Origin of the sequence: Streptomyces sp. GDS52, from assembly GCF_052246875.1 — a bacterium.
Taxonomy (GTDB): Bacteria; Actinomycetota; Actinomycetes; order Streptomycetales; family Streptomycetaceae; genus Streptomyces; species Streptomyces cathayae.
Map to the genome: position 1 here is coordinate 2,843,947 of NZ_CM125966.1, position 53,875 is coordinate 2,897,821.

The 53,875-nt window shown below is 70.4% G+C and carries 65 protein-coding genes (2 of these 65 running past the window's edge); 10 read left to right on the forward strand and 55 right to left on the reverse strand.

Features of this window, described 5'->3' with window-relative positions:
* A protein-coding gene (locus tag ACTWJ9_RS12745; protein ID WP_387035844.1) for a nucleotide sugar dehydrogenase crosses the window boundary here: on the forward strand, positions 1–398 show its 3' portion. 811 nt of this gene lie to the left of the window's left edge; 398 of the gene's 1,209 nt are visible here — the last part of the coding sequence; the start codon falls outside the window, past its left edge; the stop codon is at positions 396–398.
* A gap of 757 nt (positions 399–1,155) precedes the next feature.
* Here the strand turns inward: ACTWJ9_RS12745 and ACTWJ9_RS12750 are convergent.
* The 4 genes from ACTWJ9_RS12750 to ACTWJ9_RS12765 form a co-directional block, all read right to left on the reverse strand.
* Positions 1,156–2,280 carry a GuaB3 family IMP dehydrogenase-related protein gene (locus tag ACTWJ9_RS12750; protein ID WP_279334386.1) on the reverse strand — a complete coding sequence of 375 codons (1,125 nt, stop codon included), beginning with the start codon at positions 2,278–2,280 and terminating at the stop codon, positions 1,156–1,158.
* Between the two features lie 127 nt (positions 2,281–2,407).
* Entirely contained in the window at positions 2,408–3,910 is a 1,503-nt protein-coding gene (guaB, locus tag ACTWJ9_RS12755) for an IMP dehydrogenase (RefSeq protein WP_279334387.1), read from the reverse strand.
* 175 nt (positions 3,911–4,085) lie between these two features.
* Positions 4,086–4,673, reverse strand: a complete 588-nt coding sequence (locus ACTWJ9_RS12760) for a sigma-70 family RNA polymerase sigma factor (RefSeq protein WP_279334388.1) — start codon at positions 4,671–4,673, stop codon at positions 4,086–4,088.
* A 780-nt stretch (positions 4,674–5,453) separates the two neighbouring features.
* Entirely contained in the window at positions 5,454–6,065 is a 612-nt protein-coding gene (locus ACTWJ9_RS12765; protein WP_003948568.1) for a response regulator transcription factor, read from the reverse strand.
* Between the two features lie 379 nt (positions 6,066–6,444).
* On the opposite strand from ACTWJ9_RS12765, the gene ACTWJ9_RS12770 reads away from it, so the two are divergent.
* Positions 6,445–6,840, forward strand: a complete 396-nt coding sequence (locus tag ACTWJ9_RS12770) for a WhiB family transcriptional regulator (RefSeq protein WP_279334389.1) — start codon at positions 6,445–6,447, stop codon at positions 6,838–6,840.
* A gap of 188 nt (positions 6,841–7,028) precedes the next feature.
* Here the strand turns inward: ACTWJ9_RS12770 and ACTWJ9_RS12775 are convergent, their stop codons facing one another.
* Entirely contained in the window at positions 7,029–7,925 is an 897-nt protein-coding gene (locus ACTWJ9_RS12775) for a LysR family transcriptional regulator (RefSeq protein WP_279334390.1), read from the reverse strand.
* Between the two features lie 80 nt (positions 7,926–8,005).
* On the opposite strand from ACTWJ9_RS12775, the gene ACTWJ9_RS12780 reads away from it, so the two are divergent.
* From ACTWJ9_RS12780 to ACTWJ9_RS12790, 3 genes are all read left to right on the forward strand, one after another.
* The gene (locus ACTWJ9_RS12780) at positions 8,006–8,686 is read left to right on the forward strand and encodes an MOSC domain-containing protein (RefSeq protein ID WP_279334391.1); all 681 of its coding nucleotides are present in this window, start codon (positions 8,006–8,008) and stop codon (positions 8,684–8,686) included.
* 181 nt (positions 8,687–8,867) lie between these two features.
* On the forward strand, positions 8,868–10,478 hold the full coding sequence (locus ACTWJ9_RS12785) for a multicopper oxidase family protein (protein ID WP_279334392.1): 1,611 nt from the start codon (positions 8,868–8,870) through the stop codon (positions 10,476–10,478).
* Positions 10,479–10,555: 77 nt separating this feature from the next.
* On the forward strand, positions 10,556–11,329 hold the full coding sequence (locus tag ACTWJ9_RS12790; protein ID WP_279334393.1) for an SDR family NAD(P)-dependent oxidoreductase: 774 nt from the start codon (positions 10,556–10,558) through the stop codon (positions 11,327–11,329).
* A 47-nt stretch (positions 11,330–11,376) separates the two neighbouring features.
* On the opposite strand, the gene ACTWJ9_RS12795 is transcribed toward ACTWJ9_RS12790, so the two are convergent.
* From ACTWJ9_RS12795 to ACTWJ9_RS12815, 5 genes are all read right to left on the reverse strand, one after another.
* A complete protein-coding gene (locus ACTWJ9_RS12795) occupies positions 11,377–11,826 on the reverse strand; it encodes an ankyrin repeat domain-containing protein (RefSeq protein WP_279334394.1) in 450 nt (149 codons plus the stop codon).
* Between the two features lie 228 nt (positions 11,827–12,054).
* Positions 12,055–13,680 carry a chaperonin GroEL gene (gene groL, locus ACTWJ9_RS12800; protein ID WP_279334395.1) on the reverse strand — a complete coding sequence of 542 codons (1,626 nt, stop codon included), beginning with the start codon at positions 13,678–13,680 and terminating at the stop codon, positions 12,055–12,057.
* A gap of 118 nt (positions 13,681–13,798) precedes the next feature.
* Positions 13,799–14,107: a co-chaperone GroES gene (groES, locus tag ACTWJ9_RS12805; RefSeq protein ID WP_109377710.1), complete on the reverse strand. Its 309-nt coding sequence runs from the start codon at positions 14,105–14,107 to the stop codon at positions 13,799–13,801.
* Between the two features lie 314 nt (positions 14,108–14,421).
* On the reverse strand, positions 14,422–15,180 hold the full coding sequence (locus ACTWJ9_RS12810; protein WP_443295733.1) for a polysaccharide deacetylase family protein: 759 nt from the start codon (positions 15,178–15,180) through the stop codon (positions 14,422–14,424).
* A complete protein-coding gene (locus tag ACTWJ9_RS12815) occupies positions 15,177–16,064 on the reverse strand; it encodes a polysaccharide deacetylase family protein (protein ID WP_279334397.1) in 888 nt (295 codons plus the stop codon). The genes ACTWJ9_RS12810 and ACTWJ9_RS12815 overlap by 4 nt, the downstream gene beginning before the upstream one ends.
* A 158-nt stretch (positions 16,065–16,222) precedes the next feature.
* Here ACTWJ9_RS12815 and ACTWJ9_RS12820 point away from each other — a divergent pair, with 158 nt between their 5' ends.
* A complete protein-coding gene (locus tag ACTWJ9_RS12820) occupies positions 16,223–17,467 on the forward strand; it encodes a class I SAM-dependent methyltransferase (RefSeq protein WP_279334398.1) in 1,245 nt (414 codons plus the stop codon).
* 212 nt (positions 17,468–17,679) lie between these two features.
* On the opposite strand, the gene ACTWJ9_RS12825 is transcribed toward ACTWJ9_RS12820, so the two are convergent.
* The 5 genes from ACTWJ9_RS12825 to tsaB form a co-directional block, all read right to left on the reverse strand.
* Positions 17,680–18,735 carry a LacI family DNA-binding transcriptional regulator gene (locus tag ACTWJ9_RS12825; protein WP_279334399.1) on the reverse strand — a complete coding sequence of 352 codons (1,056 nt, stop codon included), beginning with the start codon at positions 18,733–18,735 and terminating at the stop codon, positions 17,680–17,682.
* A gap of 168 nt (positions 18,736–18,903) precedes the next feature.
* The gene (locus tag ACTWJ9_RS12830) at positions 18,904–19,161 is read right to left on the reverse strand and encodes a hypothetical protein (protein WP_279334400.1); all 258 of its coding nucleotides are present in this window, start codon (positions 19,159–19,161) and stop codon (positions 18,904–18,906) included.
* A complete protein-coding gene (gene tsaD, locus ACTWJ9_RS12835) occupies positions 19,158–20,267 on the reverse strand; it encodes a tRNA (adenosine(37)-N6)-threonylcarbamoyltransferase complex transferase subunit TsaD (RefSeq protein ID WP_279334401.1) in 1,110 nt (369 codons plus the stop codon). Before tsaD ends, ACTWJ9_RS12830 begins: the two co-directional genes overlap by 4 nt.
* On the reverse strand, positions 20,260–20,889 hold the full coding sequence (locus ACTWJ9_RS12840) for a GNAT family N-acetyltransferase (protein WP_279334402.1): 630 nt from the start codon (positions 20,887–20,889) through the stop codon (positions 20,260–20,262). The genes tsaD and ACTWJ9_RS12840 overlap by 8 nt, the downstream gene beginning before the upstream one ends.
* On the reverse strand, positions 20,886–21,539 hold the full coding sequence (gene tsaB / locus ACTWJ9_RS12845) for a tRNA (adenosine(37)-N6)-threonylcarbamoyltransferase complex dimerization subunit type 1 TsaB (RefSeq protein ID WP_279334403.1): 654 nt from the start codon (positions 21,537–21,539) through the stop codon (positions 20,886–20,888). Before tsaB ends, ACTWJ9_RS12840 begins: the two co-directional genes overlap by 4 nt.
* Before the next feature lie 154 nt (positions 21,540–21,693).
* On the opposite strand from tsaB, the gene ACTWJ9_RS12850 reads away from it, so the two are divergent.
* A complete protein-coding gene (locus tag ACTWJ9_RS12850; protein WP_279334404.1) occupies positions 21,694–22,269 on the forward strand; it encodes a hypothetical protein in 576 nt (191 codons plus the stop codon).
* 24 nt (positions 22,270–22,293) lie between these two features.
* On the opposite strand, the gene ACTWJ9_RS12855 is transcribed toward ACTWJ9_RS12850, so the two are convergent.
* The 5 genes from ACTWJ9_RS12855 to ACTWJ9_RS12875 form a co-directional block, all read right to left on the reverse strand.
* Positions 22,294–22,482: a hypothetical protein gene (locus ACTWJ9_RS12855; RefSeq protein ID WP_279334405.1), complete on the reverse strand. Its 189-nt coding sequence runs from the start codon at positions 22,480–22,482 to the stop codon at positions 22,294–22,296.
* A gap of 198 nt (positions 22,483–22,680) precedes the next feature.
* Positions 22,681–23,190: a tRNA (adenosine(37)-N6)-threonylcarbamoyltransferase complex ATPase subunit type 1 TsaE gene (gene tsaE, locus ACTWJ9_RS12860; RefSeq protein WP_443295880.1), complete on the reverse strand. Its 510-nt coding sequence runs from the start codon at positions 23,188–23,190 to the stop codon at positions 22,681–22,683.
* 85 nt (positions 23,191–23,275) lie between these two features.
* On the reverse strand, positions 23,276–24,511 hold the full coding sequence (locus ACTWJ9_RS12865) for an alpha/beta fold hydrolase (RefSeq protein WP_387039513.1): 1,236 nt from the start codon (positions 24,509–24,511) through the stop codon (positions 23,276–23,278).
* Positions 24,512–24,582: 71 nt separating this feature from the next.
* Positions 24,583–25,755, reverse strand: coding sequence for an alanine racemase (gene alr / locus ACTWJ9_RS12870; protein ID WP_279334408.1), 1,173 nt, complete (start codon positions 25,753–25,755; stop codon positions 24,583–24,585).
* Positions 25,756–25,862: 107 nt separating this feature from the next.
* Positions 25,863–27,329 carry an NAD(P)H-hydrate dehydratase gene (locus ACTWJ9_RS12875; protein WP_387039511.1) on the reverse strand — a complete coding sequence of 489 codons (1,467 nt, stop codon included), beginning with the start codon at positions 27,327–27,329 and terminating at the stop codon, positions 25,863–25,865.
* A 236-nt stretch (positions 27,330–27,565) separates the two neighbouring features.
* Here ACTWJ9_RS12875 and ACTWJ9_RS12880 point away from each other — a divergent pair, with 236 nt between their 5' ends.
* Positions 27,566–28,741 (forward strand): hypothetical protein, encoded by a 1,176-nt coding sequence (locus ACTWJ9_RS12880; protein WP_443295735.1) that lies wholly within the window; start codon positions 27,566–27,568, stop codon positions 28,739–28,741.
* A gap of 57 nt (positions 28,742–28,798) precedes the next feature.
* Here ACTWJ9_RS12880 and ACTWJ9_RS12885 read toward each other — a convergent pair whose 3' ends face one another.
* The 4 genes from ACTWJ9_RS12885 to ACTWJ9_RS12900 all read right to left on the reverse strand — a co-directional run bounded on the left by ACTWJ9_RS12885 (position 28,799) and on the right by ACTWJ9_RS12900 (position 32,129).
* On the reverse strand, positions 28,799–28,960 hold the full coding sequence (locus ACTWJ9_RS12885; RefSeq protein WP_279334411.1) for a hypothetical protein: 162 nt from the start codon (positions 28,958–28,960) through the stop codon (positions 28,799–28,801).
* Between the two features lie 2 nt (positions 28,961–28,962).
* The gene (locus tag ACTWJ9_RS12890; protein ID WP_202275787.1) at positions 28,963–29,334 is read right to left on the reverse strand and encodes a holo-ACP synthase; all 372 of its coding nucleotides are present in this window, start codon (positions 29,332–29,334) and stop codon (positions 28,963–28,965) included.
* A 57-nt stretch (positions 29,335–29,391) separates the two neighbouring features.
* Entirely contained in the window at positions 29,392–31,239 is a 1,848-nt protein-coding gene (gene glmS / locus ACTWJ9_RS12895) for a glutamine--fructose-6-phosphate transaminase (isomerizing) (RefSeq protein ID WP_279334412.1), read from the reverse strand.
* A 104-nt stretch (positions 31,240–31,343) separates the two neighbouring features.
* Positions 31,344–32,129: a hypothetical protein gene (locus tag ACTWJ9_RS12900; RefSeq protein ID WP_443295736.1), complete on the reverse strand. Its 786-nt coding sequence runs from the start codon at positions 32,127–32,129 to the stop codon at positions 31,344–31,346.
* Between the two features lie 426 nt (positions 32,130–32,555).
* On the opposite strand from ACTWJ9_RS12900, the gene coaA reads away from it, so the two are divergent.
* Complete coding sequence (coaA, locus tag ACTWJ9_RS12905; protein ID WP_279334414.1) at positions 32,556–33,545, forward strand: type I pantothenate kinase; 990 nt, start codon at positions 32,556–32,558, stop codon at positions 33,543–33,545.
* A 228-nt stretch (positions 33,546–33,773) separates the two neighbouring features.
* Here coaA and glmM read toward each other — a convergent pair whose 3' ends face one another.
* The 3 genes from glmM to rplM all read right to left on the reverse strand — a co-directional run bounded on the left by glmM (position 33,774) and on the right by rplM (position 36,528).
* Positions 33,774–35,132, reverse strand: a complete 1,359-nt coding sequence (gene glmM, locus ACTWJ9_RS12910) for a phosphoglucosamine mutase (protein ID WP_279334415.1) — start codon at positions 35,130–35,132, stop codon at positions 33,774–33,776.
* A gap of 397 nt (positions 35,133–35,529) precedes the next feature.
* Positions 35,530–36,042: a 30S ribosomal protein S9 gene (rpsI, locus tag ACTWJ9_RS12915; RefSeq protein WP_279334416.1), complete on the reverse strand. Its 513-nt coding sequence runs from the start codon at positions 36,040–36,042 to the stop codon at positions 35,530–35,532.
* A gap of 42 nt (positions 36,043–36,084) precedes the next feature.
* Positions 36,085–36,528 (reverse strand): 50S ribosomal protein L13, encoded by a 444-nt coding sequence (rplM, locus tag ACTWJ9_RS12920; protein WP_279334417.1) that lies wholly within the window; start codon positions 36,526–36,528, stop codon positions 36,085–36,087.
* Positions 36,529–36,963: 435 nt separating this feature from the next.
* On the opposite strand from rplM, the gene ACTWJ9_RS12925 reads away from it, so the two are divergent.
* Positions 36,964–37,848 (forward strand): hypothetical protein, encoded by an 885-nt coding sequence (locus ACTWJ9_RS12925; RefSeq protein ID WP_279334418.1) that lies wholly within the window; start codon positions 36,964–36,966, stop codon positions 37,846–37,848.
* Positions 37,849–37,992: 144 nt separating this feature from the next.
* On the opposite strand, the gene truA is transcribed toward ACTWJ9_RS12925, so the two are convergent.
* The 28 genes from truA to rplW form a co-directional block, all read right to left on the reverse strand.
* Positions 37,993–38,853: a tRNA pseudouridine(38-40) synthase TruA gene (truA, locus tag ACTWJ9_RS12930; protein ID WP_279334419.1), complete on the reverse strand. Its 861-nt coding sequence runs from the start codon at positions 38,851–38,853 to the stop codon at positions 37,993–37,995.
* 77 nt (positions 38,854–38,930) lie between these two features.
* Entirely contained in the window at positions 38,931–39,458 is a 528-nt protein-coding gene (gene rplQ, locus ACTWJ9_RS12935) for a 50S ribosomal protein L17 (protein WP_279334420.1), read from the reverse strand.
* Positions 39,459–39,660: 202 nt separating this feature from the next.
* Entirely contained in the window at positions 39,661–40,683 is a 1,023-nt protein-coding gene (locus tag ACTWJ9_RS12940; protein ID WP_202275769.1) for a DNA-directed RNA polymerase subunit alpha, read from the reverse strand.
* 262 nt (positions 40,684–40,945) lie between these two features.
* Complete coding sequence (rpsK, locus tag ACTWJ9_RS12945; RefSeq protein WP_003948617.1) at positions 40,946–41,350, reverse strand: 30S ribosomal protein S11; 405 nt, start codon at positions 41,348–41,350, stop codon at positions 40,946–40,948.
* 65 nt (positions 41,351–41,415) lie between these two features.
* Positions 41,416–41,796, reverse strand: a complete 381-nt coding sequence (gene rpsM, locus ACTWJ9_RS12950) for a 30S ribosomal protein S13 (protein WP_031041520.1) — start codon at positions 41,794–41,796, stop codon at positions 41,416–41,418.
* Between the two features lie 207 nt (positions 41,797–42,003).
* Positions 42,004–42,117 carry a 50S ribosomal protein L36 gene (gene rpmJ / locus ACTWJ9_RS12955; protein ID WP_003974245.1) on the reverse strand — a complete coding sequence of 38 codons (114 nt, stop codon included), beginning with the start codon at positions 42,115–42,117 and terminating at the stop codon, positions 42,004–42,006.
* Positions 42,118–42,181: 64 nt separating this feature from the next.
* A complete protein-coding gene (infA, locus tag ACTWJ9_RS12960) occupies positions 42,182–42,403 on the reverse strand; it encodes a translation initiation factor IF-1 (protein ID WP_003948620.1) in 222 nt (73 codons plus the stop codon).
* Between the two features lie 288 nt (positions 42,404–42,691).
* Positions 42,692–43,528: a type I methionyl aminopeptidase gene (gene map / locus ACTWJ9_RS12965; protein ID WP_279334421.1), complete on the reverse strand. Its 837-nt coding sequence runs from the start codon at positions 43,526–43,528 to the stop codon at positions 42,692–42,694.
* A gap of 131 nt (positions 43,529–43,659) precedes the next feature.
* Positions 43,660–44,313, reverse strand: coding sequence for an adenylate kinase (locus ACTWJ9_RS12970; protein WP_109381503.1), 654 nt, complete (start codon positions 44,311–44,313; stop codon positions 43,660–43,662).
* Positions 44,313–45,626 carry a preprotein translocase subunit SecY gene (gene secY, locus ACTWJ9_RS12975; protein WP_387036757.1) on the reverse strand — a complete coding sequence of 438 codons (1,314 nt, stop codon included), beginning with the start codon at positions 45,624–45,626 and terminating at the stop codon, positions 44,313–44,315. The genes ACTWJ9_RS12970 and secY overlap by 1 nt, the downstream gene beginning before the upstream one ends.
* Before the next feature lie 241 nt (positions 45,627–45,867).
* On the reverse strand, positions 45,868–46,323 hold the full coding sequence (gene rplO, locus ACTWJ9_RS12980; RefSeq protein ID WP_023547373.1) for a 50S ribosomal protein L15: 456 nt from the start codon (positions 46,321–46,323) through the stop codon (positions 45,868–45,870).
* Between the two features lie 2 nt (positions 46,324–46,325).
* Positions 46,326–46,508 (reverse strand): 50S ribosomal protein L30, encoded by a 183-nt coding sequence (gene rpmD, locus ACTWJ9_RS12985; protein ID WP_109381506.1) that lies wholly within the window; start codon positions 46,506–46,508, stop codon positions 46,326–46,328.
* Between the two features lie 2 nt (positions 46,509–46,510).
* On the reverse strand, positions 46,511–47,116 hold the full coding sequence (rpsE, locus tag ACTWJ9_RS12990) for a 30S ribosomal protein S5 (protein ID WP_202275761.1): 606 nt from the start codon (positions 47,114–47,116) through the stop codon (positions 46,511–46,513).
* A 39-nt stretch (positions 47,117–47,155) separates the two neighbouring features.
* The gene (gene rplR, locus ACTWJ9_RS12995; protein WP_279334423.1) at positions 47,156–47,539 is read right to left on the reverse strand and encodes a 50S ribosomal protein L18; all 384 of its coding nucleotides are present in this window, start codon (positions 47,537–47,539) and stop codon (positions 47,156–47,158) included.
* Positions 47,540–47,542: 3 nt separating this feature from the next.
* Positions 47,543–48,082: a 50S ribosomal protein L6 gene (rplF, locus tag ACTWJ9_RS13000; RefSeq protein ID WP_202275760.1), complete on the reverse strand. Its 540-nt coding sequence runs from the start codon at positions 48,080–48,082 to the stop codon at positions 47,543–47,545.
* Between the two features lie 24 nt (positions 48,083–48,106).
* Positions 48,107–48,505 (reverse strand): 30S ribosomal protein S8, encoded by a 399-nt coding sequence (gene rpsH, locus ACTWJ9_RS13005; RefSeq protein WP_013001411.1) that lies wholly within the window; start codon positions 48,503–48,505, stop codon positions 48,107–48,109.
* A gap of 239 nt (positions 48,506–48,744) precedes the next feature.
* Positions 48,745–48,930, reverse strand: a complete 186-nt coding sequence (locus ACTWJ9_RS13010; RefSeq protein WP_003948630.1) for a type Z 30S ribosomal protein S14 — start codon at positions 48,928–48,930, stop codon at positions 48,745–48,747.
* Positions 48,931–48,935: 5 nt separating this feature from the next.
* Positions 48,936–49,493, reverse strand: a complete 558-nt coding sequence (rplE, locus tag ACTWJ9_RS13015) for a 50S ribosomal protein L5 (protein ID WP_109381510.1) — start codon at positions 49,491–49,493, stop codon at positions 48,936–48,938.
* Positions 49,493–49,816: a 50S ribosomal protein L24 gene (rplX, locus tag ACTWJ9_RS13020; protein ID WP_202275758.1), complete on the reverse strand. Its 324-nt coding sequence runs from the start codon at positions 49,814–49,816 to the stop codon at positions 49,493–49,495. The genes rplE and rplX overlap by 1 nt, the downstream gene beginning before the upstream one ends.
* Before the next feature lie 2 nt (positions 49,817–49,818).
* The gene (gene rplN / locus ACTWJ9_RS13025; RefSeq protein WP_003992364.1) at positions 49,819–50,187 is read right to left on the reverse strand and encodes a 50S ribosomal protein L14; all 369 of its coding nucleotides are present in this window, start codon (positions 50,185–50,187) and stop codon (positions 49,819–49,821) included.
* 167 nt (positions 50,188–50,354) lie between these two features.
* Positions 50,355–50,642: a 30S ribosomal protein S17 gene (rpsQ, locus tag ACTWJ9_RS13030; RefSeq protein WP_279334424.1), complete on the reverse strand. Its 288-nt coding sequence runs from the start codon at positions 50,640–50,642 to the stop codon at positions 50,355–50,357.
* Positions 50,642–50,866 (reverse strand): 50S ribosomal protein L29, encoded by a 225-nt coding sequence (rpmC, locus tag ACTWJ9_RS13035; protein WP_003974259.1) that lies wholly within the window; start codon positions 50,864–50,866, stop codon positions 50,642–50,644. Before rpmC ends, rpsQ begins: the two co-directional genes overlap by 1 nt.
* Positions 50,866–51,285, reverse strand: coding sequence for a 50S ribosomal protein L16 (gene rplP / locus ACTWJ9_RS13040; RefSeq protein ID WP_109381513.1), 420 nt, complete (start codon positions 51,283–51,285; stop codon positions 50,866–50,868). Before rplP ends, rpmC begins: the two co-directional genes overlap by 1 nt.
* Positions 51,286–51,290: 5 nt before the next feature.
* Positions 51,291–52,118 carry a 30S ribosomal protein S3 gene (gene rpsC, locus ACTWJ9_RS13045; protein WP_004927271.1) on the reverse strand — a complete coding sequence of 276 codons (828 nt, stop codon included), beginning with the start codon at positions 52,116–52,118 and terminating at the stop codon, positions 51,291–51,293.
* Complete coding sequence (rplV, locus tag ACTWJ9_RS13050; RefSeq protein ID WP_044571671.1) at positions 52,118–52,465, reverse strand: 50S ribosomal protein L22; 348 nt, start codon at positions 52,463–52,465, stop codon at positions 52,118–52,120. The genes rpsC and rplV overlap by 1 nt, the downstream gene beginning before the upstream one ends.
* A 42-nt stretch (positions 52,466–52,507) precedes the next feature.
* Positions 52,508–52,789, reverse strand: a complete 282-nt coding sequence (rpsS, locus tag ACTWJ9_RS13055) for a 30S ribosomal protein S19 (protein ID WP_003948639.1) — start codon at positions 52,787–52,789, stop codon at positions 52,508–52,510.
* A gap of 12 nt (positions 52,790–52,801) precedes the next feature.
* Entirely contained in the window at positions 52,802–53,638 is an 837-nt protein-coding gene (gene rplB / locus ACTWJ9_RS13060; RefSeq protein ID WP_279334425.1) for a 50S ribosomal protein L2, read from the reverse strand.
* A gap of 52 nt (positions 53,639–53,690) precedes the next feature.
* Positions 53,691–53,875, reverse strand: partial view of a 50S ribosomal protein L23 gene (rplW, locus tag ACTWJ9_RS13065; protein WP_202275738.1) — the final stretch only. 235 nt of this gene lie beyond the right edge of the window; only the last 185 of its 420 coding nucleotides appear in the window; the start codon falls outside the window, past its right edge; it ends in the stop codon at positions 53,691–53,693.

Below are 53,875 nucleotides of genomic sequence, written 5' to 3' on the forward strand. Positions count from 1 at the left end.
AGGTCAACGGACGGATGCCGCACTACGTCGTACAGCGCGCCGCCGCGCTCCTCAACGAACACGGCAAGTCGGCCCGCGGCGCACGCGTGCTGCTCCTCGGCGTCACCTACAAGGCCGACCTCGCCGACCAGCAGGGCAGCCCCGCGCAGGAGATCGCGACGCGGCTGATGGAGCTGGGCGCCTCCGTCAGCTACCACGACCCGCACGTCCCGTCCTGGAGCGTGCTCGACCGCCCCCTCCCGCGCGCCGACTCCCTGTACGAGGCCGCCGCCGACGCCGACCTGACGATCCTGCTCCAGCAGCACCGCACCTACGACCTGCAGGGCCTGTCGGTGAAGGCCCAGCTGCTGCTGGACACACGCGGGGCCACCCCGACGGGGGCGGCGCACCGGTTGTGAGAGGGGGCGCCCAGGGCCCGCCGTGCTCCAGGAGCCGGTGGTAGGCGGCATTCTGCGTGAGTACCTTGGGATTCGGGTGGAGGCCACCGCAGCGGCTGACTGCGGCAGGCCCCAGATGGATCACGGAGTGTCCACCCCTATGCCTCTTAGGGGTGGCCGCTCACCATCCAAAGATCCGCAAGACCCACCTCCCCGGTACCGGACCAGCCGCCGGCGAATCCGGTACCGTACAAAAAGTGGGGCCCACCGCAGCGGCTAACTGCGGCAGGCCCCAGATGGATCACGGAGTGTCCACCCCTATGCCTCTTAGGGGTGGCCGCTCACCATCCAAAGATCCGCAAGACCCACCTCCTCCGGCACTTCACCGTCCACAGACGGATACGGTCCCAGCGGGTGGGCTTGCGGTGGCGACCCATGGGCACGCCCCCTTCCACGAGGCCGCCCGTCAGCCCGGTTGGGCGGTCCGTTCAGAATCGGTCCGGGCCCCGAAGGGCGAGGTCCGGAACGTGTCCTTGGAAGGGGGCGACCCCGAGAGCTGAGCCGCCGAACACGGACACTATCGACTCGAAACGGCCTTTCCTCCGGCATTCACCCCGAAAGCAACCGCACGCCCCCCTACCGCCCCACGCGCCCCCACCACCACTCCCCCACCCGTACACACGACGGGGCTCGGCCACCCCACATGCCGGTGGGGTGGCCGAGCCCCGTCATCACTCTCAAGGGCGTCCGCCGCGCTCAAGGCGAGCGCGGCAGCACGTCACCGCCGGTGCTGCGAGTCCGCCACCGTCACCTCGACGCGCTGGAACTCCTTCAGCTCGCTGTACCCGGTGGTGGCCATGGCGCGGCGCAGGGCGCCGAAGAGGTTCATCGAGCCGTCGGGCGTGTGCGACGGGCCGGTGAGGATCTCCTCGATGGTGCCGACGGTGCCGAGGTCGACCTTCATGCCACGCGGCAGCTCCTCGTTCACCGCTTCCATGCCCCAGTGGTTGCCCTTGCCCGGGCCGTCGGTGGCGCGCGCGAGCGGGGAGCCCATCATCACCGCGTCGGCGCCGCAGGCGATCGCCTTGGGCAGGTCGCCCGACCAGCCGACGCCGCCGTCCGCGATCACGTGCACGTACCGGCCGCCGGACTCGTCCATGTAGTCGCGGCGGGCGGCGGCCACGTCGGCGACCGCGGTGGCCATGGGGACCTGGATGCCCAGCACGTTGCGGGTGGTGTGTGCGGCGCCGCCGCCGAAGCCCACCAGGACGCCGGCCGCGCCGGTGCGCATCAGGTGCAGGGCCGCGGTGTAGGTGGCGCAGCCGCCGACGATCACCGGGACGTCCAGTTCGTAGATGAACTGCTTCAGGTTGAGCGGCTCGTGCGAGCTGGAGACGTGCTCCGCGGAGACCGTCGTCCCGCGGATCACGAAGATGTCCACGCCCGCGTCGACGACGGCCTTGGAGAACTGGGCGGTGCGCTGCGGGGAGAGCGCGGCCGCGGTGACGACGCCGGAGTCGCGCACCTCCTTGATGCGCTGCCCGATCAGCTCCTCCTTGATGGGGGCGGTGTAGATCTCCTGGAAACGGCGCGTGGCCGACTCGGCGTCCAGTTCGGCGATCTCGTCGAGCAGCGGCTGCGGGTCCTCGTACCGCGTCCACAGCCCTTCGAGGTTCAGCACACCGAGACCGCCGAGCTCGCCGATGCGGATCGCCGTGGCCGGCGAGACGACCGAGTCCATGGGGGCTGCCAGGAAGGGCAGCTCGAAGCGGTAGGCGTCGATCTGCCAGGCGATCGAGACCTCCTTCGGGTCCCGCGTACGGCGGCTGGGGACGACGGCGATGTCGTCGAAGGCGTACGCCCGGCGGCCCCGCTTGCCTCGCCCGATCTCGATCTCAGTCACGTCTGTGGCCTTTCCCTGATGCGTTGCAGCGCCTTCCAGTATCCCCGACGGCCGTGGCAGTCAGCGCGCCGGACATACGGCGAGGGCGGCCCCGGAGCCATCCGGGGCCGCCCTCGGGGGCCGCTGCCTACGTGCGGCTGTAGTTCGGTGCCTCGACCGTCATCTGGATGTCGTGCGGGTGGCTCTCCTTCAGGCCCGCGGAGGTGATCCGTACGAAGCGGCCCTTGCTCTCCATCTCCTCGATGGTGGCGGCGCCCACGTAGCCCATGGTCTGGCGCAGGCCGCCGACGAGCTGGTGCAGCACGTTGGCCAGCGGACCGCGGTAGGGCACCTGGCCCTCGATGCCCTCGGGGACGAGCTTGTCGTCGGAGGCGACGTCGGACTGGAAGTAGCGGTCCTTCGAGTACGACCTGGCCTGGCCGCGCGACTGCATGGCGCCGAGCGAGCCCATGCCGCGGTACGACTTGTACTGCTTGCCGTTGATGAACTGCAGCTCGCCGGGTGACTCTTCGCAACCGGCGAGGAGGCTGCCGAGCATCACCGTGTCGGCACCGGCGGCCAGCGCCTTGCCGATGTCTCCGGAGTACTGCAGACCGCCGTCGCCGATCAACGGCACGCCGGCCGGACGGGCCGCGAGGGACGCCTCGTAGATGGCGGTGACCTGCGGGACGCCGATGCCGGCGACCACACGGGTGGTGCAGATCGAGCCGGGGCCCACACCCACCTTGATTCCGTCGACACCGGCGTCGATCAGCGCCTGGGCGCCGTCACGCGTGGCGACGTTGCCGCCGATCACGTCGATGCCGACGCTCGACTTGATCTTCGACATCCAGCTGAGGGCGTTGCTGTTGTGGCCGTGGGAGGTGTCGACGACCAGGAAGTCCACCCCGGCCTCGGCGAGCGCCTGGGCACGCTCGAGTGCCTCGGGGCTGGCGCCCACGGCGGCACCGACGATCAGGCGGCCCTCCGAGTCCTTCGCCGCGTGGGGGTACTGCTCCGCCTTGACGAAGTCCTTGACCGTGATGAGGCCCTTGAGGACCCCCTCGTCGTCGACCAGGGGAAGCTTCTCGATCTTGTGGCGGCGCAGCAGCTCCATGGCGTCCACGCGGGAGATGCCGACCTGGCCCGTGACCAGCGGCATCGGCGTCATGATGTCGCGCACCCGCTGGGAGCGGTCGGTCTCGAAGGCCATGTCACGGTTGGTGACGATGCCGAGCAGCTTCTTGCTGCCGTCGGTGACCGGGACGCCGCTGATGCGGAACTTGGCGCACAGCGCGTCGGCCTCGGCGAGCGTGGCGTCGGGGTGGATGGTGATCGGGTCGGTGACCATGCCGGACTCGGAGCGCTTCACCAGGTCGACCTGGTTGGCCTGGTCCGCGATGGACAGGTTGCGGTGCAGGACGCCGACACCGCCCTGGCGGGCCATCGCGATCGCCATGCGGGACTCGGTCACCTTGTCCATGGCCGCCGAGAGCAGCGGGGTGTTCACACGGACGTTGCGCGAGATACGGGACGAGGTGTCGACCGCGTTGGGGAGCACCTCGGATGCACCCGGCAGCAGCAGCACGTCGTCGTAGGTCAGCCCGAGTGTCGCGAATTTTTCGGGCACTCCGTCGACGTTCGCAGTCATGACACCTTCCCCAAATGGCCTTGATCGGTGCGGATGTCCATGCTAACGGGAACCGGGGGTGTCTCATTCCATGGTTCCACCCGCCCCCGGTCTTCGTATGTTCGTACGGAATTGGCCGGGTGGCCGTTCACCGCCCAAGGGCGCGCCGGGCGGCGGATGGTTTCCGCGGGGGTGGTCACTGCTCCGCCAGGGCTCGCAGCCGGCTCAGCGCGCGGTGCTGGGCGACCCGGACGGCGCCGGGTGACATTCCCAACATCTGGCCGGTCTCCTCCGCAGTGAGGCCCACGGCGATGCGCAGCAGAAGCAGCTCGCGCTGGTTCTCGGGCAGGTTGGCCAGCAGTTTCTTGGCCCACGCGGCGTCGCTGCTGAGGAGGGCGCGCTCCTCCGGGCCGAGGGAGTCGTCGGGGCGCTCGGGCATCTCGTCGGAAGGTACGGCTGTCAGACCGGGATGGCGCATCGCCGCGCGCTGCAGGTCGGCCACCTTGTGCGCGGCGATGGCGAAGACGAACGCCTCGAAGGGACGGCCGGTGTCCCTGTAGCGGGGCAGCGCGAGGAGCACCGCCACGCAGACCTCCTGGGCGAGGTCCTCGACGAAGTGCCGGGCGTCGCCCGGGAGCCGGGACAGGCGGGTGCGGCAGTACCGCAGCGCCAGGGGGTGGACATGGGCGAGCAGATCGTGTGTCGCCTGCTCGTCCCCGTCGACAGCGCGGTGGACGAGCGCACCGATCGCCCCTTGGGCAGTGCCCGCCTCGTCGTCGCGCATCGGTCCATGGTGCCCTGCGGTCCTCTGCACCGCGGCACCACGTCCCTTGTTGTGCACCGAAGCGTTATGAGCAGGTGCGCCGGAACTCATCCCCTGCGCCCTCCCCTCCCGCTCGACCGACTCGTCCCCGAGGAACTCCACACCTCAAGGATGCGTCATCCGCCGCGAAACAGGCACAGGGCACCCGGCGGCCGGCTTCGGCGCCCTGGTGGGCCGGGCTTTCCGCGCCTCTGCCGACGAGGCACGAGCGGACGGCCGCAGGACCTGTCGCCCGGATCGGTCCGGGGCGGCCGAGCAGCGCGCCCGCTGCGCCGGACCGCGGGTCGCACCCGGCGGTGCGGCGGCGGTCCGCACCGGTGGCGCCGCCCGTCATCGGTGCGGCTCCACGCGGGTGCGGTCCGGCTGGGGACGGTCCGCGCGGGGCATCCGCATGCCCGTACGCGCGGGCCGCCGCTCGATGTCGTACACCGGAGCCGGACCGATCCGGAGAACAGGCCTCAGGGCCTGTCCGGCGGGTCGTGCCGCGGACGCGGGGGCCGACACGCCCTCCCCCAAGCTCTTCGAGCAGGGGGGACCCCCAGCCGCGTTGCCGTCGGTCGCCATGGTTCCTTCCCCAAGCTCTCGACTCCGCTCGAGCAGGGGAGACCCGGACCGACTCCTCCCCCAGCCTCCGGCCGGGGGGACCCCCACCTCCGCCTTGCAGCCGGAGGCAGCAGCCCCCACTCACCTGCACGGACAGGGCGCCGTCGATTTCCTGCGGCCTGTTCCGCCGGACAGGCCCTAGCGCACCAGACCCCACCGGAATCCGAGCGCCACCGCGTGGGCCCGGTCCGACGCGCCGAGCTTCTTGAAGAGCCGCCGGGCGTGCGTCTTGACCGTGTCCTCGGAGAGGAACAGCTCGCGGCCGATCTCGGCGTTGGAGCGACCGTGGCTCATGCCTTCGAGGACCTGGATCTCACGCGCGGTGAGCGTGGGCGCGGCGCCCATCTCCGCCGAGCGCAGCCGCCGCGGGGCGAGCCGCCAGGTCGGGTCGGCGAGTGCCTGGGTGACCGTCGCACGCAACTCCGCGCGGGAGGCGTCCTTGTGCAGATAGCCGCGGGCGCCGGCGGCCACGGCGAGTGCCACCCCGTCGAGGTCCTCGGCGACGGTGAGCATGATGATGCGCGCACCGGGGTCGGCGGACAGCAGCCGCCGGACGGTCTCGACACCCCCCAGACCGGGCATGCGTACGTCCATCAGAATCAGGTCCGAGCGGTCGGCACCCCAGCGGCGGAGGACTTCCTCGCCGTTGGCGGCCGTCGTCACGCGCTCGACGCCGGGCACGGTCGCGACCGCGCGGCGCAGCGCCTCTCGGGCAAGCGGGGAGTCGTCGCAGACGAGGACGGAAGTCATGGCCGCCCTCCGCAGCTGATGCGCGTCACCTTGTGCCTCCAGGCTGGTACGAAATCGTCACCTGTGCGGTCGACCGCTTCGGACACCCGCCCGAGCGCTTGTTCCTTCAACCGCCTCGCACTCTCAACGACGGTCACTCGAAAGAGTTACGGGGCCGTCCGCTGTCTTCGGCACTCTACGTGAGGGGACGGACACGATGGAGACACGCGCAGGGGACCCTCGAACTTTCATCACAACCGATGCCCCGTTCGGACCCTTTTCTTCCCATTTGCTGGTGTCTGAGGCTAGATTCGCAATGAGTCATATTTTCATCTCCTTGGATCGTAGTTGTACGGTCGTGGACACGGATCCGCCCAGAATGGCTACAAGGGGTCACGAAATGGCAGATTTCTCTCGCCTTCCAGGACCGAACGCGGACCTGTGGGACTGGCAGCTCCTGGCCGCATGCCGCGGGGTGGACAGTTCGCTCTTCTTCCACCCCGAGGGCGAGCGCGGGGCGGCACGAAGTGCTCGCGAGAACTCGGCCAAAGAGGTCTGCATGAGGTGCCCGGTACGCGCCGAGTGCGCCGCCCACGCACTGGCCGTACGCGAGCCGTACGGCGTGTGGGGCGGACTGACCGAGGACGAACGCGAAGAGCTGATGGGCAGGGCACGCCACCGGCTGGTGTCGCCCTCGGCGTCACCGCCGGGCTCACCACCAGCGGCATCGGCCGTATCGGCGCCGGTCCCGGCATCGGTCTCGGCCACCGGCGGGCACGCCTCTTCGAACAACTGAAGGAACGTTTCTGCATCATCGGGCGCACCTGTGTCATCGTTTTTGCGCAGGAGGCGCTCCACCGCCCCACCGACGGACAGCCGCCCGGCCCGGACGACCGGTGGACGGACGGCCGATGGATGGACAACCGCCGGCCGGACGACCGCTGACCGGACGACCGCCGGACAGACGGCCCCGCCGGGCCCGGCCTACCGCCCGGCTGCCCGTGCCAGTTGGTCGAGCGTCGCGCCGACCGCGGGCACCTGGGCGAGGTCGGGAAGCGTCAGTGCCACGATCTCCCGCCGCACCGCGGGCTCCAGGGCCACCGTGCGCACCCCCCTGAGCCGTACGGACTCGAGGGCCAGCTGGGGCAGGACGGCCACCCCGAGCCCCGCACCGACCAGGCCGGCCACCGCGGGGTAGTCGTCGGTCGCGAAGTCGATACGCGGGGTGAAGCCTGCCGTCTCGCACACCTCGATCAGCTGACCACGGCAACGCGGGCAGCCCGCGATCCACGGTTCCTCGGCGAGTTCGCCTATGGCGAGGGACTTCGCATGCGCCAGCCGGTGCCGCTCGGGCACCAGTCCCACGAGCCGGTCCGTGAGCAACGGGCGCACGACCAGGTCGTGCCACTCCTCGGCACCCGCAGCCCCCTCGTACCGGAAAGCGAGGGCGATGTCGCAGTCGCCCTCGCGCAGCATCTCGACGGACCGGGGCGGCTCGGCCTCCTCCAGGGAGACACGGGTGCCGGGGTGGGCGTCGCGCAGAGCGGCGAGGGCTGCCGGAACGAGCGTCGAACTGCCGCTGGGGAAGGACACGAGCCGCACCCGCCCCGCCCGCAACCCTGCGATGGCGGCGACCTCCTCCTCGGCCGCGGTCAGCCCGGCGAGAACGCCGGCCGCATGGCGCACCAGCACTTCTCCGGCCTGCGTCATGCGCATCTCACGCCCGGTGCGGACGAGCAGCGGCGTGCCCACGGACCCTTCCAGCGCCTTCATCTGCTGGCTGACGGCGGGCTGGGTGCAGCCCAGTTCCCGGGCCGCCGCGGAGAACGAACCGGTGGTGGCCACGGCGCGCAGCACACGGAGATGACGGGCTTCGATCACACCCTCAAGGATAAGCCGCCCTTTGACACAGTGCCGAATACCGCTTCGATGCTTTGGCCCGTATCGCTTACCGTGCGCCCATGAAACTTCTGTCTGTGAACCTGGGGCGCCCCAAGGCCGTGCCGTACACGGACCAGCCCGAGGGTGTGACCGGCATCGACAAGCAGCCGGTGGACGGGCCGGTACGGGTGGCGGCGCCGGGGCCGAAGGGGGTCGGCGCGAGCGGGCTGGCCGGGGACGCGGTGTGCGAGACGCGGCACCACGGGGGCGACGACCAGGCCGTGTACGCGATGGCCCGCGAGGACCTCGACGAGTGGGAGGGCGTGCTGGGCCGCACGCTGCCGAACGGCTCGTTCGGCGAGAACCTCACCACGGCAGGGATCGACCTGTCCGGCGCCCTGATCGGTGAGCGCTGGGGCATCGGGGCCGAGGTGGTGCTGGAGGTCACCTCCGGCCGCATTCCCTGCCGCACCTTCCAGGGCCATCTGGGTGAGAAGGGCTGGGTGAGGCGGTTCACGCAGCGGGGCGCGCCGGGTGCCTATCTGCGGGTCGTCCGGCCCGGTGAGGTCCGGGCGGGCGACGCGATCCGGAGGGTGCACCGGCCGGACCACGAGGTGACGGTCGCGCTGCAGTTCCGGGCGGTGACCACGGAGCGGACGCTGCTGCCGCGCCTGCTGGCGGCGGCGGACGCGCTGCACCCGGAGGCACTGGCCAAGGCTCGGCAGTACGAGACGAAGTACGGGGCGGACCTGGGAGCCTGACGAAGGGCCACGGGGTGCCGCATCGCTTCCCACTTCTCCCCCCTCACTCGCCCGCGCGGTTCTCCCGCACTTGCTCAGCCGGTTCCAGGGGAAATCCCCGATGCCGAGCGAGGGTTGACTCAGGGCCGGGTCCGGGGAGGCCCCCGATGTCCTGCGGACCATGAACCGCGACGCTCGAAGCATGTCTCGCCATACGCCCAAGAGCGAGGTGCCGGCCGGGGAGAGCCCGCCCGGCACCACCCGCCGCGCATTCCGCTGGAAGCGCCTTGTCATCGTGCTCGGTTCCCTGGTCACCGCGCTCGCCGTGACCGTCGGCGCCCTGTTCGCCTGGCTGTGGACCGGCGCCGCGGTCAGCACGGTGGGCAAGGCACCGTTCGACAACGCGCTGGCGATACCTCCGCAGGCCGAGTCGACCGTGGAGAGGGACGGCACACGGGTCTTCGACCTGCGCATGCAGGCGGGCGAGACGGAGTTCCAGGAGGGGAGGAGGACCACGACCTGGGGGTTCAACGGCTCCTACCTCGGCCCGACGCTTCGGGCGAAGCGCGGCGAGAAGGTGCGCGTACGGGTCGGCAACGACCTGGACGAGGCGTCCTCCGTGCACTGGCACGGGATGCATCTGCCGGCCCGCATGGACGGCGGCCCGCACCAGATGATCGCCCCGGGTGCCGCCTGGACCCCGCACTGGACGGTGGACCAGCCGGCGGCGACGCTCTGGTACCACCCTCATCCACACGGCAAGACCGAGGAGCACGTCAGGCGTGGTCTCGCCGGCCTGTTCCTCCTCGACGACGAGGAGTCCGCTCGCCTGTCCCTGCCGAAGCGGTACGGCGTCGACGATCTGCCGGTCGTCGTGCAGGACGTCCGCTTCGACGGTTCACGGCTGTCCGGCGACCGCGGGCTGATGCAGAACGTGGGCTTCCTGGGTGACCGGACCGTGGTCAACGGCACCCTGCGCCCCTACCGGGAGGTCCACGACGAACTGATACGGCTGCGGCTGGTCAACGCCTCCACCGCCCGCACCTACGCCTTCGGTTTCCCGGGCGACCGTGACTTCTCGCTGATCGGGACGGACGGCGGACTGCTGGCGCGGCCCGCGGTGATGGACCGGATACAGCTGTCACCGGGTGAGCGCGCCGAGATCGTCGTACGGGTCGAGGCGGGTGAGCGGGTGATGCTCCGGAGCTTCCCACAGGACAACTACGGCGGCTTCTGGCAGCGGCGGTTCGGCGGGGGCGACGACTCCTTCGACGTACTGGAGCTGCGGGCGGCCCGGCAGTTGCGGCCGTCGCCGCGGTTGCCGGCCACGCTCACCGAGCCGGAGCTTCCCGACGGTGCCGAGGCGGTGCGCGGGCGGCACTTCGATCTGAAGCTGTCCGGGATCAACGGCCGGTCGATGGACATGGGCCGCATCGACGAGACCGTCACCCGCGGGACGACGGAGCTGTGGACGATACGCAACACCAACGGCATGCCGCACAACTTCCATGTGCACGATGTGCAGTTCCGCGTGGTGGAGGTGAACGGGTCAGCACCACCGCCGGCGCTGCGCGGGCCGAAGGACACGGTGTTCGTCCCGCACGGCACGACGATGAAACTGGCACTGCGCTTCACCGGGCCGGCCGATCCCGACGTCCCTTACATGTACCACTGCCATCTGCTGTACCACGAGGACGAGGGGATGATGGGCCAGTTCGTGGTGGTCGAGAAGGGCCAGTCCGCGGGGACCCCGCCGGATCACGCGGAGCACGGGGCCGGACAGGCCCGAAGGGGCGGGCACTCGGGTGACTGATCCGGTCGGGCTTCAGTGCACCGGTCGGGCGGCGATGCCGAGCGGACGCCCGGACTCCGGGTAACTAGTCTTGGGCCATGACAACCGCTCTGATTACGGGATCGACGGCCGGGATCGGTGCCGCGTTCGCGCGGAAGCTGGCAGCCGACGGGCACGATTTGGTGCTGGTGGCCCGCGACATCGCCCGGCTCCGCGAGCAGGCGACCGAGCTCCACGACCGCCACGGCATCGAGGCGGAGGTGCTGCGGGCCGACCTCGCGGAGGACAAGGGCATCGAGGTGGTGGCCGAGCGGCTGGGCGAGCGCAGGAATCCCGTCGACCTGCTGATCAACAACGCGGGTTTCGGCAACAAGGGCCGCTACCTCGAGGTCTCGATGGCGGACGAGCTGAGGATGCTCAAGGTCCACTGCGAGGCGGTGCTGCGGCTGACGTCGGCGGCGGCGGAGGCGATGCGGGAGCGCGGACGCGGGGGCGTCGTGAACGTCTCCTCGACCGCCGCGTTCGTGCCGCGCGGAACCTACGGGGCGTCCAAGGCGTGGGTGGTGCAGTTCACCCAGGGCGCGGCCCAGGACCTGGCGGGCAGCGGCGTACGCCTGATGGCGCTGTGCCCCGGCTTCGTCCGCACCGAGTTCCACAAGCGGGCGGGGATGGGGACGGACAGCATCCCGAACTGGATGTGGCTCGACGCGGACAAGGTGGCGGAGGCGGCCCTCGCGGACCTGGCCCGCGGCAAGTCGGTGTCGATCCCGGACCCGCGGTACAAGGTCCTGATGGGAGCGGCGAAGCTGGTCCCGCGCGACCTCCTGGGCGGTTTCTCCTCCCGTACGGGCCGCAAGTACGGGCCGCGCTGACGGCACGGACCGGGCCTGTCGCGAAAACGACCCCGGGGATTCAGCGGTCAGGTCGTGGGCTGCTGAACGGCTTCCCGGTGAGAGCCTGCTCCCGCTGTGACCAGGAGTGCGGCCGTCTCGGGGTGGGGGCCGTTGTTCGCCCAGTCCAAGGGAGACCAGCCTGTTCCGCGGTCTTCCCGGAGGTCCGGGTCGGCGCCGTGCGCCAACAGTTCGCGCACGGTCCCGGTGTGCCCCCAGCACGCGGCCGCGCACAGCGGTGTGCCCTCCGAGCCGACTCCCCGGCTCTCGGTGTCGGGGCAGGCCCCGGCTTCCAGGAGCAGGCGTGCGACCTCGGCCTCCCCCTGCACGGACGCCAGGTAGAGAGGGGTGGTGCCGTCGCTGTCTCCTCGCTCCGGGTCCGCTCCGGCCCGCAGGAGCGCCCGCACGCGGGCGGTGTCAGCCGTCACAGTCGCTTCGAAGAGCTGACGGGAGAGCTTCTTCTGCCGACGCCGTTTCATGGTGGGCGAGGCTAGCGATAGCGGACGCGGTGGTGCCAGCCGTATCCACCGGCCGGCACCGACGGCAGCACCCCGGTTCCGGGACCGTCATCGACGGCTTCCCTCTGCGGCACCCGCGCGGGTGTGAGCACGGGGACAGCACGCAGGCCCGGCGCCGCTGGGCAGCGGTGCCGGGCCTGCGTGTCTGCTACGGGCGTCTGTCACCGACGTCCGCTACGAGCGCGTGGCTCAGTGGGCGTGGCCGTGGCCGTGACCACCGGCGGCCGGCTCCTCTTCTTCCTTCTTCTCGACGACCACGGTCTCGGTCGTGAGCAGCAGGGAGGCGATGGAGGCGGCGTTCTCCAGGGCGGAGCGGGTGACCTTGACCGGGTCGATGACGCCGGCCTTGATCAGGTCGCCGTACTCGCCGGTGGCGGCGTTGTAGCCGCTGCCCTTCTCGAGCTCGGCGACCTTGGAGACGATGACGTAGCCCTCGAGGCCGGCGTTCTCGGCGATCCAGCGCAGCGGCTCGACGGCGGCGCGGCGGACGACCGCGACACCGGTGGCCTCGTCGCCGGTCTTGTCGAGGTTGCCCTCGAGGACCTTGACGGCGTGGACGAGCGCGGAGCCACCACCGGAGACGATGCCCTCCTCGACCGCGGCGCGGGTCGCGGAGATGGCGTCCTCCAGGCGGTGCTTCTTCTCCTTCAGCTCCACCTCGGTGGCGGCGCCGACCTTGATGACGCACACGCCGCCGGCCAGCTTCGCGAGGCGCTCCTGGAGCTTCTCGCGGTCCCAGTCGGAGTCGGTGGTCTCGATCTCGGCCTTGATCTGGCCGATGCGACCGGTCACGTCCTCCTTCTTGCCGGCACCCTCGACGATCGTGGTGTCGTCCTTGGTGACGGTGACGCGGCGGGCGGAGCCCAGCACGTCCAGGCCGACCTGGTCGAGCTTGAGGCCGACCTCCTCGGAGACGACCGTGGCGCCGGTGAGGACGGCCATGTCCTGCAGCATCGCCTTGCGGCGGTCGCCGAAGCCGGGGGCCTTGACCGCGACGGCGTTGAACGTGCCGCGGATCTTGTTGACGACCAGGGTCGACAAGGCCTCGCCCTCGACGTCCTCGGCGATGATCAGCAGCGGCTTGGAGGCGTTGGCCTGGATGACCTTCTCCAGCAGCGGCAGCAGCTCGGCGATGGAGCCGACCTTGCCCTGCGTGATGAGGATGTACGGGTCGTCCAGGACGGCTTCCATGCGCTCCTGGTCCGTCACGAAGTACGGCGACAGGTAGCCCTTGTCGAAGGCCATGCCCTCGGTGAAGTCCAGCTCCAGGCCGAAGGTGTTGGACTCCTCGACGGTGATGACACCGTCCTTGCCGACCTTGTCCATCGCCTCGGCGATGAGCTCGCCGACCTGCTGGTCCTGGGCGGACAGCCCGGCGACGGCGGCGATGTCGGACTTCTCGTCGATCGGGCGCGCCGAGGCGAGGAGGTCCTCACAGACCGCGGCGACGGCGGCGTCGATGCCCTTCTTCAGGGCGGCCGGGGAGGCGCCGGCCGCGACGTTGCGCAGGCCCTCGCGGACGAGCGCCTGGGCCAGCACGGTCGCGGTGGTCGTACCGTCACCCGCGATGTCGTTGGTCTTGGTCGCCACCTCCTTGACCAGCTGGGCACCGAGGTTCTCGAACGGGTCCTCGACCTCGACCTCGCGGGCGATCGTGACACCGTCGTTGGTGATGGTGGGGGCGCCGAACTTCTTGTCGATGACGACGTTGCGGCCCCTGGGGCCGATCGTCACCTTCACCGTGTCGGCAAGCTTGTTGACGCCGCGCTCAAGGGCGCGACGGGCGTCCTCGTCGAACTTCAGGATCTTCGCCATGGCAGCGGGAGCCCTCTCGGAAATCAGGGGTGAAAAATCACTGCGCCCCGGGCCCCCGGCTCAGTAAGCGTGTCGGGACCAGGGGCGCAGTTTCGGAGCAGATGTGCTACGAGGTGACTTACTTCTCGATGATCGCGAGAACGTCGCGAGCCGAGAGAACGAGGTACTCCTCGTTGTTGTACTTCACCTCGGTGCCGCCGTACTTGCTGTAGAGCACGACGTCGCCGACCTTCACGTCGAGTTCGACGCGCTTGCCGTCCTCGATGCGGCCCGGACCGATGGCCAGGACGACGCCCTCCTGGGGCTTCTCCTTGGCGGTGTCCGGAATGACCAGGCCCGAAGCCGTGGTCTGCTCGGCGTCGAGCGGCTGGACCACGATGCGGTCCTCGAGCGGCTTGATGGCAACCTTGGAGCTGGCGGTCGTCACGATCCGACCTCCCCCTTCGGAGATCTCACGGGGTTAACTGTCTGAGGTGGCGACCAGGTCGATCCGTCGTCGCGGGTGCCGGACCTGCCCGTCGCGCATGTTGGCACTCTCCAGGGGGGAGTGCCAGACCCGAGACTATGGCCGCGATTAGCACTCGGTCAAGCGGAGTGCCAATTCACTGCGTTCGCGTCGCCGGATTTCCCGTGTACGCCGGTCCGGGAAACCGACCCTCGTTCGGGTGATCGCCCCGGGGACCGGCGCCCCCGGACCCCCGCTTCGGACTGAACCGCCTCGTCCCCGAGCGCCGGACAGGCTCATGGCCGGACGTAGTCCTCCAGCCTCCCGACCCTCAACCCCTGCTCCTCCAGCTCGCTCAGCAAACGTGTCGTCCGTTCCGCCAGGGTCAGGGGCGGGGCCTCGTCGGCGGGGACGGAGATGATGTCGCCGGGGGCCAGGCGGCGGGCGCCCCGGGCGTACGTGAGGGTGCCGTCGCCCTCCAGCGTCACCCGCCAGAGCACGACCGCCGCGATGCCGCAGTCGGCGGCGGCGCGGAGGGTCGTGGCGTCGTACGTGCCGTAGGGCGGGCGGAAGAGGTGGGGGCGGACGCCGAAGCGGGACCGGAGCTTGCGCTGCTGTCCGCAGATCTCGGCGCGCTGGCCGGCGTAGGGCAGGCCGCGCAGGGCGGGGTGGTCGAGGGTGTGGTTCTGCAGGCTTGCACCGACCGAACGCAGGCGGGCGAAGTGACCGTAGCCCGGCCCCACCACGCTGTCGGTGAGGAACATGCTGACGGGAAGCCGGCGGTGCCGTACGAGGTCGATGAAACGGGGGTCGCGTTCGGCGCCGTCGTCGTAGGTCAGGAAGACGACCGCGTCCCGGGTCGGGACCCGGTCCACGACGGGCGGGACGCGGCCGGGCGACTGACCCGCTCCGTCCCCCGTGCCCCCGGTGCCTTCACCCCCTCGGTCGGCGGGGCCCACGACCGGCCGCCCGGCCGACGGGCCGCACCCCGCCAGCACCGTCAGCACCGCCAGCACCGCCAGGAGGACCGCCACGGCCGCCCCCCGCCGGATCACAGGTAGTCCTCCAGGCGTCCCACCGCGTACCCCTCGGCCGTGACCTTGTCCAGGAAGCGGCGGATCATGTCGGGCATCGTGCCCTTCCACTCGTTCCGGCCCCGGAAGTGGGTGAGGACGATGTCGCCGGGGTGCAGCTCCCCGTCCCCCTCGCGGTAGTCCCAGCGGTCGACGAAGACCTCCTCGTTCCACAGCGGGACGTACTCGACGCCGCAGGACTTGGCCGCGCGCAGGGTGTTCTTGTCGTAGGTGCCGAACGGCGGGCGGAACAGGACGGGGCGGTGGCCGTACCGCTCCTCGACGACGTCCTGCATGCCGCAGATCTCGCGCTTCTGGCGGGCGTAGGACAGGCCGCGCAGGGGCGGGTGGTTCAGGGTGTGGTTGTTCAGGCCGACGCCCCGGTCCCGCATCTCCTCGAAGTAGCCGTAGTCGTCCTTGATGACGTAGTCGCTGAGGAACGCGGTGTACGGGATCTTCAACTCGCTCATCATGCGCAGGAACGCCGGGTCCTTCTCGGCACCGTCGTCGATGGTGAGGAAGACGACCTTCTCGTCCGTGGGGACGGTGGTGAAGACCGGGGGAAGGCCCAGTCGCCGGTGGCCGTCTACCTCGAAGCCCTCACGGGTGGTGATCCTCGGTTTCTTCCCGGGCGCCGGCGGAGCGGCCCGGGGCACCTGTTCGAGTCCCCAGCGCTTCGCGGCGGCCGCCCGCGCGGCGTGTGCGGCACGCGGTTCGGTGGCGTGGGAGTCGCGATCGCGGGCCGGGGGCGCGGCGAGGGGCTGTCGGCCGCCCGCGGCCGGGTCCGGGGCGGTGGAGTCCTTTCCGCAGCCCGCGGCGAGCGGGGTGAGGGCCCCGAGGGTGAGCACGGCGACCCCGGCCCGCACACCCCACCATGACTGTCTTTTATCGTTTTGTCCTACTACTCGCATGGAGTCGGATCCTCGCAGTCCCCCCGCCCCGGAGCCGGTCCGACACCGCGGCCGGCGGCGCACCGTCCACCGACTGGCCCACAGCCGGCCCGCACCTGACCCACAATGGGCCGGTGAACGACCGCACCCCTCTCTCCGCCTCACCCCTCGCCCCGCTCCTCACCCCCGAGGGCCGCGCCCTGCTCGAGGAGGTGCGCGACACCGATCCGGCGCGAGAACTCGCCGTCGCGACCCGGCTGCGCCGCGAGCATCCGGCGGAACTGGTCTCGGCGGCGCTCGGTCAGGCGCGCCTGCGGCAGCGGGCGGTGGCGAAGTTCGGGGCCCAGGACGCCGCGCGCATGTTCTTCACGCCGAACGGGGTCGAGCAGTCGACCCGGGCGAGCGTGGCGGCGTACCGGGCGCGGCGGCTGAAGGAGTCGGGCGTGACCTCGGTGGCCGACCTGTGCTGCGGGATCGGCGGGGACGCGATCGCGCTGGCGCGCGCCGGGATCCGGGTGCTGGCGGTGGACCGGGACCCGCTCACCGCGGCGGCGGCCCGCGCGAACGCGGACGAGCTGGGTCTGGCCGGGCTGATCGAGGTGCGGGAGGCCGACGTCACGGAGGTGGACCCGGCCGGTTACGACGCCGTCTTCGTCGATCCGGCCCGGCGGGGCGGCCGCGGTCGCGTCTTCGACCCCGAGGCCTACTCACCCCCGCTGTCCTGGGCGATCGAGGCGGCCCGCGCGGCACCCCGCGCCGCCGCGCTGAAGGTCGCACCGGGCATCCCGCACGAGGCCGTCCCCGCCGACGCGGAGGCCGAGTGGATCTCGGACGGCGGGGACGTGAAGGAGGCGGTGCTGTGGTTCGGCAGCGGGCGGACGGCCACCGCCGGGACGGAGGACGCCACCCCGACGACCCCGACGCCCCCGGCGATCCGGGCGACCCTGCTGCCCGGCCCGCGCACGCTCCTCTCCCGCGGGCTGCCGGATCCCGACGTGCGCCCGCCCGGCCGGTACCTGTACGAGCCCGACGGCGCCGTCATCCGCGCCCATCTCGTCGCCGAGGTCGCCGAACAGCTCGACGGCGGGCTCATCGACCCGACCATCGCCTACGTCACCGCCGACGAGTACCGCCCCACCCCGTACGCCACCGCCTACGAGATCACCGACCGGCTCCCCTTCAACGTCAAGAAGCTGAAGGCGCTGCTGCGCGAGCGCCGGATCGGCACACTGACCGTCAAGAAGCGCGGCTCGGCGGTGGAACCGGAGGAACTCCGCCGCAAGGCCCTGCCCAAACCCCACGGCCCCGAGTCCGTCACGGTCTTCCTGACCCGCGTCGCGGGCGCCCCGACGATGCTGCTGGGGCACCCGGTGCGGTGAGGCCCGCGGCCGGCCCGCTGAGGCCCCGCGGGGCCGGCTCAGGACCCGACCGATCGCCTTGCCGAGGGAGAAGCCTTGGCCGGCCCCTCCGGGATCACCGCGTCGGCACCGTAGGGGACGCGGTGCTCGTCGGCGTACTCGGCCTTCCTGGGATCGGGGGACGTCAGGACGAGCACGGCTCCACCGCAGGCGATCCGGGAAGACCGAGGACGTCAGGCCCCGGCCGGCGGCGCTCCCGTGCTGCTGCGCACCACCAGGCTCGTGGCCAGTTCCACCCGGGTCGCGGCCGCCGCGCCCTCGCCCTTGCCCAGGTCGAGGACCAGCCTGGCCGCCGCCTCGGCCATCTCGGTCAGCGGCTGCCGTACGGTCGTCAGCGGCGGCCCCACCCAACGGGCCACCGGCAGATCGTCGAACCCGACCACGCTCAGATCCTCGGGAATCCGCAGGCCCAGCTCACGCGCGGCCTCGTAGAGACCGAGCGCCTGGAGGTCGTTGCCGGCGAAGACCGCCGTGGGCCGGTCCTCGCGGCGCAGCAGGGCGAGGCCCCGGCGGTAACCGGTCTCGTGGTGGAAGTCGCCGGTCATGATCAGCCCGGGGTCCACCGGAAGCCCGCCGGTCTCCAGCGCCGCCCGGTAACCGTCGATGCGGGCGCGGCTGCACATCATCCGCGAGGGACCGCTGATCGCCCCGATCCTGGTGTGCCCCAGCTCGACCAGATGCCGGGTGGCGGCGAGGCCGCCCTGCCAGTTGGTCGCGCCGATGGAGGGCACGTCGGTGCCCGGGTCGCCGGCCGGATCCATCACCACGAACGGGATGGAACGGCTGGTCAGCAGCGCCCGCCCGGACTCGTCGAGGCCGGACAGGACGAGGATCACCCCGTGCGGGCGGCGCGCGGCGACCTGGTCGGCCCAGGTGCGCCCCGGAGTGAGCCGCCCCGCGCTCTCGGAGAGCACGACGCTCAGTCCGGCGTCCCTGGCCACGTTCTCCACGCCCCGGATGACCTCCATCGCCCAGGCGCTCTCCAGCTCGTGGAAGACCAGGTCGATCAGCGGCGAGCGGGTGGCCTCGGCGCGTCGGCGCCGGTATCCGTGGGCGCGCAGCAGTTCCTCGACCCGGCTGCGGGTTCCGGGGGCGACATCGGCACGCCCGTTCAGCACCTTCGAAACAGTCGGCGCGGAGACACCGGCCTCGCGGGCGATCTCGGCGAGGGTCGCAGTCTGCGCACTGCGCCCTCGCGTCCGGGTTTCAGCGGGCTGCGAGGAAGTCATGGCGGCGATCGTATCCCCGCGGACCCTCTTACCGAACCCCTTCTCACACCACGGAATTCCCGAACATTCGCCACCATGGTCGAAACATTCGGCACTCATCGGCCGGGCGGGCCACCCCCTGTTCGAACCGGGCGCCCCGGGACCACGGCCGGCCGCGCGGGGCGCCGGTCAGTCCGCCGCCACCGACTCGAAGCGCCAGCGGTGCACCGCGCGTGTGATCAGCTCCCCGTCCGGTTCCGGGAGTTCGGGGAGGTCGGCGTCGTACGGGGCGTCCCACCAGGTGATGACCAGAACGCGGTCCTGCGGGGCGCGGAAGGTCTCGCGGCGCAGCGGAGAGGCGGGCAGTTCCTGGGCCCGCGCCCAGGTCAGCAGCTCCTCGCCCCGATCGGGCACCGCCCGCGCCTCCCACATCAGCGCGACGGTCATGAGTACAGGTTCTCCTTGCTGACCTCATGAACGTGATCGTGGTCGTGGCTGCGGGTGTGGGCCTCGCCCGGGACGTGGGGTTCCGTCACCGGGAGGGACGAGTCGGCGGACAGGTCCCAGTCGGAGACGGCCCGGCCCCGGGCGACCATCTCCGCGCCCAGGGCGGCCACCATCGCACCGTTGTCCGTGCACAGCTTGGGGCGCGGCACGCGCAGCCGGATGCCGGCCGCCTCGCAGCGCTCCTGGGCCAGCGCCCGCAGCCGGGAGTTGGCGGCCACTCCGCCGCCGATCATCAGATGGTCGACACCCTCGTCCCTGCAGGCGCGTACGGCCTTGCGGGTGAGCACGTCCACGACCGCCTCCTGGAAGGAGGCCGACACGTCACGCACCGGCACCTCCTCCCCCGCCGCCCGCTTGGCCTCGATCCAGCGGGCCACGGCCGTCTTGAGGCCGGAGAAGGAGAAGTCGTACGCCGGGTCGCGCGGACCGGTGAGCCCGCGCGGGAACGCGATCGCCTTCGGGTCCCCCTCGCGCGCGTACCGGTCGATGACCGGGCCGCCGGGGAAGCCGAGGTTCAGCACGCGCGCGACCTTGTCGAAGGCCTCACCCGCCGCGTCGTCGATGGTGGCGCCCAGGGGGCGGACGTCGGAGGTGATGTCCGAGGACAGCAGCAGCGAGGAGTGCCCGCCGGACACCAGCAGCGCCATCGTCGGCTCGGGCAGCGGCCCGTGCTCCAGCTGGTCGACGCAGATGTGCGAGGCGAGGTGGTTGACGCCGTAGAGGGGCTTGCCCAGGGCGTAGGCGTACGCCTTGGCCGCCGAGACGCCGACGAGCAGCGCGCCGGCGAGACCCGGACCGGCGGTGACGGCGATGCCGTCCAGGTCCCGGGCGCTCACCCCCGCCTCCTTCAGCGCGCGGTCGATCGTCGGCACCATCGCCTCGAGGTGTGCCCGGGAGGCGACCTCCGGGACGACGCCGCCGAAGCGGGCGTGCTCGTCGACGCTGGAGGCGACGGCGTCGGCCAGCAGGGTGGTGCCCCGGACGACTCCGACACCGGTCTCGTCGCAGGAGGTCTCGATCCCCAGCACCAGGGGTTCGTCAGCCATGGGTCTCGGTTCCTTCTACGCCGTTCACGGGGTTCGTCGGGTCCTGCGGGTCCTGCGGGTTCATCGAGTTCGGCGGGTTCTCAGAGGTCGCCGGGTCGGTCAGCCGCATCACCAGGGCGTCCACGTTCCCCGGCTGGTAGTAGCCCTTCCTGACCCCGATGGTCTCGAAGCCGAAGCGCTCGTACAGCCTCTGGGCACGGACGTTGTCGATCCGGCACTCCAGGAACACCTCGGCGCACTCGAACGCGGTCGCCGCCCGCAGCAGTTCCGTCAGCAGCCGCGAACCGAGGCCGGTGCCCCAGTGGTCCCGGGTGACGGCGATGGTCTGGACGTCGGCCACCCCGGCGGTGTCCCCGCCGGAGGCTCCGTCCCCGCCGGACGCCCCGTCGCCGTCGGGCTGCGCACCCGCGGCGGTGAGCCCCGCGTATCCGACGAGGCGGTCGTCCTCCTCGGCGACCACATACCTGCGGGTCGCGGCGGGCCCGCGCGCATGGGCCAGCTCGGACCAGAACATCCCCCGTGACCAGGCGTCCTCGGGGAACAGCTCGCGCTCCACCTGGAGCACGGGTTCGATGTCCCACCAGCGCATCTCACGCAGTACGGCGTTCTCGGGTCCTGTCACTTGGGGGTGACCACCTTGTAGTTCTTGGGGACCTGGGCATCGGGCCGCCGCAGATACAGCGGCCGGGGCGCGGGCAGTTCCTCCCCCGCCGCCAGCCGCTCGGCGGCCAGCCGGGCGAGGGCGGCGGCCGACACGTGCTCCGGCTCGTGCGCCCTGGGGAAGGTGTCGGGGTACAGCAGCGCGCCCGCGCCGACCGCGGGCAGCCCCGCGACCTGCCCGGCGATGTCGGCGGGGCGGTCGACGGCGGGGTCGGTGAGGCGGGTGCGGGAGTCGGCGTAGCGCGCCCAGTAGACCTCCTTGCGGCGGGCATCGGTCGCCACGACGAAGGGGCCCTCCAGGTCGGCGGCGTAGGCGAGGCCGTCCAGCGTGCACACACCGTGCACGGGGACGCCGAGCGCGAGCCCGAAGGTGTCCGCGGTCATCAGGCCGACCCGCAGCCCGGTGTACGGACCGGGACCGATGCCGACGACGATCCCGGTGACGGCGCCCATCGTCAGGCCGGCTTCGCCGAGCACCCGGTCGATCGCCGGGAGCAGCAGCTCGCCGTGCCGGCGGGCGTCCACCTGGCTCGAGGAGGCGATGACGTCGTCGCCGTCGTGCAGCGCGACGGTGACGGCGGGGGTGGCGGTATCCAGAGCGAGCAAGAGCACACAAACAGCCTACGGCTCCCCACGGCCCGTGTCGGACGACCCGGTCGGACGGCTACGTACTGCTACCGTCGCATCGGCGTACGCACAATTCCGGTTCATTCCTGACATTCGACGACAGACGGCAGCCGGCAGCCGTGGGACTGGGGTGAGGGCGGTGGCGGGCAACAGCTCGGCGATCGTGGCGGGACTGACCGCGGCCGCCCTCGCGATGGTCGCCTTCCTCGGTCACCAGGCGGCGTCGAGCGCCTCGGCCCGCCCGCACGCCGCCCGCGCGGGCACCTCGCCGGGCGCCGTGCGGGCGGACCGGGGCGCCGATGCCCCGGGCGGCGCAGACGGCTCCGGCACCCTCACCGCGCCACCCGGGGACTCCGGCCGGGGCACCCGGGTCGTGTACGCGCTGAACACCGACCGGGTGTGGCTCGTCGACAAGAACGACAAGGTCAAGCGCACCTTCACGGTCAAGCCCGGCACGGTGGACCCGGAGCCGGGCACCTACCGGGTCACCTCGCGCTCCGGGAAGATCACCGGATCGGACGGTGTCCCGGTCGAACACGTCGTCCGCTTCGCCGACAGCGACGGCACGGTGATCGGCTTCAGCGCGGCCGTCGACGGCTCGGACCCGGAACTCGACCCGAAGGTCCGCACGGGCGGTGTCCGCGAGACCCGGGCGGACGGCAGGGCGCTGTGGAAGTTCGCGACGATCGGCCGCACGGTCGTCGTCGTCCGATAGCCGCCGACAGCCCGCCCTTACAGGTCAGGCGGCGTCGCGGTGGGTGCCGACCGGCTCCGTGGACCGCGACTGCGGCAGCGGTTCGGGGGCGCGGGGCGGGGTGGAGACCGCGGCGGCGGCCGCACCGGCGGCCAGCAGATCCCGCATCGAAACCCCGGTGAACGGCTGCGGCCGTGTCTCGGTCGTCCGGCGAGAGCTCTCGATGGACGGCATGGACGCCTCCTGGGACCGGGGGCGGACGTGGTTAGGTAGACCTAACCACGAGCTGGATACCATGTGACCACGCCCGGGACACCGAACGCAACATCATGCCGACACCTCGTCGGAACGTACGGAGAACATACGGGGAAGCCGCCTCCGCCCGGCCTCCTTTCGACCTCCCCTCGACCTCCCGCGCCGGTGCCTCCCGGCTCAGGCCGACAGCACGCTCAGGTCGATGCCCGCCCAGCGCTCGCCCAGACCGGTCAGCGTCACGTGCCGCACCTCGTCCGTCGTGTCGCCGACCGCGCGGTGGATGACGAGCTGGAGCCGGTCCTCGGTCAGTTCCTCGATCCTTCCCTCGCCCCACTCCACGACGATCACCGACTCGGGCAGCGAGACGTCGAGATCGAGGTCCTCCATCTCGTCCAGTCCGCCGGAGAGCCGGTACGCGTCGACGTGGAGCAGCGGCGGACCGTCCCCCAGGGACGGGTGGACGCGGGCGATCACGAACGTCGGTGAGGTGACGGCACCGCGCACCCCGAGCCCCTCGCCGAGCCCGCGGGTCAGCGTGGTCTTGCCCGCGCCCAGCTCACCGGTGAGCATCACGAGGTCGCCGGCGCGCAGCAGCTTGGCGAGCTTGCGGCCCAGTTCCCGCATCCGCTCAGGGGAGTCGACGACCAACCGGGCGGACGGGGGCGACGCCGCGACTTCTCTCATCATCACTCACTCGCAGTAGTACGGTAAAGACACCCCGCAAGGGGTCGGTTCGGGCCGGACCGCAGCCGAAGGCCGGAAGCCGCCCTCGTCAGGGGGAGGCGGAGTCACAGGCACCCACGGTAGTGGTGGTCACCGCCCCGGCGCGGGCAAGCAGATCGACGAGGCGGTCGGTGACGACTGCCGGGTGCTCCAGCATGACGAGGTGTCCGGTGTCCGGCACCAGCACCAGCTCTGCGTCCGGCAGAACGTCCGCGATCGCCTCGCTGTGCTCGCTGGGCGTCACCAGGTCCCGCACCCCGGCCAGCACCAGCACCGGGAGATCGGCGAAGCGGGCGAGGGCGTCGGCCTTGTCGTGGTCGCTGAACGCCGGGTAGTACTCGGCGACCACGTCGATCGGGGTGGCCTCGATCATCCGCTCGGCGAAGCGGGCGACGGCCGGGTCGATGTCCCGGGTCGCGAACGAGTACCGCTTGATGACTCCGGCGAACAGGTCCGCCGTGGCCCGGCGCCCCTTCTCCACCAACTCGGCCCGCTGCCCCAGCGCCTTCAGCACCCCGGGCAGCACCCGCCGCACCGCGTTGACCCCGGCCACGGGCAGTCCGAAGTTGACCTCGCCGAGCCGCCCCGACGACGTGCCGACGAGGGCGACACCGACGACCCGCTCGCGGATCAGCTCGGGGTACTTGTCGGCGAGGGCCATCACCGTCATCCCGCCCATGGAGTGCCCGACCAGCACGAGGGGGCCCTCGGGGGCGGCGGCGTCGATGACCGCCTTGAGGTCCTGTCCGAGCTGGTCGATGGTGACCGGCTCGCCCCGTTCCGTCTGGGCCGCGCCCCGCCCGGAGCGGCCGTGGCTGCGCTGGTCCCAGTGCACGGTCCGGACGACGCCCCTGAGCGCGGCCCGCTGGAAGTGCCAGGAGTCCTGGCTGAGGCAGTAACCGTGGCTGAAGACGACGGTGGCGGGGGCGGGCGCCCCACGGCCGAACAGCCGGCGGCGCCGTGCGGGAGCGGGGGCGAGGTCGGGATCCAGGTCGTCGACCTCGTAGTACAGCTCCGTGCCGTCCTCGGCGTACGCCGTGCCGGGGGTGCCGCGCAGCGAGCCGTAGGGTCCCGTGGAGTCGAGGGCGAGCCGGGCCTTCTTGCGTATGCCCCGGCCGACCGTCATCCGTTCTACGGCGACGCCCGCTGCGGCGCCCGTCGCGAGCACGCCCAGCGCGACACCGGCGACACCGGTCGCCCGGCGCCAGCCGCCGGACGCCGCGGCAGCGGAGTCGGCGGCCGCCGTGACGGCGGTCGTGACGATCTCCGCGCTGCTCTCGCTCACGTACGCGCTCCTCCGTTGTCTCCGTGCCTGCCGTGTCCGCGCCCATGGCAGCGCGTCCACGTCCGTCGCGTCTACGGCGCCGTATTCACATGGACGCGCGGAACGCGGGTTCCGATCCGGGTGACGATCTCGTACCCGATGGTGCCCGCGGCCTGCGCCCAGTCCTCGACGGTGGGTTCGCCGCGGTCGCCGGGGCCGAAGAGGATCGCCTCGGCGCCCGCCCGGAGTTCGTCCCCGCCCAGGTCGACGGTGAACTGATCCATCGCGATCCGCCCCGCGACCGTGCGCCACTTGCCCTCGACCAGCACCGGACCGGCGGAGGAGGCGTGCCGCGGGATGCCGTCCGCGTAGCCGAGCGGGACGAGACCGAGGGTGGTCGCACCCGGGGTGACGTAGTGGTGGCCGTACCCGATGCCCTCTCCGCCCGGGACGTGCTTCACCAGGGCGAGGGAGGCGGTCAGGGTCATCACCTGGCGCAGCCCGAAGTCGGCGGGGGTGCCGATCTCGGGGCTGGGCGAGACGCCGTAGAGCGCGATGCCGGACCGGACGAGGTCGAAGTGGCTCTCGGGGAGGGTGAGCGTGGCGGCCGAGTTGGCGATGTGCCGGACCTCGGGGTCGATGCCCTGCTGCTCGGCCTGCGCCACCATCTCCCGGAAACGGGTGAGCTGGGCGTCGACGGAGGGGTGCCCCGGCTCGTCGGCGCAGGCGAGGTGCGACCACAGGCCGACGACGCGCAGCAGTCCGTCGGCCTCGGCGCGCAGCGCCCCGGCGATCAGCTCGGCCCAGTCCCCGGGCACGCAGCCGCCCCGCCCGAGGCCGGTGTCGGCCTTGAGGTGGACACGCGCGGGCCGTCCGGCGAGACGTGCGGCCGCGGTGACCTCCTCCAGCGCCCACAGGCCGCTGACGGACACGTCGAGATCGGCCTCGATCGCCTCCCGCCAGGGCCCGCCGGGCGTCCACAGCCAGCACATGACGCGTACGTCGTCCGGCACCCCGGCGCCGGGCGCGCGCAGCGCCAGGGCCTCCTGCGGAGTGGCCGTACCGAGCCAGGTCGCCCCGGCCTCGACGGCCGCCCGCGCGCACGGGAGCGCGCCGTGCCCGTAGCCGTCCGCCTTGACCACGGCCATGAAGGCGGCGCCGGGCGCGTGGGCGCGCAGGCTCCGCACGTTGGCGCGCAGCGCGGCCAGGTCGATCTCGGCGCGGGCCCGCAGCGTCGCGCCCCGCACAGCATCTGTCTCGTTCATCGTGCCCCAGTGTCTCAGAGGGGTAGGCGGCCCCACCGGGAGCGGTAGGCGACTCCCGGGCGGTCCCTCCCCGGACTCCCCCCTCCCCTCCCCCCGGCCTCCCGGTCTCACCCGCGCACGACGTCCCGCCAGGCCGCCGGGAGTGCCTCCGCCACGTCGTGCGCCCCCACCGGCGCGCCGTCCGCCGCGAACCGTGCGGCGAGGCCGTGCAGGTAGGCCGCCGCACTGCCCGCGTCCAGCGGCGGCAGTCCGGCGGCCAGCAGCGAGCCCGCCAGCCCGGACAGGACGTCCCCGCTCCCGGCCGTGGCCAGCCAGGACGTGCCGGTCGGGTTCACCCGTACGGCCGTCACCGCCCGGGCGTCCGTTCCGGCGCCCGGATCGGCGACCAGCGTCGTGGAGCCCTTGAGCAGCACGGTCGCCCCGTACCGTCCGGCCAGTTCACGCGCCGCGGCCAGCCGGCCGCCCTCGACCTCCTCCCGCTCCACGCCGAGCAGCGCGGCGGCCTCGCCGGCGTGCGGGGTCATCAGGGTGGGCGCCCGGCGGGCCCGTACGGCCGAGACGTCGGCCAGCCGCAGCCCGTCCGCGTCGATCAGCACCGGCACGTCCGCCGCCAGGACCTCCGCCACGGGCCCGGCGTCGTCACCGGCCCCGGGCCCGACGACCCACGCCTGCACCCGTCCGGCGTGCTTCGGCCCCCGGTCGGACACCAGCGTCTCGGGGAAGCGGGCGATCACGTCCCGCGCGGCGGGACCGACGTACCGCACGGCCCCGGCACCGCCCCGCAGCGCGCCGGACACCGCGAGCACGGCCGCGCCGGGGTAGCGGGCGGACCCGGCGGCGACCCCGACGACGCCACGCCGGTACTTGTCGCTCTCCGCGCCGGGCACCGGCAGCAGCCGTGCCACGTCGGCGTGCTGGAGCGCCTCCAGCACCGGCTCGGCCGGCAGCTCCAGCCCGATGTCGACGAGCCGTACCGACCCCGCGTACTCCCGTGCCGGATCGACGAGCAGCCCCGGCTTGTGCGTCCCGAAGGTCACCGTGAGGTCGGCCCGGAGCGCGGTGCCGCGGACCTCGCCGGTGTCCGCGTCGACACCGCTCGGCAGGTCGACGGCGACGACCGCGGCACGGGACCGCTCGGCGGCCTCGGCGAGCGGCACCGCGTCCGGCCGCAGCCCGCCCTTGCCACCGATCCCGACGATGCCGTCCACGACGAGATCGGCCCGCCGGATCAGCGCCTCGCCACCGCCGGTCCCCACGGCCCGGCCCCCCGCCCCGCGCAACGCCGCGAGCCCGGCGGGATGGGCGCGCTCCGGCGCGAGCAGCACCGCCGTGACGCCCGCGCCGCGCCGGGCCAGCCGGGCACCGGCGTAGAGGGCGTCGCCGCCGTTGTCCCCGCTGCCGACCAGCAGGACGACCCTGCTGCCGTAGACCCTGCCGTGAGCCCGCCCCAGCAGCTCCGCGCAGGCCGCGGCGAGCCCGGCGGCGGCGCGCTGCATCAGCGCGCCCTCCGGCAGCCGTGCCATCAGTTCCCGCTCCGCCGCCCTGACCGTCTCCACGCTGTACGCAGTACGCATACGTCCGAGTGTCCCGTATCGAACGGTCCGACTCCCGTGTCCGGGAAGCGGTCCCGCGCCTCGCACGCCGGTCGAAAGTTGTCGGGGGCCGTACTCCCGCCGCATCCGTTGACGGCGTGCCGCGCCCTCGTCACACTCACACGCCCCACCGGATGAATCGATTCAGTCGAATCGGTTCGACTGAACCGGTCCGACTGAACCGGTCCGACGAGAGAAGCAGAGGAAGCAGGAGACCCATGGGACGCAGAGCCGCACTCCTCGCCGCAGCCGGCGCCACCGCACTCCTCACCACCACGGGCGTACTGACGGCCCCGGCCACCGCCGCCCCCACCCCCGCCGCAGCCCCCGCGCAGGCCGCGGCGGCCTGCGGCGACGGCTCCTACCAGGCCGAGGCCGTGCAGAGCGGCAGCACCTGGACCGCCCGGCGCGGCAGCAGCGTCGTCCACACCGGCACCGACCTGCGTGCGGCCGTCCAGGCGGCGATCGGCAGCCTGTCCGCCGGCCGCACCTCCAAGGAGCGGGTGGTGGTCCGCGGCTCCGGCTCCCTGTCCGCGGGCTCCCGCATCTCCCTGCCGAGCTACACGGTCCTCGACGTCTGCGGCACCATCAACGTCACCGGCAGCGGCTCCGGCGACCAGGCCCCGGTGTACTCCCGCGGCACCCGCGACGTCGAGGTGCAGCACCTGAACGTCACCGGTGCCCCGCTCTACGGCATCTTCCTGCGCAACGTGCAGAACGTGGTCCTCGGCCAGATCGACATGCGCCTCTCGGGCGGCCTCGGCGTCCGGATCGACAACCGCGGCGACACCAGCCAGTGGACGCGGAACGTCCGGATCGACGACGTCTACGTGTCCGGCGCGTCCAGCCACGCCGTGGAGACGTACGGGGTCGACGGCCTCACCGTCGGCACCGTCACCGCCCGCAACGTCGGCGAGTCCGGACTCCTCCTCAACCAGACCGTCAACGCCACGGTCACCAAGGTGGACGCGGAGAACGCGGGCACCGGCACCGGCTACGCCGCCTTCCGCATGGCCAACCGCAACGGCCGCATCGGCAGCTCGTACGCGACCAACATCCGCGTCGGCGAGGTCGTCGCGCGGGGCGGCGGGCGCGGGGTGTTCTGCGTCTCGGAGAGCGGCGGCGCGACGATCGACCGGATCAGCCTCTCCCACACGGGCAACAACGCGATCCTGATCGAAAACTGCTACAACGTGAACCTCGCCGCGCAGAGCGGCACCGTCACGGGCGGCGGCGAGATCCGGCTGGCCGCGCGCACGGAGTTCGCGAACAACCGGGACATCACCGTCCAGAACCTGACGGTGACCAACTCCTCGATCCGTGAGAACCCCTGCGGCGAGAACATCACGTTCCGCAACAACAGGCTGGTCAACAGCAGCCAGTCCATCTGCTGACAGCACCAGAAGCGGCCGGCGACCGGCCGGACGGACGAGATCTGTCCGGCCGGCCGGTCACCGGCGCCGCTGACGCAGCAGCCGTACGATCCGCACCAGCGCGAACACCACGACCAGCACGGCCACGGCGCCGAGGAGCACCTGCCCCCACACCGACAGCTCGGCCCCGGCTCCCCCGACCCCGGGAAACCCCGGCGGGATCCGGTCCACGGCGGCCACCGTCACCCCTCCGCGACCACGACCGCCGAGGCCACGCCGGCGTCATGGCTGAGCGAGACGTGCCACGACCGCACGCCCAGTTCGGCGGCCCGCGCCGCCACCGTCCCCTTCACCCGAAGCCGGGGCTGCCCGCTGTCCTCGCAGTACACCTCGGCATCGGTCCAGTACAGCCCGCCGGGCGCCCCGAGCGCCTTGGCCAGCGCCTCCTTGGCGGCGAACCGCGCGGCCAGCGAGGCGACCCCGCGCCGCTCCCCGCTCGCCAGCAGCAGCTCGCTCTCCACGAACAGCCGCCGCGCGAGCCCGGGCGTCCGCTCCAACGACGCCGCGAACCGCTCGATCTCGGCCACGTCGATCCCGACCCCGATGATGCTCATGACGAGCACTTTACGGCGGTGCGGGGCGGTGTACTGCGGTGCCGGGGCCCGGCGGGTTCACTCGACCGTGACCGACTTCGCCAGGTTCCGGGGCTGGTCGACCTCGTTGCCGCGGGCGGTGGCGAGTTCGCAGGCGAAGACCTGCAACGGCACCGTGGCCACCAGGGGCTGGAGCAGGGTCGGGGTCGGCGGGACGCGGATGAGGTGGTCGGCGTAGGGGGTCACCTCCTCGTCACCGTCCTCGGCGATGACGATGGTGCGGGCACCCCGGGCGCGGATCTCCTGGATGTTGGAGACGATCTTGTCGTGGAGGACGGAGCGGCCGCGGGGTGAGGGGACGACCACGACGACCGGCAGCCCGTCCTCGACCAGGGCGATCGGGCCGTGCTTCAGCTCGCCCGCGGCGAAGCCCTCCGCGTGCATGTAGGCGAGCTCCTTGAGTTTGAGCGCGCCCTCCAGGGCGACCGGGTAGCCGACGTGCCGGCCCAGGAACAGCACCGTGTCCTTGTGGGCGAGGGTGCGGGCGAGTTCCCGTACCGGTCCCATCGCCCCCAGGACGCGCTCCACCGACCCGGCGATGGAGGACAGGTCCCGGACGACCGCGCGGATCTCGTCGCCGTACTTCGTGCCGCGGACCTGGGCCAGGTACAGGGCGACCAGGTAGCAAGCGACCAGCTGGGTCAGGAAGGCCTTGGTCGAGGCGACGGCGACCTCGGGGCCGGCGTGGGTGTAGAGCACGGCGTCCGACTCGCGCGGGATGGTCGAGCCGTTGGTGTTGCAGATGGCCAGGACCCGGGCACCCTGTTCGCGGGCGTGCCGCAGGGCCATCAGCGTGTCCATGGTCTCGCCGGACTGGGAGACGGCGATGACCAGGGTCTGCTGGTCCAGGATCGGATCCCGGTAGCGGAACTCGCTCGCCAGCTCGACCTCGCAGGGAATCCGCGTCCAGTGCTCGATGGCGTACTTGGCGATCAGCCCGGCGTGGAAGGCCGTGCCGCAGGCGACGATGACGACCTTGTCGGCCTCGCGCAGCGCCTCCGGGGGGATCCGCACCTCGTCCAGGGACAGGGTGCCGAAGCCGTCGATGCGGCCCAGCAGGGTGTCGGCGACCGCCTTCGGCTGCTCGGCGATCTCCTTGAGCATGAAGGAGGCGTACCCGGCCTTCTCGGCGGCGGAGGCGTCCCAGTCGACGTGGTACGTGCGGACGTCCGCCGGGGCGCCGTCGAAGCCGGTGACCGTGACTCCGTCCCGGCGCAGCTCGACCACCTGGTCCTGGCCCAGCTCGATCGCGGAGCGGGTGTGGTCGATGAACGCGGCGACGTCCGACGCGAGGAAGGACTCGCCCGCGCCGACGCCCACCACGAGCGGCGAGTTGCGGCGGGCGCCGACCACCCTGTCCGGCGCGTCCGCGTGGACGGCGACCAGGGTGAAGGCTCCGAGCAGACGGCGGCAGACCAGGCGCATCGCCTCGGCCAGGTCGGCGCAGGAGGAGAACTCCTCGGCGAGCAGGTGGGCGACGACCTCGGTGTCCGTCTCGGAGGCCAGGTCGTGGCCGCGCCCGGCGAGCTCGGTCCGCAGTTCGGCGAAGTTCTCGATGATGCCGTTGTGGACGACGGCGACCCGGCCCGCGTTGTCGAGGTGCGGGTGGGCGTTGGCATCGGTGGGGCCGCCGTGCGTGGCCCAGCGGGTGTGGCCGATGCCGGTCGCCCCGGTGGGGAGCGGCCGGGCGGCCAGTTCCTTCTCCAGGTTGACCAGTTTCCCGGCCCGTTTCGCCGTGGCGAGCCCGCCGTCCGCGAGGACGGCCACGCCCGCCGAGTCGTAGCCCCGGTACTCCAGCCGTTTCAGTCCGGCCGTCACGACGTCCAGCGCCGACTGCGGCCCCACGTATCCCACGATTCCGCACATGCCCGGCAGCTTATGATCCGTCAGACGCCGGACAGGGCCGCCGCGTGCCCGAAAGCGGAAATTCCCACCGGTGCGCGAGGCACCGGTGGGAACGGAGGGGTGCGTCAGCCGAGCTTGGCGAGCTGGACGTCGGAGATCCGCGTCGGGAAGGGGGCCTTCTCGCCGGCGACGATCCCACCGAAGTTGATCGCCGAGAAGCCGGTGACGGTGGCGCCGGTGCGCGCGACGACGATCTTGACGGGCGCCTCGACGCCCTCGTCGGCGGCCATCGTCACGGTGATCTCGACGGACTCGTCGGCGCCCTTCGGCCCCTCGGCCCTGGCAGCCTTCAGGAACTTGAGCTTTTCGCCGGCGGCGGTGGCGGTGAAGCCCCCGGCGCACTTCTCGACGGCGGCGTCGACGTCCTTCATGACCTGCTCGGCGCCGCCGTCCTCATAGGAGGCGAGCGTGACGAGGACCTTGTCCACGGCGAGGGCGGCGGCCATGGCCTCCTCCGGGTCCGTACCCTCGGCGGGCTTCTTCGCCTCACCGGTCCAGGACCGCTTGACGGTGGCGGCGGGCGAGCCGACCGGGACCGCGGCCTGCAGGTTGGCGAGGGTCTGGCACGCCTCGTCGTCCGCCTTGACCTTGTCGGCGCTCAGGTCGTCCGTCGCGGGCACCTTGGTGACCACCTTGCCGTCCTTCACGTCGGCCTGGACCAGCGCGGCCTTCTCCAGCTCGGCCGCGGTCAGCGCCTTGGCCTCGGGCGCGGCGGAAGCGGAGGCGTCGGCCTTGCCCTCGTCTCCCTTGCCGCTGTCGCTGTCGCCGTTGCCACCGCAGGCGGTGACGAGCAGGGCGAGCACGGCGGCGGAGACGGCGAGAGCGGGACGGCGGACGGCAGTGGTTCTCACGTGGGAAAACTCTTTCCTCGAAGATGCGGAGGGCTCCGCGGCACAGGGCACGAAATATAGTCACCGCCCCTTCACGAACGATCATCGAAAGATCACTCGTAGGGGAACCGTGACAGCCACGTGATCTTGCCTCGTGCCTTCGCCGTTACGGTCAGGTCCGCTCTTCCCGCCGCGCGGGGAGAGGCCGCGCATCCGGCAGCGGACGGCGGGGCCGATCCGGACCACGGTGCGCTCCACCCGGCGCCCCGGCCGTGACCGTGGACTCGACGGCGGCCCGGGCCGCTGCGAAACGCCACACGCGATGCGCGGAAAAGCCGGACACGGGGCACGCGGCTTCTCACAACTCCCCTCGGTTCGTCTCCGCTCCCCCTCGCCGCGTGACGCAGCCCACGCACCATCCCGTTCGAACTCCGTTAACAATGGACCGTGATCTCACCGGCCTCCTCGACTTCCCGGAGCGCCCACCGGCAGCGGTCGGAGGCGACTCCCTACCTCGACCTCACCCGTGCCGAGTGGAGCGCCCTGCGCCACAAGACGCCGCTGCCGCTCTCCGCCGACGAGGTGGAACGGCTGCGCGGTCTCGGTGACGTCATCGACCTCGACGAGGTGCGGGACATCTACCTCCCGCTGTCCCGGCTGCTCAATCTCTACGTCGGCGCCACCGACGGCCTCCGCGGCGCGCTGAACACCTTCCTCGGCGAACAGGGCTCCCAGTCCGGCACCCCCTTCGTCATAGGGGTCGCCGGTTCCGTCGCCGTCGGCAAGTCCACCGTCTCCCGTCTGCTCCAGGCCCTGCTGTCCCGCTGGCCCGAGCACCCGCGCGTCGAGCTGGTGACCACGGACGGGTTCCTGCTGCCCACCAAGGAGCTCCAGGAACGCGGCCTGATGTCGCGCAAAGGCTTTCCCGAGTCGTTCGACCGCCGCGCGCTGACCCGTTTCGTCGCCGACGTCAAGGCCGGCAAGGACGAGGTGACGGCCCCGGTCTACTCCCACCTCATCTACGACATCGTCCCCGGGGAGCTGCTCACCGTGCGCCGCCCGGACATCCTGATCGTCGAGGGGCTGAACGTCCTGCAGCCGGCGCTGCCCGGCAAGGACGGCCGTACCCGCGTCGGTCTCGCCGACTACTTCGACTTCAGCGTGTACGTGGACGCCCGCGCCGAGGACATCGAACGCTGGTACCTCAGCCGCTTCCGCAAGCTGCGCGCGACCGCCTTCCAGGACCCGTCCTCGTACTTCCGCAGGTACACGCAGGTCTCGGAGGCGGAGGCGCTCGACTACGCCGCCACCATGTGGCGCACCGTCAACAAGCCCAACCTGGTGGAGAACATCGCCCCCACCCGCGGCCGCGCCACCCTCGTCGTCCGCAAGGGCCCGGACCACAAGGTCCAGCGCCTCCGGCTGCGCAAGCTGTGACGGCCACGCCACCGCCGTGTCCCACCCGCGCCCGACCGCACCGGCCGAGGAGGACGCGGCCGTGGCCCTGAGCCACGGCGGGACGGCGCAGGCCCGGAGCCCCGCCGAACAGCTCCCGCTCGACCGCCGGGCGTCACCGCCGCCGGCGCTCTGCCCCGCCGGCCCAGAAAAGCTTCCGGGCCGGCCGAGGGTGCGCCGGTGCGGACCCCCGGCGTCCCGGCCCGGGGTCTAACCCAGCGCCGACTTCACCACGTCCGCCAGGCGTCCCGCGACCGTGCGGGCCTGGTCGATGTCGGCGGCCTCGACCATCACACGGACCAGCGGTTCGGTGCCCGAGGGGCGGAGCAGCACGCGGCCGGTCCCGCCCAGCTCGCGCTCGGCCTCCGTCACGGCCTCGGAGAGCTCCGCGGAGGTCTTCACCCGGGACTTGTCCACGTCCGGCACGTTGATGAGCACCTGCGGCAGCCGCTCCATCACCGAGGCCAGCTCGCTCAGCGGACGCCCGGTCTCGGCGACGCGCGCCGCCAGCAGCAGACCGGTGAGCGTGCCGTCGCCCGTGGTCGCGTGGTCGAGGACGATGACGTGGCCGGACTGCTCGCCGCCGAGGGCGTAGCCCTTCTCCTTCATCTGCTCCAGGACGTACCGGTCGCCGACCGCGGTCTGGACGAAGTGGATGCCTTCGCGTTCCATGGCGAGCTTGAAGCCGAGGTTGGACATCACGGTCGCGACGACGGTGTCGGAGCGCAGTGCGGAGCGCTCCCGCATCGCCAGGGCGAGCACGGCGAGGATCTGGTCGCCGTCCACCTCGGCACCGGTGTGGTCGACGGCCAGGCACCGGTCGGCGTCGCCGTCGTGCGCGATGCCGAGATCGGCCCCGTGCTCGACGACCGCGGTCTTCAGCCGGTCCAGGTGGGTGGAACCGCAGTCCTCGTTGATGTTCAGCCCGTCCGGCTGGGCGCCGATGGTGATGACCTCGGCCCCGGCCCGCGCGAACGCCTCCGGCGAGACCCGGAAGGCGGCGCCGTGCGCCTCGTCGAGGACGATGCGCAGGCCGTCCAACCGGTTCGGCAGGACGCCGACGAGATGGGAGACGTAGGTGTCGAGCCCCTCCTCGTAGTCCCGCACACGGCCCACACCGGCTCCGGTCGGGCGGTCCCAGGGGGCTCCGGTGCGGTGCTCCTCGTACACGGACTCGATCCGGTTCTCCAGCTCGTCGGCGAGCTTGTGGCCGCCGCGCGCGAAGAACTTGATGCCGTTGTCCGGCATGGCGTTGTGGCTCGCGGACAGCATCACACCGAGATCCGCGCCGAGCGCTCCGGTGAGGTGCGCCACGGCGGGCGTCGGCAGCACGCCGACCCGCAGGACGTCCACGCCGGCGCTCGCCAGCCCGGCGACCATGGCGGCCTCCAGGAACTCACCGGACGCCCGCGGGTCGCGTCCGACCACGGCGGTCGGCCGGTGCCCTTCGAACGTGCCCGCCTCGGCCAGTACGTGCGCGGCGGCCACGGAGAGACCCAGTGCCATCTCGGCGGTCAGGTCCGCGTTGGCGACACCGCGCACCCCGTCCGTGCCGAAGAGTCGTCCCACTTGTCCTCCTGAGGAAGCGTCAGTATCGAGGCCGTGTCGAAACCGTGTCGACGGCCATGGCGAAAGAGGTACCGAAGGCGGAACCGGGGACGGTGCCGGAAACGGTGCCGTGGTGTCGGCCGGGGCGTTGTGAGCTGTACCGAGGGGTTCGACCGGTCGGCGCGTTCGACGGTTGCGCTGCCGGTGCGGTGTTCGGGTGTTCGGGGTGTTCGACGGTCGCGCTGCCCGGGCTGCTCCCGCACCTACGGTCCACGGCGGGCGCCACCCGACCATCCGATCACATTAGCCTTCGAGTGCCTTGTGCCGTTATACGCCTGCCGTAGTGAGAAAACGAACGCCCCGGCGGCACTGTGACGTGCCGCCGGGGCGTTCGGAGTACGTGCAGGGGCAGCTGCAATCAGCGCTTGCTGTACTGCGGGGCCTTGCGGGCCTTCTTCAGACCGGCCTTCTTCCGCTCGACCGCGCGGTCGTCGCGGCGCAGGAAGCCGGCCTTCTTGAGCGCGCCGCGGTTGTTGTCGACGTCCGCCTCGTTCAGCGCACGGGCGACACCGAGGCGGAGCGCACCGGCCTGGCCGGAGACGCCGCCACCCGAGATGAGGGCGACGACGTCGTAGCGACCCTCGAGCTCGAGCACCTTGAAGGGCTCGTTGACTTCCTGCTGGTGCACCTTGTTCGGGAAGTAGTCCTCGAGGGTGCGACCGTTGATCTTCCACTTGCCGGAGCCCGGGATGATCCGGACGCGGGCGATGGCGTTCTTGCGACGGCCCAGGCCGGCGGCCGGCTGCGGCTCGCCGAAGTGGGAGGCCATGGACTCCGAGGTGTACTCGCCCTCGACGGGCACCTCGGACTCGGTGGTGTAGCTGTCGATGTCGATCTCTTCGAGCGGCTGCTCGGCAGTGGTCTCGGCCACGATGCTCCTCAGATTCTGTTCGGTCTTAGGGGGTGGCCGGACTTACTGCGCGACCTGGGTGATCTCGAACGGCACCGGCTGCTGGGCAGCGTGCGGGTGCTGGTCGCCTGCGTAGACCTTCAGCTTCGAGAGCATCTGACGGCCCAGGGTGTTCTTGGGGAGCATGCCCTTGACGGCCTTCTCGATGGCCTTCTCGGGGTTCTTCTCCAGCAGCTCGTCGTAGCGCACGGAGCGCAGACCGCCCGGGTAGCCCGAGTGGCGGTACGCCAGCTTCTGGGTCCGCTTGTTGCCGGAGAGGTGCACCTTCTCGGCGTTGATGATGATGACGAAGTCACCGGTGTCGACGTGAGGGGCGTAGATCGGCTTGTGCTTGCCGCGCAGGATGGAGGCCGCAGTGGAGGCCAGACGACCCAGGACGATGTCCTGAGCGTCGATGACGTGCCACTGGCGCGTCACATCGCCGGGCTTGGGGCTGTACGTACGCACGGTTCGTAGCCTTCGCTTCTTCAGTGAGTGGTCCTGACATGGTCACCGAAGACGATCACGACAGCCCTGACCGCACTGCGGTGACGCAAACCGCGTGCTGGTCGCTGGTCATCGGCCCGGTGGACCGGTGTAAGGGCCCCTCACGTGAGAATGAGCAAGCCAATACACATAACAAACATGCAGAATACCCGCCCTCGGCCGGACGGGTCAAAACGAGTCCGCCGGGCGTGGGCCACACCGACTCTACAGCCGTCCGCCGCCATGCCGCCGGTGTCGCCCGCACCACGACGGCGGCATCGTCCGCACCACGGTCCACGGGGCGCACCAACCACCCGGAGATGTCGCTTTTGCTCACCGCCGGAGCGGCAACGCCAGGACCCGTGCGCGGGGTTGGGGCGGTCCGGTACACCCCGCGCCCCGTCTAAGATGCGCCCCATGAGTTATGGGCAGGGGGGACCTCCTTCGCAGTGGGATCCCTGGAAACCGCAGTCTCAGCAGCCCTGGAGCGGCGGGGACGACAACAGCCAGTCACCCGACTGGGCCGCACTGGCCGAGGCGTCCGAGACACGTCACAAACGGCGCCGGCTGCTGCTCATCGGCGGCGGCGCGATCGCCACCGTCGCGATAGGCACGGCCGTGGCGGTGGCCGTCGTCTCGGCGAACGGCAGCAACCAGGCCGCGGGCGGACCGTCCTCCCAGGCGCCGGCGACCGCCGACCTGCCGAGCCCGAGCGGCGCGACCCCCTCGTTCGCCCCGACGAGCGCCCCGCCGCCGCTGGACCCGAAGGACTTCGTCTCCAACGTGAAGAAGGACCGGGCGCCGCTGGCCCCGGACGTCCTCTTCCCGGGCACGCAGCTCACCATGGGCGAGACGGTGTACAAGAAGGGCCCGACGGCCGACACCCGCGACTGTGCCTCGGCCGCGAAGGCCACGCTGCCCAAGGTCCTCACCGACAACGGCTGCAGCCGCCTGCTCCGGGTCACCTACACCAAGGACGACGTCGCGGTGACGGTGGGCGTGGCCGTCTTCGACACCGAGGCCCAGGCCGCCAAGGCCAAGCAGCAGGCCGACACGAGGAGCATCATCAAGTCCCTCGCGGGCGGCGGCGTCAAGGAGTTCTGCGACGGCGCGGTCTGCCGCTCGACCACCAACTCCTACGGCCGCTACGCCTACTTCACCCTGTCCGGCTTCACCTCGGTCAAGGACGTGACGGAGCAGGACAAGGCCGTCTTCAGCACCGGCGACGATCTCGCCGAGTTCACCTTCCGCCAGATCCGCCGCCGCGGCGAGGCCCAGGCGTCGGCCGCCGCGAACGAGTGACGACGCCCTCGGCGACGACGCCCGCCCGCGGGGCCGACCGCCTCTCCGACCGGCCCCGCACCCCCCGCCGCACAGCCGCTTCGCGCTGAGCGGGGAATCGAGCCGGGGCTCGAGCGCGGCGCGGGTCGCGGCATCACGTCCCGATCAGCAGCACCGCGCCGTCGCCGGCAGCGAGCGCTTGTTGCGGGCCTCCTTGTTGCGGGCGGCCAGGAGATCGTCGGCCGGGTAGCCGACCTCCTCCAGGGTCAGTCCGTGCGGACGGACGACGTGCACCGCCGAGTCCCGTACGCCCGCCGCCAGCACCTTGCCCGGCCAGTCGGGCGCGCGGTGCCCGTCGCCGACGAACAGCAGCGCCCCGATCAGCGAGCGCACCATGTTGTGGCAGAAGGCGTCGGCCCGGACCGTCGCCGTGATCACCCCGTCCGCGTCGCGCAGCAGGCTCAGCTCCTGGAGCGTGCGGATGGTCGTGGCGCCCTCCCGCCGCCTGCAGTACGCGGCGAAGTCGTGCTCCCCCAGCAGCCGCCGGGCGGCCTCGTTCATCGCGTCGACGTCAAGGGGCCAGTCGTGCCACAGCACGTGACCGCGCAGCAACGGGTCCACCCCGCCGGGGTGGTCGGTGACCCGGTACGCGTAGCGCCGCCAGACCGCGGAGAACCGGGCGTTGAAGCCCGCGGGGGCCTCGGTGAGGGACCAGATCCGGACATCGCGCGGGAGCCGTCCGGCGAGCCGCTTGTGCAGCTTCTCCCGGTGCTCCGCCCACAGTTCGACCGGCAGGTCGACATGGGCCACCTGACCGCGCGCGTGCACCCCGGCGTCGGTCCGGCCGGCCACGGTCAGCTCGTACGTCGTCTCCCCGGACCGCGTGACGGTCCGCAGGGCGTCCTCGATCTCCCCCTGTACGGTCCGCCTGCCCCCGGCCTGCTTGGCCCAGCCGGAGAACTCGGTCCCGTCGTAGGACAGATCGAGACGGATACGGACGTGTCCGGGCTCTACTTCGTCACTCACGTACAGATCCTCTCAGGCACGCGAAAGCGGGCCCGCCCCCACAAGGGCGGACCCGCTCAGCGTGAAGCAGCGCTGCCTCAGGCGTCCTTGGCGTCCTCGGCCGGGGCCTCGGCGGCCTCGTCCTTGGTCAGGTCGGCCTTGGCGTCCTCGGCCGGAGCCTCGACGGCCTCGTCCTTCTTGAGGGCGTCTTCCTTGACCGCGCGCTTGGTCGCGGCCTCGGCCTCACCGGTGGCCTCCTGGGCGACGGTCAGGGCCTCGACCAGCTCGATGACGGCCATGGGCGCGTTGTCGCCACGGCGGTTACCGATCTTGGTGATACGGGTGTAGCCACCGGGGCGGTTCTCGTACCGCGGGCCGATCTCGGTGAAGAGCGTGTGGACGATGCTCTTGTCCGTGATCACCTGGAACACCTGACGGCGGTTGTGAAGGTCGCCCTTCTTCGCCTTGGTGACCAGACGCTCGGCGTACGGGCGCAGCCTGCGCGCCTTCGCCTCGGTGGTGGTGATGCGCCCGTGCTCGAAGAGCGACTTCGCGAGGTTCGCGAGCATCAGCTTCTCGTGCGAGGCGCTGCCGCCCATACGGGTACCCTTGGCGGGCTTCGGCATGGTGTATCTCCTTGGTGTCTGCCCCGGCCGTATCAGGTACCGGAGTCAGTATCCGAGCAGGCGGTCGCCTGTCGGAGATCCGGGCGGCCCCGAAGGGGCGCCCGGAAGGGGCGCGGGCGGTGTCGACATGCGACTCCGTCGCGTGGGCGCGAACAGCCACAGCGCACCCGCACCCACGTACGGACCCGTCCGGCCCGAGCTCTCAGTACTGCTCGGTCTCTACGAACCCGGCATCCGCGTCGTCGTCCGCGCCGAAGGCGTCCGCGGCAGCGGTGGGGTCGAATCCAGGCGGGCTGTCTTTGAGGGCAAGTCCCATCCCCGCCAGCTTCGCCTTGACCTCGTCGATCGACTTCGCGCCGAAGTTGCGGATGTCGAGGAGGTCCGCCTCGGAGCGCGCGACCAGTTCACCCACGGAGTGGATGCCCTCACGCTTGAGGCAGTTGTACGACCGGACGGTGAGCTCCAGCTCCTCGATCGGCAGCGCCAGATCGGCGGCGAGAGCGGCGTCCGTCGGGGACGGACCCATGTCGATGCCCTCGGCGTCGATGTTCAGCTCACGGGCCAGACCGAACAGCTCGACCAGGGTCTTGCCGGCCGATGCCATGGCGTCACGCGGACGCATGGCCTGCTTGGTCTCGACGTCGACGATCAGCTTGTCGAAGTCGGTGCGCTGCTCGACACGGGTCGCCTCGACCTTGTACGTGACCTTCAGCACGGGGCTGTAGATGGAGTCGACCGGGATACGGCCGATCTCCTGGCCCACCTGCTTGTTCTGCACGGCGGAGACGTAGCCGCGACCGCGCTCGACGGTCAGCTCCATCTCCAGCTTGCCCTTGCCGTTGAGCGTGGCGAGGACGAGGTCGGGGTTGTGCACCTCGACACCGGCCGGGGGCGCGATGTCGGCGGCGGTGACCTGGCCCGGACCCTGCTTGCGCAGGTACATCACCACGGGCTCGTCGTGCTCGGAGGAGACGACCAGCTGCTTGATGTTGAGGATCAGGTCGGTGACGTCCTCCTTGACACCCGGCACGGTGGTGAACTCGTGCAGGACGCCGTCGATGCGGATGCTGGTGACGGCGGCACCGGGGATCGACGACAGGAGGGTACGGCGGAGGGAGTTGCCGAGGGTGTAGCCGAAGCCCGGCTCCAGCGGCTCGATCACGAACCGGGAGCGGAACTCGTCGACGACCTCTTCGGTCAACGAAGGACGCTGAGCGATCAGCATGTGTGGATCAAATCCTTCTCTCGTGGACGCCCGCTATTTGACGCCCGACGGAAACCGCGCCCGGTGAAAGGCGCGGGTACTACAAGGGTACGGGCGGTACGGCCCGAATACGGAGCGTACCGCCCGAAAAAACCACTACGACCGAACCGGCGACCGACTCAGACGCGGCGGCGCTTCGGCGGACGGCAGCCGTGCTGCGACACTGCGGGGGACGACCCCCGCACCCCCAGCAGGAGGCCGACCGACCGAACCGGCGACCGACTCAGACGCGGCGGCGCTTCGGCGGACGGCAGCCGTTGTGCGGGGTCGGGGTGACGTCCTGGATGGAGCCGACCTCGAGACCGGTCGCCTGGAGCGAACGGATGGCGGTCTCACGACCGGAACCCGGGCCCTTGACGAACACGTCGACCTTGCGCATGCCGTGCTCCTGCGCGCGACGGGCAGCCGACTCGGCGGCCATCTGCGCGGCGAACGGCGTGGACTTCCGGGAGCCCTTGAAGCCGACGTGGCCGGCGGAGGCCCAGGAGATCACGTTGCCGGTCGGGTCCGTGATGGACACGATCGTGTTGTTGAACGTGCTCTTGATGTGCGCGTGGCCGTGAGCGACGTTCTTCTTTTCCTTGCGGCGCACCTTCTTGGCAGCGCCCTGACGACCCTTGGGGGGCATCTACAAACTCCTACGGGAGGTGGTCGGTCCTACAGCGAAGACCGTGGACAGATGTCCGCTGCGGACTACTTCTTGCCCGGCTTCTTCTTGCCGGCGATGGCGCGACGCGGGCCCTTGCGGGTACGCGCGTTGGTGCTGGTGCGCTGACCGCGGACGGGCAGACCGCGACGGTGACGCAGACCCTGGTAGGTGCCGATCTCGACCTTGCGGCGGATGTCGGCCTGGATCTCGCGACGGAGGTCACCCTCAGTCTTGATGTTGTTGTCGACGAACTCGCGGATCGCGACGAGCTGCTCCTCGGAGAGGTCGCGAACGCGGGTGTTCGGGTCGACGCCGACAGCGGCCAGCGTCTGCTGCGAAAGGGTTCGGCCGATGCCGAACACGTAGGTGAGGGCGATCTCCACGCGCTTTTCGCGCGGGATGTCAACACCGGAAACGCGTGCCATTCAATGGCTCCAGTTAGTTGTCGGAGGTCTTCCGCAGAACCGTCCCCCGGCCGCCGTCCTCGCCTGGTGCGGCGATTTGGTACGAACCGGGTCCCCAGCCTCCGAGCCCGGGGGTGTCGAGCCGTGCGGCTCGGGTTCTGCGTATGAACATGTTGCTCGCGTCGCGCGAAGTTCTGCGGGAAAGTCGCAGAGGGTGGATCGTGCGGGTCAGCCCTGGCGCTGCTTGTGGCGCGGGTTGTCGCAGATAACCATGACCCGGCCGTGACGGCGGATCACCCTGCACTTGTCGCAGATCTTCTTGACGCTCGGCTTGACCTTCATGGGATGTGAAGTTCTCCGGGCTCAGTGCCCCCGCACCACGAGGGGAGGGGCAAGATCTACTTGCTCACTTGTACCGGTAGACGATCCGGCCCCGGGTCAGGTCATACGGAGAGAGCTCCACCACGACCCGGTCGTCAGGGAGGATGCGGATGTAGTGCATACGCATCTTGCCGCTGATATGTGCCAGGACCTGGTGGCCGTTCTGGAGCTCGACCTTGAACATGGCGTTCGGAAGAGACTCGACGACAGTGCCCTCGATCTCGATGGCACCTTGCTTCTTGGCCACGCTTCGCCCTTCGAATCGACTACCTTGATCGACTCCACTGCGCACCGTGATCACATGCAGGCATGCGGATGCACAAGAGCCGACGAGTCAGTCTACGTCAGGGCACCCTGAAAGACGAATCGAGAAAGTCTGCCCAGCCCACGAGATCCTTAATCCGCAGGCTTCGCCGAGCCCCCGGGCTCACGCCGGCGGATCCACAGGCGCCCTCACCCCGTCCGGCGCCGGGCGCCTCACAGGCTCCGGGGGGCTGCGCCGGCCTCCGGCCGGCGGTCGCGGCACGGGCCGCCGTCAGGCGAGCGGGTCCGGAGCCGCCGTGATCCCGTACTCGGCGAGCTTCGCCCTGCCCCCGTCCGGTGCCGTCAGCACCAGCGGCCCCGCCTCCGTCAGCGCGACGGAGTGCTCCCAGTGCGAGGACCAGGTGCCGTCCGTCGTGATGACGGTCCAGTCGTCCTCCAGCACCTGGGTCTTCGCGGTGCCCAGCGAGACCATCGGCTCGATGGCGAGGCAGAAGCCCGGGACCAGCTTGGGCCCCTTGCCCCGTCGGCGGTCGACGTAGTTCAGCAGATGCGGGTCCATGTGCATCTCGGTGCCGATGCCGTGGCCGCCGTAGTCCTCGATGATCCCGTAGCGCCCGCCGCCGGGCTTCGGCTGCCGGCGGATGTAGGTCTCGATGGCGCGGGAGACGTCGACCAGCCGGTTGCCCTGCTTCATGGCCGCGACGCCGGCCCACATCGACTCCTCGGTCACCCGGGACAGCTCGACCAGCTCCGGCGCGTGCCCCGACCCGACGAAGGCGGTGTAGGCAGCGTCGCCGTGCCAGCCGTCGATGACGGCGCCGCAGTCGATGGAGATGACGTCCCCGTCCTTGAGGACGACCTCGTCGGAGGGGATGCCGTGGACGACGACCTCGTTGACGGAGGTGCAGATCGTCGCGGGGAAGCCGCCGTAGCCGAGGAAGTTCGGCTTGGCGTTGTGCTCGGCGAGCACCTTGCGGGCGACCTGGTCCAGATCCCTCGTCGTGGCCCCGGGCACGGCCGCCTCACGCGTGGCCGCGTGGATGGCGGCGACCACCAGCCCCGCCTCACGCATCTTGGCGATCTGCTCGGGGGTCTTGATCTGCACCATGAGGGCTACGGCCTTTCTGGACCGGAGAGGTATACGGACATCGTCAACGATACGGGGGAGGCCGTCCGCCCCCTCCCTCGCGCACACGTCGGCCGCGGCCCCCGCAGGGAACCGCGGCCGGACGCGCACCGTCACTGATCCCGGTTGAGCGCCTCCAGCGCACGCCCGGTGACCTCGTCGACCGGACCCAGCGCCGAGATCGTCACCACCAGGCCCTGGGCCCGGTAGTAGTCGATGATCGGCTCGGTCTGCGTGTGGTAGACCTCCAGCCGGGTGCGCACCGTCTCCTCGGCGTCGTCGTCGCGCTGGTACAGCTCGCCGCCGCAGACGTCGCAGACGCCCTCCTGCTTGGGCTTGCTGTACGTCACGTGGAAGACGTGGCTGGAGTCCTTGCGACAGATCCGCCGCCCGGCGATCCGCTTGACCACCTCGGCCTCGGGGGCCTCCAGGTCGAGCACCGCGTCCAGCGTGATGCCCTCGGACTCCAGCAGCTCGTCGAGCGACTCCGCCTGGGAGACGTTCCTCGGGAACCCGTCCAGCAGGAAGCCGGCCTCGGCGTCCGGCTGCTCCATACGGTCCTTCGCCATGGCGATGGTGACCTCGTCCGGCACGAGGTTGCCCGCGTCCATGTACGACTTCGCGAGCTTGCCCAGCTCGGTCTGCCGACTGATATTGGCACGGAACAGGTCGCCCGTGGAGATGTGGGGGATGCTCAGCTTCTCGGCAAGGCGGGTGGCCTGGGTGCCTTTGCCAGCACCGGGCGGCCCGACGAGGACGATTCGCATCAGCGGAGGAACCCTTCGTAATTGCGCTGCTGGAGCTGGCTCTCGATCTGCCTCACCGTCTCGAGACCGACACCCACGATGATCAGGATGCTGGTCCCGCCGAACGGGAAGTTCTGGTTTGCCCCGAAACCGGCCAACGCCATCGTCGGCACGAGAGAGATCAGACCCAAGTACAGCGAACCCGGCCAGGTGATCCGGTTGAGTACGTAGCTGAGGTACTCAGCGGTCGGTCGGCCAGCCCGGATGCCCGGGATGAAGCCACCATACTTCTTCATGTTGTCGGCGACTTCTTCGGGGTTGAAGGTAATCGCCACATAGAAGAACGCGAAGAACACGATCAAGAAGAAGTAAAGAATGATGTGCGGCGTCGCCCCGGTGTCGGCGAGGTTCTTCGTGACCCAGGTCGCCCAGCCCGCCGTGGAGTTGGAGAACTGGACGATCAACGCCGGGATGTAGAGCAGCGACGAGGCGAAGATGACGGGGATGACGCCCGCCTGGTTCACCTTGAGGGGAATGTAGGTGGACGTACCGCCGTAGGACCGGCGGCCGATCATGCGCTTCGCGTACTGCACGGGAATCCGGCGCTGAGCCTGCTCGACGAAGACGACCAGGCCGACCATGACCAGACCGACGAGCATGACCGTGCCGAACTCGATCCAGCCGTCCGCCAGGTTGCCCTGCTCCTTGATGGCCCACAGGGCGGAGGGGAAGGTCGCGGCGATCGAGATGAACATCAGGATCGACATGCCGTTGCCGATGCCGCGGTCGGTGATGAGCTCACCGAGCCACATCACGACGGCCGTACCGGCGGTCATGGTGATGACCATGGTGATGGTCACGAACATGGACTGGTCGGGGACGATCTGGTTCGCCACCGGGCAGCCCTGGAAGAGGCTGCCGCTGCGGGCGGTGGCCACCAGGCCGGTGCCCTGCAGGACGGCGAGCGCCACCGTCAGATAACGCGTGTACTGCGTGATCTTGGCGGTGCCGGCCTGGCCTTCCTTCTTCAGGGCTTCCAGACGCGGGATCACCACGGTCAGCAGCTGCAGAATGATGCTCGCCGTGATGTACGGCATGATGCCCAGCGCGAAGATCGTGATCTGCAGCAGCGCGCCGCCACTGAACATGTTGACCAGACCGAAGATGCCCTGGTTCGCCTGGGCCGCGTCGATACAGGTCTGGACGTTCCGATAGTCGACACCAGGGATCGGGATGTTCGTACCGATCCGGTACACCACGATGATGCCGAGCGTGAACAGCAGTTTCTTGCGCAGGTCGGGCGTCTTGAACGCCCGGGCGAACGCGGTGAGCACGGTGCCTCCTGCGACCCCCGCGCAACCGCGTCAAGGGTGGTGGTCGTGAGATTCCGATGAGGACGAATACGTAACGGACAACTTCCCTCCGGAGTGCCCGCATGGGGCGCCCGGGGAAAGTGGGCAGTGCAGGCCACCTTACCGGCGAGACCACCGCCCTTGGAACGACCAACCGGGGATACCCCAAATCTTGGGGTACCCCCGGTAGGGATCGCTCAAGTCATCGGCACGCCTGAATGGTTCAGACGAGCTCGGTGACGGTACCGCCGGCGGCGGTGATCTTCTCCTTGGCGGAGCCGGAGACGGCGTCGACCGTCACCTGCAGCGCCACGGAGATCTCGCCCTGGCCGAGGACCTTGACGAGGCTGTTCTTGCGAACGGCCCCCTTGGCCACCAGACCCTCGACGGTGACCTCGCCACCCTCGGGGTAGAGCGCGGCCAGCTTGTCGAGGTTCACGACCTGGAACTCGGTCTTGAACGGGTTCTTGAAGCCCTTCAGCTTCGGGAGACGCATGTGAAGGGGCATCTGGCCACCCTCGAAGCGCTCCGGAACCTGGTAACGGGCCTTGGTGCCCTTCGTACCACGACCGGCCGTCTTACCCTTGGACGCCTCGCCACGACCCACACGGGTCTTGGCGGTCTTGGCGCCCGGGGCGGGACGGAGGTTGTGGATCTTGAGCGGGTTCTGCTCCGCCATGATCAGTCGACCTCCTCGACCGTCACGAGGTGGCGGACGGTGTGCACCATGCCGCGGAACTCGGGGCGGTCCTCCTTGACGACCACGTCGTTGACCTTCTTCAGGCCAAGCGAACGCAGGGTGTCACGGTGGTTCTGCTTGCTGCCGATGTAGGACTTGACCTGCGTGATCCTGAGCTGCGCCATGATTACGCACCCGCCCCGGCACGCGCACGGAGGAGAGCCGCGGGAGCGACGTCCTCGAGCGGCAGACCACGGCGGGCCGCGACCTCCTCGGGGCGCTGCAGGCCCTTGAGGGCCGCCACGGTCGCGTGCACGATGTTGATCGCGTTGTCGGAGCCGAGCGACTTCGACAGGATGTCGTGGATACCGGCGCACTCGAGCACGGCACGCACCGGACCACCGGCGATCACACCGGTACCCGGGGAAGCCGGCTTGAGCAGCACGACACCGGCAGCCTTCTCACCCTGGATCGGGTGCGGGATGGTGCCCTGGATGCGGGGGACCTTGAAGAAGTGCTTCTTGGCCTCCTCAACGCCCTTGGCGATGGCGGCCGGCACCTCCTTGGCCTTGCCGTATCCGACACCCACGGTGCCGTCACCGTCGCCCACCACGACCAGCGCGGTGAAGCTGAAGCGACGACCACCCTTCACTACCTTGGCGACACGGTTGATCGCGACGACGCGCTCAACGTATGCGGTCTTGTCGGCGGCAGCTGCGCCGCCGTCACGGCCCTTCCGGTCCCGCCGCTCGCCGCCACCGGCACCGCCACCGCGGCGCTGGGGTCCAGCCATTGGAATTACCTCTCTCTGTTTCCGCTAGCTACGGCAGGCTCAGAACTTGAGCCCGGCTTCGCGGGCGGCGTCCGCCAGGGCGGCGATGCGCCCCGCGTACTGGTTGCCACCACGGTCGAACACCACAGCCTCGACACCGGCGGCCTTGGCACGCTCGGCGACCAGGGCCCCGACCTGCTTGGCCTGTGCGGACTTGTCGGCCTCGCCGCCGCGGATCGACGCGTCCAGAGTGGACGCCGACGCCACGGTGTGGCCCTTCAGGTCGTCGATCACCTGCGCCACCATGTGGCGGTTGGAGCGGGTCACGACCAGGCGAGGACGCTCGGCGGTGCCGGCGACCTTCTTGCGGATCCGAAGGTGACGACGCTTGATCGCGGCACGCTTGTAGGCGTCGCCCTTGAGGATCTTCTGCCCGTATGCCATGGCTTACTTACCCGCCTTTCCGACCTTGCGCCGGATGACTTCGCCCTCGTACTTGACGCCCTTGGCCTTGTACGGGTCGGGCTTGCGCAGCTTGCGGATGTTCGCCGCAACCTCGCCGACCTTCTGCTTGTCGATGCCCTCGACCGAGAAACGGGTCGCGGACTCCACCTTGAAGGTGATGCCCTCGGGGGCCTCGATCAGGATCGGGTGGCTGTAGCCGAGGGAGAACTCCAGGTTCGAACCCTTGGCGAGCACGCGGTAACCGACACCGCTGATCTCGAGCTTCTTCACGTAACCCTGGGTCACGCCGGTGATCATGTTCGCCACCAGCGTGCGGGACAGGCCGTGCAGGGCCTTGTTCTGACGCTCGTCGTTGGGGCGGGTGACGTTCAGCACGCCGTCCTCACCCTTGGCGACCTCGATCGGCGCCACCACGGTGTGGGTCAGCGTGCCCTTCGGGCCCTTGACCGCGACCGTGCGGCCGTCGATGGTGACGTCCACGCCGGCGGGAACCGCGATGGGGAGCTTGCCGATGCGCGACATAGCTGTTTCCTCCGTTCCCTTCCGCTACCAGACGTAGGCGAGGACTTCCCCACCCACGCCCTTCTTGCCGGCCTGCTTGTCGGTGAGGAGCCCGTGCGACGTGGAGATGATCGCCACGCCGAGGCCGCCCAGCACCTTCGGCAGGGAGGTGGACTTCGCGTACACCCGGAGACCGGGCTTGGAGATCCGCTTGATGCCCGCGATGGAGCGCTCACGGTTGGGGCCGAACTTCAGCTCCAGGACGAGGTTCTTGCCGACCTCGGCGTCCTCGACCTTCCAGCCCGTGATGAAGCCCTCCTGCTGGAGGATCTCCGCGATGTGAGACTTGATCTTGGACGCCGGCATCGTCACAGAGTCGTGGTACGCCGAGTTCGCGTTCCGCAGACGTGTCAGCATGTCTGCGATCGGATCAGTCATGGTCATGAATTGGCCTTCGGCCTCTCTCGCCGTGGTTTCCTGGTGCGCCATCCCTCTCCCCGATCCGAGACGGGACGGGTGCGGCGCGGTGGACCTACGGCGTAGTAAGCAAACATGAGCGGGTTGTCGCCCGCGTGCTTCGGGGCACGGCAGGTGCCCAACCCCACAAGCCTAAGCCATGTGGAGCGGGCCTCCCGCCGATTCCCGTTGCTTACCGAGAGCCCTGGGAGTCCGGAACTACCGGATTACCAGGAACTCTTGGTCACGCCCGGCAGCTCGCCACGGTGAGCCATCTCACGAAGGCACACGCGGCACAGGCCGAACTTGCGGTACACGGAGTGCGGACGACCGCAGCGCTGGCAGCGGGTGTAGCCGCGCACTCCGAACTTGGGCTTGCGAGCAGCCTTCGCGATGAGAGCCTTCTTCGCCATCTCGCTCACGCCTCCTTGAACGGGAAGCCGAGGTGACGGAGAAGGGCACGGCCCTCTGCGTCGTTGGTCGCCGTGGTGACCACGGTGATGTCCATACCCCGGACACGGTCGATCTTGTCCTGGTCGATCTCGTGGAACATGACCTGCTCGGTGAGACCGAAGGTGTAGTTGCCACGGCCGTCGAACTGCTTGGGGGACAGACCACGGAAGTCGCGGATGCGCGGCAGCGCGAGCGACAGGGTGCGGTCCAGGAACTCCCACATGCGGTCGCCACGGAGCGTGACGTGGGCACCGATCGGCTGTCCCTCACGCAGCTTGAACTGCGCGATGGACTTGCGGGCCTTGGTGACGGCCGGCTTCTGACCGGTGATCGTGGTGAGGTCGCGCACGGCGCCCTCGATCAGCTTGGAGTCGCGGGCGGCGTCGCCCACACCCATGTTGACCACGATCTTGACGAGGCCGGGAACCTGCATGACGTTCTCGTAGGAGAACTCCTCACGCAGCTTGCCCGCGATCTCCTCGCGGTACTTCGTCTTCAGACGCGGAGTGGTGGTGGTAGCCATCAGATGTCCTCACCCGTCCGCTTGGCAACGCGGATCTTGTTGCCTTCGTCGTCGAAGCGGTAGCCGACGCGGGTCACGACCTTCTTGCCGTCCTTCTCCACGACGAGCGACACGTTGCTCACGTGGACGGGGGCCTCGGTGGTCACGATCCCGCCGGCCTGCGAACCACCGGCGGTCGGGGCGGCCTTGGTGTGCTTCTTGACCCGGTTGACACCCTCGACCAGGACGCGCTCCTCGCGCGGGTAAGCGGCAATGACCTTGCCCTGCTTGCCCTTGTCCTTGCCGGTGATGACCTGGACCAGGTCACCCTTCTTGATCTTCATGCTCACAGCACCTCCGGCGCGAGGGAGATGATCTTCATGAACTTCTTCTCGCGCAGCTCTCGGCCGACCGGGCCGAAGATACGGGTGCCACGAGGGTCGCCGTCGTTCTTCAGAATGACGGCGGCGTTCTCGTCGAAGCGGATGTACGAGCCGTCCGGACGGCGGCGCTCCTTGACGGTGCGAACGATGACCGCCTTGATGACGTCACCCTTCTTCACGTTACCGCCGGGGATCGCGTCCTTGACGGTGGCGACGATGACGTCGCCGATGCCCGCGTAGCGGCGACCGGAGCCACCGAGCACACGGATGCAAAGGATTTCCTTCGCCCCCGTGTTGTCGGCGACGCGCAGTCGCGACTCCTGCTGGATCACGTCTATCTCCTGATTGTCTGCCGGTTCCCCGACGGGGCTGACGCACTTTCGGTCGAGCTCGGTCGAGCTCTGGTCAAGCGCGGTAGCCCCGTCGGAGCCTGGCGGAACTGTCCTGCGAGGGGTGCCCCGCAGGAACGTACTTTTTGCAATTCCCTTGCGGGAATTACCTACTTGGCCTTCTCGAGGATCTCGACGATGCGCCAGTGCTTCGTCGCGGACAGCGGCCGGGTCTCCATCAGGAGGACGCGGTCGCCGACGCCGGCAGCGTTCTGCTCGTCGTGGGCCTTGAGCTTGCTCGTGCTGCGGATGACCTTGCCGTACAGCCCGTGCTTCTTGCGGTCCTCGACAGCGACGACGACGGTCTTGTCCATCTTGTCGCTGACGACGATGCCCTCACGGCTCTTGCGGAAACCGCGAGCCTCGGTGTTCGTCTCAGTCACGTTGTTCTCGCTCATCAGGCGCTCTCCACCGTTTCGATGCCCAGCTCACGCTCGCGCATCAGGGTGTAGATCCGCGCGATGTCCTTGCGGACCGCCTTGAGACGGCCGTGGTTCTCGAGCTGTCCGGTCGCCGCCTGGAAACGGAGGTTGAACAGCTCTTCCTTGGCCTCGCGGAGCTTCGCCAGAAGCTCCTCGTTGCCCAGTTCGCGCAGCTCGGACGCCTTGGTACCGGCCGACATCACGCTTCACCTGCCTCGCGCTTGACGATCCGGCACTTCATCGGCAGCTTGTGGGCCGCACGGGTCAGCGCCTCACGGGCGATCTTCTCGTTGGGGTACGACAGCTCGAACATGACGCGTCCGGGCTTGACGTTGGCGATCCACCACTCCGGAGAACCCTTACCGGAACCCATGCGGGTCTCGGCCGGCTTCTTCGTCAGCGGGCGGTCCGGGTAGATGTTGATCCAGACCTTGCCACCACGCTTGATGTGGCGGGTCATGGCGATACGAGCCGCCTCGATCTGGCGGTTCGTCACATACGCCGGGGTCAGCGCCTGGATGCCGTACTCGCCGAACGCGACCTGCGTTCCGCCCTTGGACATGCCGCTGCGACTGGGGTGGTGCTGCTTGCGGTGCTTGACCCTACGGGGGATCAGCATGTCGGTCAGGCCTCCGTTCCGGTGCTCTCAGCCGGAGCGGCGGCGGGAGCCTCGGCCTTGGGGGCCTCGGCAGCCGGAGCCTGCTGCGGCTTGCGACCGCGCCCGCCACGCTCGCCACCGCGGCCACCACGGGCCGGGCGGTCGGCACCGCCACGGGCCGGGCGGTTGCCGGCGCGGGCAGCGGCGTTCTCGGCGCGGACCTCGGCGATGTTCTTGACGTCGCCCTTGTAGATCCAGACCTTCACGCCGATACGGCCGAAGGTCGTCTTGGCCTCGAAGAAGCCGTAGTCCACGTTCGCGCGGAGCGTGTGCAGGGGCACACGGCCCTCGCGGTAGAACTCCGAGCGGGACATCTCGGCGCCACCGAGACGGCCACCGCACTGGATCTTGATGCCCTTGGCGCCCGCCTTCATCGCCGACTGCATGCTCTTACGCATGGCGCGGCGGAAGGAGACGCGGGAGGAGAGCTGCTCGGCGACGGCCTGGGCCACGAGCTGAGCGTCCGTCTCGGGGTTCTTGACCTCGAGGATGTTCAGCTGGACCTGCTTGCCGGTGAGCTTCTCGAGGTCGCCGCGGATGCGGTCGGCCTCGGCGCCGCGGCGGCCGATGACGATGCCCGGACGCGCGGTGTGGATGTCCACCCGCACACGGTCACGGGTGCGCTCGATCTCCACCTTCGAGATGCCGGCGCGCTCCATGCCGGACGTCATCATCCGACGGATGGCGACGTCTTCCTTGACGTAGTCCTTGTACAGCTTGTCGGCGTACCAACGCGACTTGAAGTCGGTCGTGACACCGAGCCGGAACCCGTGCGGGTTTACCTTCTGGCCCATTACCGGGTTCCTTCCTTGCTGCTGACGACCACGGTGATGTGGCTGGTCCGCTTGCGGATCCGGTAGGCACGACCCTGGGCGCGCGGACGGAACCGCTTCAGGGTCGGACCCTCGTCGACGTAGGCCTCGGAAATGACGAGGCTGTCGGCGTCGGTGTGGTCGTAGTTGTGCGCGGCGTTGGCAATGGCGCTGTCCAGCACCTTGCCGACCGGCACGCTCGCGGCCTGCGGGGCGAAACGCAGGACCGCCTGAGCCTCCGTGGCGTTCATGCCACGGATGAGGTCCACCACACGGCGGGCCTTCATGGGCGTGACGCGGATGTACCGCGCCTGGGCCCTGGCTTCCATGGTTGTCCTTCCAGTGTCTGTCATGGTCATTCCACCCCGCCTTTAGCGGCGCTTCGACTTCCGGTCGTCCTTGACGTGACCCCGGAAGGTGCGCGTCGGCGAGAACTCGCCGAGCTTGTGGCCGACCATCGACTCGGTGACGAACACCGGAATGTGGGTCTTGCCGTTGTGCACCGCGATCGTGTGGCCGAGCATGGCCGGGACGATCATCGAGCGACGGGACCAGGTCTTGATGACGTTCTTGGTGCCGGCTTCGTTCTGGACGTCCACCTTCTTGATCAGGTGGTCGTCGACGAAGGGCCCCTTCTTCAGGCTACGAGGCATCTCAACCCGTCCTTAGCGCTTCTTGTTCGTCTTGCGGCGGCGGACGATGTACTTGTTCGACGCCTTCTTGGGCGCCCGAGTACGGCCTTCCTTCTGGCCCCACGGGGACACCGGGTGGCGACCACCGGAGGTACGGCCCTCACCACCACCGTGCGGGTGGTCCACCGGGTTCATGACCACACCACGCACGCTCGGGCGGACGCCCAGCCAGCGCTTACGACCGGCCTTGCCCCAGCTGATGTTGCTCTGCTCGGCGTTGCCGACCTCGCCGATGGTGCCGCGGCAGCGGACGTCGACCAGGCGGATCTCACCGGACGGCATGCGCAGGTGGGCCATGGTGCCCTCCTTCGCGAGCAGCTGCACCGAGGTGCCGGCGGAGCGGGCGAACTTGGCGCCGCCGCCGGGACGCAGCTCGATGGCGTGCAGCGTCGTACCGACCGGGATGTTGCGCAGGGCGAGGTTGTTGCCCGGCTTGATGTCGGCCCCGGGACCGTTCTCGACGCGGTCGCCCTGAGTCAGGCCACGCGGCGCGAGAATGTAGCGCTTCTCGCCGTCCGCGTAGTGCAGGAGCGCGATGCGCGCGGTGCGGTTGGGGTCGTACTCGATGTGCGCGACCTTCGCCGGCACGCCGTCCTTGTCGTGACGACGGAAGTCGATCACGCGGTAGGCGCGCTTGTGTCCGCCACCCTGGTGGCGAACGGTCACACGACCGGAATTGTTACGGCCGCCCTTGCTGTGCAGGGGACGGACCAGCGACTTCTCCGGCGTGGACCGCGTGACCTCGACGAAGTCGGCGACGCTGGAGCCACGACGGCCCGGGGTCGTCGGCTTGTACTTGCGGATACCCATTGTCTCTCAGTCCTCGGAAGTTTGTTCCGAAATCTGGACGTTCCGACCTCCGTCAGGAGGTCGGACCGCCGAAGATGTCGATACGGTCGCCCTCGGCAAGGGTCACGATCGCGCGCTTGGTGCCCGTGCGCTGGCCGAAGCCGGTGCGCGTGCGCTTGCGCTTGCCCTGGCGGTTGATCGTGTTGACGCCGGTGACCTTGACCGAGAAGACCGCCTGCACGGCCTCCTTGATCTCCG

Excerpts from the sequence above, each read along its gene's own strand:
- guaB (WP_279334387.1), bottom strand. The coding sequence starts at position 3,910 with ATGACTGCGAACGTCGACGGAGTGCCCGAAAAATTCGCGACACTCGGG.
- ACTWJ9_RS12760 (WP_279334388.1), bottom strand. The coding sequence starts at position 4,673 with ATGCGCGACGACGAGGCGGGCACTGCCCAAGGGGCGATCGGTGCGCTC.
- ACTWJ9_RS12765 (WP_003948568.1), bottom strand. The coding sequence starts at position 6,065 with ATGACTTCCGTCCTCGTCTGCGACGACTCCCCGCTTGCCCGAGAGGCG.
- ACTWJ9_RS12770 (WP_279334389.1), top strand. The coding sequence starts at position 6,445 with ATGGCAGATTTCTCTCGCCTTCCAGGACCGAACGCGGACCTGTGGGAC.
- ACTWJ9_RS12780 (WP_279334391.1), top strand. The coding sequence starts at position 8,006 with ATGAAACTTCTGTCTGTGAACCTGGGGCGCCCCAAGGCCGTGCCGTAC.
- ACTWJ9_RS12785 (WP_279334392.1), top strand. The coding sequence starts at position 8,868 with ATGTCTCGCCATACGCCCAAGAGCGAGGTGCCGGCCGGGGAGAGCCCG.
- ACTWJ9_RS12790 (WP_279334393.1), top strand. The coding sequence starts at position 10,556 with ATGACAACCGCTCTGATTACGGGATCGACGGCCGGGATCGGTGCCGCG.
- ACTWJ9_RS12795 (WP_279334394.1), bottom strand. The coding sequence starts at position 11,826 with ATGAAACGGCGTCGGCAGAAGAAGCTCTCCCGTCAGCTCTTCGAAGCG.
- groL (WP_279334395.1), bottom strand. The coding sequence starts at position 13,680 with ATGGCGAAGATCCTGAAGTTCGACGAGGACGCCCGTCGCGCCCTTGAG.
- ACTWJ9_RS12825 (WP_279334399.1), bottom strand. The coding sequence starts at position 18,735 with ATGACTTCCTCGCAGCCCGCTGAAACCCGGACGCGAGGGCGCAGTGCG.
- ACTWJ9_RS12830 (WP_279334400.1), bottom strand. The coding sequence starts at position 19,161 with ATGACCGTCGCGCTGATGTGGGAGGCGCGGGCGGTGCCCGATCGGGGC.
- tsaD (WP_279334401.1), bottom strand. The coding sequence starts at position 20,267 with ATGGCTGACGAACCCCTGGTGCTGGGGATCGAGACCTCCTGCGACGAG.
- ACTWJ9_RS12855 (WP_279334405.1), bottom strand. The coding sequence starts at position 22,482 with ATGCCGTCCATCGAGAGCTCTCGCCGGACGACCGAGACACGGCCGCAG.
- tsaE (WP_443295880.1), bottom strand. The coding sequence starts at position 23,190 with ATGATGAGAGAAGTCGCGGCGTCGCCCCCGTCCGCCCGGTTGGTCGTC.
- alr (WP_279334408.1), bottom strand. The coding sequence starts at position 25,755 with ATGAACGAGACAGATGCTGTGCGGGGCGCGACGCTGCGGGCCCGCGCC.
- ACTWJ9_RS12875 (WP_387039511.1), bottom strand. The coding sequence starts at position 27,329 with ATGCGTACTGCGTACAGCGTGGAGACGGTCAGGGCGGCGGAGCGGGAA.
- ACTWJ9_RS12880 (WP_443295735.1), top strand. The coding sequence starts at position 27,566 with ATGGGACGCAGAGCCGCACTCCTCGCCGCAGCCGGCGCCACCGCACTC.
- ACTWJ9_RS12890 (WP_202275787.1), bottom strand. The coding sequence starts at position 29,334 with ATGAGCATCATCGGGGTCGGGATCGACGTGGCCGAGATCGAGCGGTTC.
- glmS (WP_279334412.1), bottom strand. The coding sequence starts at position 31,239 with ATGTGCGGAATCGTGGGATACGTGGGGCCGCAGTCGGCGCTGGACGTC.
- ACTWJ9_RS12925 (WP_279334418.1), top strand. The coding sequence starts at position 36,964 with ATGAGTTATGGGCAGGGGGGACCTCCTTCGCAGTGGGATCCCTGGAAA.
- rplQ (WP_279334420.1), bottom strand. The coding sequence starts at position 39,458 with ATGCCGAAGCCCGCCAAGGGTACCCGTATGGGCGGCAGCGCCTCGCAC.
- ACTWJ9_RS12940 (WP_202275769.1), bottom strand. The coding sequence starts at position 40,683 with ATGCTGATCGCTCAGCGTCCTTCGTTGACCGAAGAGGTCGTCGACGAG.
- rpsK (WP_003948617.1), bottom strand. The coding sequence starts at position 41,350 with ATGCCCCCCAAGGGTCGTCAGGGCGCTGCCAAGAAGGTGCGCCGCAAG.
- rpsM (WP_031041520.1), bottom strand. The coding sequence starts at position 41,796 with ATGGCACGCGTTTCCGGTGTTGACATCCCGCGCGAAAAGCGCGTGGAG.
- rpmJ (WP_003974245.1), bottom strand. The coding sequence starts at position 42,117 with ATGAAGGTCAAGCCGAGCGTCAAGAAGATCTGCGACAAGTGCAGGGTG.
- map (WP_279334421.1), bottom strand. The coding sequence starts at position 43,528 with ATGGTGCAGATCAAGACCCCCGAGCAGATCGCCAAGATGCGTGAGGCG.
- ACTWJ9_RS12970 (WP_109381503.1), bottom strand. The coding sequence starts at position 44,313 with ATGCGAATCGTCCTCGTCGGGCCGCCCGGTGCTGGCAAAGGCACCCAG.
- rplO (WP_023547373.1), bottom strand. The coding sequence starts at position 46,323 with ATGGCGGAGCAGAACCCGCTCAAGATCCACAACCTCCGTCCCGCCCCG.
- rpmD (WP_109381506.1), bottom strand. The coding sequence starts at position 46,508 with ATGGCGCAGCTCAGGATCACGCAGGTCAAGTCCTACATCGGCAGCAAG.
- rpsE (WP_202275761.1), bottom strand. The coding sequence starts at position 47,116 with ATGGCTGGACCCCAGCGCCGCGGTGGCGGTGCCGGTGGCGGCGAGCGG.
- rplR (WP_279334423.1), bottom strand. The coding sequence starts at position 47,539 with ATGGCATACGGGCAGAAGATCCTCAAGGGCGACGCCTACAAGCGTGCC.
- rplF (WP_202275760.1), bottom strand. The coding sequence starts at position 48,082 with ATGTCGCGCATCGGCAAGCTCCCCATCGCGGTTCCCGCCGGCGTGGAC.
- rpsH (WP_013001411.1), bottom strand. The coding sequence starts at position 48,505 with ATGACCATGACTGATCCGATCGCAGACATGCTGACACGTCTGCGGAAC.
- ACTWJ9_RS13010 (WP_003948630.1), bottom strand. The coding sequence starts at position 48,930 with ATGGCGAAGAAGGCTCTCATCGCGAAGGCTGCTCGCAAGCCCAAGTTC.
- rplE (WP_109381510.1), bottom strand. The coding sequence starts at position 49,493 with ATGGCTACCACCACCACTCCGCGTCTGAAGACGAAGTACCGCGAGGAG.
- rplX (WP_202275758.1), bottom strand. The coding sequence starts at position 49,816 with ATGAAGATCAAGAAGGGTGACCTGGTCCAGGTCATCACCGGCAAGGAC.
- rpsQ (WP_279334424.1), bottom strand. The coding sequence starts at position 50,642 with ATGAGCGAGAACAACGTGACTGAGACGAACACCGAGGCTCGCGGTTTC.
- rpmC (WP_003974259.1), bottom strand. The coding sequence starts at position 50,866 with ATGTCGGCCGGTACCAAGGCGTCCGAGCTGCGCGAACTGGGCAACGAG.
- rplP (WP_109381513.1), bottom strand. The coding sequence starts at position 51,285 with ATGCTGATCCCCCGTAGGGTCAAGCACCGCAAGCAGCACCACCCCAGT.
- rpsC (WP_004927271.1), bottom strand. The coding sequence starts at position 52,118 with ATGGGCCAGAAGGTAAACCCGCACGGGTTCCGGCTCGGTGTCACGACC.
- rplV (WP_044571671.1), bottom strand. The coding sequence starts at position 52,465 with ATGGAAGCCAGGGCCCAGGCGCGGTACATCCGCGTCACGCCCATGAAG.
- rpsS (WP_003948639.1), bottom strand. The coding sequence starts at position 52,789 with ATGCCTCGTAGCCTGAAGAAGGGGCCCTTCGTCGACGACCACCTGATC.
- rplB (WP_279334425.1), bottom strand. The coding sequence starts at position 53,638 with ATGGGTATCCGCAAGTACAAGCCGACGACCCCGGGCCGTCGTGGCTCC.